Below are 55897 nucleotides of genomic sequence, written 5' to 3'. Positions count from 1 at the left end.
CAGGTGCAAGGCCTGCCCGGCGCTCAGAGAGAAGGGCCCGTCCGCATCAGTGCGGACGGGCCCTTCGTCTTGGCTGACGATGTCGCGTCCGGCCCTCAAGGCGAACCACCGCCCTGTAACCACGAGGCGTCAACAGAGCGCGGCGATACCTTCGACCACGAGCGCCACCACGCTGACTGCGACCGGGATGACCAGGAGAATCTTCACGGCTCCCGAGACTCCGGAGACCTCGGTCGCGCGAACGTCCGAGGAGGGGGACCCGCGTCCAGAGCGTGGCGGTGGGCGAAGCCCAGGCTGTTCCTCCCGATCCCAACACGCGGCCGTCTCTTGCCCATCCGGGCTCGTGAGACGTGAAAGGACGCGGTGGCGGCTGAGTTGGCCCGGGGGCGATTGTCAGAGGGCCGTGCCAGAGTGCGTGGTCATGAACAGCGACACGTTCTGGAACGTCATCGAAGCAGCGCGAGCCGGAGCGGCCGAAGCGGGCGAGTCGTTCGACGAGGTGCTCGTCAGGCACCTCGCGGACAAGCAGCGGCAGGAGATCCTGGAGTACGCGGAACGCTTCGACGAACTGCATGACGCCCTGTACCGCTGGGACGTGTGGGCCGCGGCCTGTCTCATCGGGGGTGGCTGCTCCGACGACAGTTTCATCGACTTCCGCGCCGGTGTGATCGCTTTGGGCCGTGAGTGGTACCAGCGTGTGCTGGCAGACCCCGACTGCCTTGCTACGCACTCTGATGTGATCCAGTCCGTCGATGACCGAGACCGCTCCGCGGTGTTGTTCTACGAGGACGTGAACTACGCGGCCAGCGGTGCGTTCAAACGGATCACCGGTGAAGCGGATGCCTTCTACGAGGCCAGGGACGGCTTCCGTGGTGCTGACGAGAATGACGACGTGGTCGACATGGGCGAGGACTTCGACTTCGACGACGACAGTGAGATGCGCCGTCGGCTTCCCCGTCTGGCCACCCTCGTCCTCGGCACACCTGCCGATGATCGATGACGTGCTCGGCGAGATGACTCTGAAACGGATCAGGCCCCACCGACCCGGGGTCGGTGGGGCCCGAACTTCGTAGCGGGGGCGGGATTTGAACCACGCGACCTCTGGGTTATGAGCCCAGCGAGCTACCGAGCTGCTCCACCCCGCGTCGGTGGGTTCAGAGTACGGGACACGGGCGGAGCGAGCAGGGGATTTACGGATTGCCCACGCGGCGTCGTCGTCCCGCTTCCGTGGGGTGCCTGCTCGCGGCGGTCTCCGGGGCCGTGTCGGTCGTGACCCACGTCCATCGCCTTCGGCGTTCTCGTCCCAGGTGGGTGGCAGTCGCCGGGGTCGCAGCAGCGTCCGACGACGAGGGTCCAGCCGTCGAGTTCCGGGCTGCCGTGGACCCGGCTGAACCCTTCCGGGCCTCTTCCGTTGTGGGCGGCGGCGTTGATGAGTTCAGCCGCGTCGGCAAAGGCGATCGAGGTGGGCCCGGTCCCCGCAGGAGGCGGTGGCCCGCCGCCTCGACCTCGCGTTCAGCACCCACCGTCGCCATCAAGCGCGGAGTGCGCGAGCGCATCTGGCAGTGGAAGACCCGGTCGGTGGGTGACTGCTCCATCGCCCACCGACCGCGAGGTCCTGGAGCTCGTGTCCAAGGGCTGACGGACCGCCCCGGCCGTCACTCCCGCGCGTCGGAGCTGTCGGAGCTGTCGGAGCTGTCGGAGTTGGCGGAGTTGAGGACGCGTGTCACCGCGGTGACCACGGACTCCCGGTGGGCCGCGATCCGCCGCGGATCGTCCGGGTCCTGGCCGTCGGCTTGCAGCAGCCCCACCGGGGACAGGTACCAGGCCTGCGCCACGGCGTAGATGAAGACCAGCAGGTCGACCGCGGTCAGCGGGGCGCTCCCGGTCGCCGAGACCGCGGTGGTCTTGGCGAGGTAGGCATCCATCGGCTCCGAGGCCGACGCGGGGCGCTCCAGCTGGGCCCACATGGCGATCCGCAGGGTGGTCGGCTCGCGGTGGTGGTAGTCGAAGAGGTCGCCCGCCCAGGCGGCGAGGTCGTCGGGGCGGGGCGGCACCGTCGTCGCCATCGAGGTGATCGCCTTGGTGAGCGCGGCGTCGAAGAGCAGGTCCTTGCTTCCGTAGTACGCGTAGATCATGCGCACGTTGGTCCCGGCCGCCTTCGCGATGCGCTCGATGCGGCCGCCGGCGTGCCCGTGTTCCGCGAACTCCGCCAGGGCCGCCCGCAGGATCTCGTTCTTCGTCGCTTCGGCATCGCGAGGGGGCATGTGTTCTCCAGATCCGCGCACGTGCGTTTGACAGGGACAAGGGCGGTTCCTAGGCTAACAGTAAATAAGCATTTACTTACTTCGCTGCGGGCATCGTGTCCGCCACGCGAGACATCCGTGAGGAGAGCTCCTTCCATGACCGAACACAGCACCGCCCTGGTGACGGGCGCCAACCGGGGCCTGGGCCGGAGTACCGCCCTCGCGCTGGCCGCCCGGGGATTCGAGGTCGTCGTGACCTACCGGGGCGGGGCGGACGGAGCGGCCGAGACGGTCCGGCTGATCGAGGAGGCCGGGGGAGAGGCCGTCGCCCTGCGACTGGACATCGCCGACATCGGCTCGCTCAAGGCGTTCGCCGACGAACTGGCCGCCGTCCTGCACGCCCGCTGGGCCAGGGACCGGCTGGACGTGCTGGTCAACAACGCCGGTGTCGGCCTCTTCGACCCGCTCCAGGACGTGACCCCCGAGCGCTTCGACGAGCAGATCGGTGTCAACTTCCGCGGCACCTTCTTCCTCGTCCAGGCGCTCGTCCCGTACCTCGCCGACGGGGGCCGGATCGTGAACGTCTCGACGTCCCTGACCCGGCACGTCAGCCCCGGCACCTCCGTGTACGCGGCTTCCAAGGCGGCGGTCGAGGCGCTGTCCCGCAGCCTCGCCGGAGAGCTGGGCCCCCGGGGCATCCGCGTGAACGCCGTGGCCCCCGGCCCGAGCGCGACCGACTTCAACGGCGGCGCCATGCGCGACGACCCGGAACTGCGCGGCTTCCTCGCCGGGCAGACGGCGCTGGGCCGGGTCGGCGACCCGCAGGAGATCGGCGACGCGATAGCCGCCCTGGTCTCCTCGGACATGCGCTGGGTCACCGCCGAGCGACTGGAGGTGTCGGGCGGCGCGCTGCTGTGAGCGAACCGCTCCGCACAGCGGGAAAGGCCCCTGGAATCCGGCGGATTCCAGGGGCCTTTCCCGTCTCTGCCGCACCCTCCCCGGGGCGCGTCCGTGTCACAGCTCCCGCAGCACGCGGATCTTCCCCTCCTGGTGCCGGGGCTCCCCGAGCAGCAGGACGTCGTAGGCGTGCGGCATACCGGGGACGACGTGCAGTTCCGTCGAGACCCCCGCCTGCCACAGACGCAGGGCGTACCGGACGTCCTCGTCCCGGAAGATGTCCAGCTCGCCCACCTCGATGTAGGCGGGCGCCAGAGCGCCGAAGTCGTCGTTGCGGGCGGGCACGACACCGGGCCCGGCGCCTTCCCCGCCCCGGCCGGACGTTCCCAGCACGGCTGACCAGGCGGTGCGGTTGAAGACGTGAGGGAAGAGGAGCGGCGAGGCGTCCAGGTGGGGATCAGGACCGGTGGTGCGGTCGTCGAGCATCGGGTACACGAGCACCTGGCGGGCGAGCGGTACGCCCCGGTCCCGGGCCAGGATCGCCACCGCCGCGGCCACCCCGCCCCCGGCGCTGTCGCCCATGACCGCGATCCGCGAGGGCTCGACGCCGAGCGCCTCGGCGTGCGAGGCCAGCCACCGCAGCGCGGAGAACCCGTCCTCGGCGGCCGTGCCCGCGGGGGCTTCGGGGGCCAGCCGGTAGTCGACGGCGAGCATGGGCACGCCGGTCCAGGCCACGTAGGTGCGCACCAGCGGGCCGTACAGGTCGACGCTCCCGGCGACCATCGCGCCTCCGTGGAAGTGCAGGACGGCGGACCCGGGCGTGGAGCCGTCCTTGCGGTACCAGCGCACCGGCAGACGGTGGCCGTCCGGTGTGTCGATCACGAAGGAGGTCTCCGACACGTCCGGCACGTCGGGCAGGGCGGCGAGCTGCGCCAGCCCGTCGTCGAGGAGGCCGCGCAGCCGCCGTACGTCGCCCTCGGCGAAGTCCTCGGGTACGGCGGGCCCCGCGCCCAGGGCGACGAGCCGGGCGATCTCGGGGTTCAGGGGGAAGGGCATGGGTGGGGTGTCCTTGGTCGATGAGGCCGCGCCGGGGTCCCGCGCTCCGTGGCGGGACCCCGGCGAGCGGTGGTCAGCTCTGGTTCTGGACCTGGCCGGAGGCGAGAGCCGGGCCGAGCAGCATGCCGCCGTCGGCGATGTGCTCCGAGCCGGTGATGAACGACGCCTCGTCGGAGGCGAGGAAGAGCAGCAGCCGGGAGATGTCCCACGGCTCGGCGAGCCGCTTGATGGCGAAGGCGTCGGGGGAGTAGTAGTCGCTGACCGGCGCCGCGCCGGGGTGCAACGGCTCGGTGATCAGCGGGGTGTTGACCACTCCCGGGTCGATCGAGTTGACGCGCACACCGTCCCGGGCCAGTTCCATGGCGGCGGTCCGGGTCAGCCCGCGCACGCCCCACTTGCTGGCGACGTACGGAGCGATGAGCGCGGTGCCCACGTGTCCGGAGGTCGAGGCGATGTTGACGACCGACCCGCCGCCCGCCGCCCGCAGCGAGGGCGCGGCGGCCTGGATGCCCAGGTAGGTGCCGGTCAGGTTGACGTCGATGACGTGCTGCCAGGCGGCGAGGTCGCCGTCCTCGATCAGCGCGGTCGGGGCGAGGATCCCGGCGTTGTTCACCAGGACGTCCAGCGGGCCGAACGTGACCTCGGCGGTGCGGACGGCGGCCGCCCACTGCGCCTGGTCGGTCACGTCCAGGCGGACGAACACGGCGCGCTCGCCGAGTTCCGCGGCCAGCGCGCGGCCCTCCTCCTCGCGGATGTCCGTGATCACGACGTTGGCGCCCTCCGCGTGGAAGGAGCGGGCGTGGGAGGAGCCCATGCCGCCGGCGGCACCGGTGATCAGGACGGTCTTGTTCTCGAAGCGGTTCACAGAAGTTCCCTTTCGGCGGGCCGCGGGCTCCGGCGCGTTCTCGGCACGGAGCGGACCGCACGGCCAATGGCGAGGTGAGTCACTCGGCTCACCATGAGGGGAACGCTACGCCCCGATCCAGTGGTGAGTCAAGTGACTCATCTCTTCATGGGGGTCGGGGGAAGGCGCAGGTCCGGCCGGGGGCGCCGATGTGAGTCAAGTGACTTGGCTCGCTATGCGCCATACTGAGGCCCATGACTACCGAGCCCACCACCTACCACCAGCGGGTCGCCCTCCAGAAGCGCGCGGCCATCATGGAGGCCGCCACCGGCCTCTTCCTGGAGTCCGGCTACGACGGGACCTCGCTGGCGCGCATCGCCGAGGCGGCGGGCGTCTCCAAGGCCACCCTCTTCAAGCAGTTCCCCACGAAGGCCGCCCTGTTCGGCGCCATCGTCACCGAGAGCTGGGAGACCGGCGCCGACGGCGAGGCGTCCCCGAAGCCCGGCGACCCCGCCGCCGGACTCACCGCGATCGGCGGCCGGTACGTCGATCTGCTCACCCGCCCGGGCATGGACGCCCTCTTCCGTATCGTGATCGCCGAGGCGCCGCGCTTCCCCGAACTCGCCAGGATCCAGTTCGAGCACGGCAAGATGCCGTTCTTCGACACCGTCGCCGAATACCTGAAGGCGGAGGCCGAGGCCGGGCAGGTTCGCATCGAGGACGTCACGACGGCGGCCACCCAGTTCCTCGGCATGATCTCCAACCATGTGTTCTGGCCCCGGCTGCTCCTCCCCGACTGGGACCCGAAGGGCGTCGACACCAGCCAGGTGGTCGCCGAGGCGGTGGCCACGATGCTCGCCAGATACGGTGCCGCCGCCTGACCCACTCGCCCGGATCAGCGGGACACGAGGTCCCGCACTGATCCGATGCTGATCGGCGGCACCCAAGCTGAGGTCATCGGCCAGGGCGCACACCGCCCGGCCGGGGGGCGTGCCGGACACGCCCCCGCGGGGCGGCTCCGCCCCGTCCGACACCTCAGGGGACCCGCCTGCCCGGCAGGCCGGCCCCGATCAGGAAAGGCGCACGGCATGACCTACGTGATCCCGGGATTCGAGTACCAGCGGGTGGAGGTGGCGGACGGCGTCGAGCTGAACGTCGCCGTGGGCGGCTCCGGCAGCCCCGTCGTCCTCCTGCACGGCTTCCCCGAGACCCACCTGATGTGGCGGCACGTGGCCGAGGACCTCGCCGCCGACCACACCGTCATCTGTCCCGACCTGCGCGGCTACGGCGACAGCGACAAGCCCGCCGAGACCGGCCCCGACGTCTACTCCAAGCGCACCATGGCCGCCGACATCGTCGCCCTGGCCAAGGCGCTGGGCCACGAGCGGTTCGCGCTGGCCGGGCACGACCGCGGCGCGCTGGTCGCGTTCCGCGCGGGCCTCGACCACCCGGACACCATCACCCACCTGGCCTGCCTGGACGTCCTGCCGACGCTGGACATGTGGGACGCGCTGCACGGGGTGCAGGCCGCGGTGGGCTTCCACCTCTACCTGATGGCGCAGCCGCCCGGCCTGGCCGAGGAGATGATCCAGAACAGCTCCGACACGTTCTTCTCCTACTTCCTGGACATCTGGGCCAACGACCCGGAGGCCGTCCCGCCGGGCGTCCGCCAGGTCTACCTGGACGCCTGCCGCGCCGCGGTGCCGTCGATCGTCGCGGACTACCGGGCCTCGGCGGGCATCGACATCGAGCACGACAAGGCCGACCGGGCCGACGGCCGCATGCTGGCCATGCCCGTCTCGGTGCTCCAGCAGGACTGGGGTGCGGCCCTCGGCTACGAGGCCGCCGCCCTGTGGGGCGCCTGGGCCCCCGACCTGAACCACTCCACGGTCTCCTGCGGCCACTTCATGGCCGAGGAGGACCCCGACACGATCGCCAAGGCGCTGCGCGACCTTCTCGCCCGCTGACCCGTACGCCGTACCCCCGTACCTCGCACACCACGGGCCGCCACGCTCTCCGGCGTGGCGGCCCGTGCCGTACGGCGACTGTGACGGTACGGCGTACGAACGTGGTGCTGTGTCCGTGTTCTGTCACGGCGACGTCGTGGAAGCAGGACTTTCCGCGGCGCCGGACGATCTTGCGGCCACAGTGGTCACACAGCCCGGGCGCGACGCCCCGCGGAACGACACCGCGCGGCACGGAACGAACCCGGCTGCTCTCTCACCCCACCCGACCGTCCTACGGAAGGACCGTGTTCGTCATGACCGCGTACCCCACCCGCACCCGCGTCCGCTCTCTCGTCCTCACCGCCGTCGTCCTCGCGGCCGGCGCGTCCCTCACCGCGTGCGAGGAGGAGGAAGCCGCGTCCGCTGCCGCCGCGTCCGCTGCCGCCGCGTCCGCGTCGCCCGCCGGGAAGAGCGGGGTGAGCGGAGTCTTCGCCGGCGGAGTGGTCGAGTACCTGGCGCCCGGCAAGTACATCGTCAGCGTGCAGGGCAAGGACCAGCAGTTCTTCGTCACCGAGGACACCCGGATCCTGGGCGCGGGAGCCATCTGCGGGCAGAGCGCCACCGTCGCCGCGACCACCTGCACGGAGGCCGACCTGGAGAAGATCACGACGTCGGGATCGGTCGCCGCGGACGTCGTCCTCAAGAGCGGTGCGGCCGTCACGATCACCGAGCGTCCCGCCCCGGACGAGGGCGACGCCGTGGACGACTCCGTCGGCAGCGGCAGCGGCAGCGGCAGCGACAGCGGCAGCGGCACGGGCTCCGGGGCGGGTTCCGGCACGTCCGCCGGATCGGGCGAGGCCGACACCGAGGCCGAGGGGATCGAACAGGGCAAGGGTGTCAACGCCACGATCACGGGCGGCATCGAGTACCTCGCACCGGGCGCGTACATAGTCTCCGGCACCGGCGGTGACCAGAAGTTCCTCGTCTCCGACGACACCGAGATCCTGGGCGCGGGCGACGGCGGTGCCTGGACCGAGGCCGAACTGGAGAGCGCCGCCAAGAAGGGCGACCTGTTCGGCACCGTCGAGATCGTCAACGGCATCGCCGTCTCCGTCCATCAGGGCTGAGCCCCGTGCCCTGCCCGCGGCCGGACGCGCGACGCACGGCGACGGCGGCCCCCGTACGCGACGAGAGCCGCCGTCACGGCGTCGGGGCGCGGTCAGTCCGTCAGGAGAACGACCTTGCCGGTGGTCGCGCGGCTCTCCAGCGCGTGATGTGCCGCGGCGGCCTCGGCCAGCGGGAACGACCGGATCGCCGGCCGCAGCCGCCCGCTCGCGGCCTCGGCGAGCGCACGCTCCTCCAACGCCCGCACCCCACCGGGCAGTTCGAACAGCGACGGGCCGACGACGAACGTGGACGTGATGCCGCGCCGGTCGAGTTCCTCGGCGGGCAGCGCGCCGAAGCGGCCGGGTTCGGAGGCCCACCCGTAGAACAGGTGCCGCCCACCGGGAGCCAGCCGGCGCATGGCCGTGGTGCCCAGGTCACCGCCCACCCCGTCGAACAGGACAGTGGCTCCCCGGGGCCCCAGCGCCGCGTCGAGCTCCGCCGTCCAGCCGTCCGCCGTGTAGTCCACGGCCGCGTCGGCACCCTCGGTCAGCACCTGTTCCGTCTTGCCGGAACCGCCGGCCAGCCCCACCACGAGGGCACCCGCCCGACGGGCGGCCTGCACGAGCAGCACGCCCATGCCTCCGGCGGCGGCGGTGACCACCACGACGTCCTGAGCCGTGAGCCGCGCCTGGTCGAGAACACCCAGCACCGTGCGGCCCGTACCGATCATCGCGACCGCCTCGGGGTACCCCACCTGGGTGGGCAGGGAGTGCGGTGCCTCGGCGTCGGCGATCGCGAACTCGGCGTATCCGCCGGACCGTTCGTGGCCCAGATAGGCGACGACGCGCTCGCCCAGCCGGCCGGCGTCGACGTCGGGACCGACGGCCTCGACGGTCCCGGCGACCTCACGGCCCGGTGTCATCGGCAGCGACGGCAGCGGCAGTCCGTAGCTGGAACCGGCGCGCAGGGCGGTGTCCATCAGATGGACTCCCGCCGCCGCCACCCGGATCAGCACCTCGCCCGGTCCGGGGACCGGGCGCCCGGTCTCCTCGTACCGCAGGCTCTCGGGCGGACCGAACGCGGACTGGCGAATCGCGTGCATGATCATTTTCTTTTCCGCCTTCTTTTCTGTCTTCTCTTCCGTACCTGCCGGGATCCGCTTCGAGATCAGTGCGCGGGCGTGGGCGCGGGCGCGCTCGCGGTCGCAGTCGTCGTGGTCGTGGAGGCGCGCTCCAGGAGCAGCGTCAGGACGTCCTCCGGGGTGCGCGCGCCCGCGATCAGCTCCGACGTCGTCGTGGCGGCGGCGAAGAACGAGGACTCGGCCAGCACCCGCGCGACGGCCGCGCCCACTTCCCCGGGCCCGGTCACCGTCAGCGCGGCCCCCGTGGCGGTGGCGCGCTCGGCGTTGAGAGGCTTGTCGAGGCCCTTGGGCAGGACGACCATCGGGATGCCCGAGCTCAGCGACGCCAGGACGGTTCCGGCGCCGCCCGAGGAGACGACGACGTCCACACCGTCCAGGAGCAGGCTCATCGGGACGAATCCCACGACATGGGCACGGGAGGCGTCCACCACCAGGGAGTCCGTGCCCGAGGCGGGGTTGACCGCGACGATCGCGTTCACCTCCTGCCCGGCGAGGGAGGCGACGATCGCCGCGAGCGTGTCGGGCTCGTCCACGATGGTCCCCAGCGTGACCAGCACCCGCGGCAGATGGTCCCGCCCGGGGAACTCGGGGCGGGTCCACGCGGCTGGCTCGGACTCCTCCTCGTGGGCGGAGGACCGCAGGGCGATCCGGTCCGCGGAGGGCTCCCAGTTGTCGCGCTGGAGGCAGGCGGGCCACGGGTCGACGGAGGCCACCGGCTCCGTCGGCTCGATGCCCCGGTCGCGCATGCGGCGCACGGCGGCTGCCTTCATCGCCTCCGCCAGAGGAGCCTCGATGGCGATGCCCACGGCGTGCGACACCCACGGCACGCCCAGCCGCGCCGCCACCAGCGGGCCCAGGAAGTCCGCCGACTCCGCGACCACCAGGTCGGGCGCGAAGGCCTCGGCGGCGGCCAGCGCCTCCTCCGCGCCCAGGTCCACCCGGGCGCCCCCGAAGAACTCCCCGGCCGTACCCGGACTCATGTCCGTGGCCGCGTCGGCTCCCGTCCGCCGGTGCACCTCCGTCATGACGGCCTCCAGGGTCGGTCCCGCCGGCACGACCGCCGTCGGCGCGAGAGCGTCCGCCATGGACGGGTGCGTGAGCACCGCGGTGCGGTGCCCGGCGGCGCGCGCGGCCCGCTCCAGGGGAAGCAGGGGGAGTAGATGCCCGAAAGCGGGCGTGCCGGAGAACAGGATGCGCATGACGTTCGACTTCCTGGGAGGGGAGTGCGGGTGGGACGAGGCGACCGGTGACCTGCCGGGCCAAGACGGCCTGCGACGCGGCACCTCATCGTCATTGTGCGAGGTCAGCGGCGTGCGAGAGCGCTCACAGGGTGCTCAACCGGAGTCCGGCGCACGCCACAATTGCTCATGTCCGCGACCTTCGCCGCCGGGGCGCGGACCACGTGGGCCCTCATGATCGACCGGCTTTTATGCTGGGGCGCGGGCACCCCCACATCGCCCCTGTCCGCGTACGTGCGGCGTCCTCACAGAACAGAACGAAGGCAAGACCCCCATGAGCGCGAACGGCATGACACGGCTCGGCGACCGGCAGAAGGAGACACGCCGCCTGTCCTTCGTCGGACGGGACAGCGAACTGCACCGGTTCACCGAGGCCCTCGACGGGAGCGCCGGCGCCCCCAGAGTGCTGTTCGTGCACGGCCCGGGAGGCGTCGGCAAGTCGATGCTGCTGCGCCGCTTCGCCCACGAGGCGGAGCTGGCCGGCCGGTCCGTCATCCATGTCGACGGCCGGATCACCCCCGCCGACCCGCGCAGCTTCGACGACGCCGTACGCCCCGCCACGCAGAACGGCGGCACGCTGCTCCTCATCGACACCTTCGAGAACTGCCGGCACCTCGAATCCTGGCTCTTCGAGGAGTGCCTGCCGCGGCTGCCGGAGGACACGGTCACCGTCATCGCCGGACGGCAGGCCCCGGACCCCGTCCGGCTCGCCGACCCCGCGTGGCTGGGCCTGCTCGCCGTACTGCCCCTGCACGGGTTCGGGCCCGAGCAGAGCCGGGCGCTCCTCACGGCCCGCGGCGTCGCCGAGCACCGGCACGCCGACATCCTGGCCTTCACCGGCGGCCACCCGCTGGCACTGGCCCTCGCCGCCGCCGTCGCCGACCAGCCCCCGCACCCGGCGGCGGACACGGCGGCGATGGACTGGTCGCCGAGCCCGGACGTGGTGTCCGCGCTGCTGCGCAACCTGGTGGGCCAGCCCCCGAGCCAGGCCCACGGGCTCGCCCTGGAGGTGTGCGCCCACGCGTACCTCACCACCGAGGGCCTGCTGCGCGCCGTCTTCGGGGACGAGGGCCGCGACCTGTTCGCCTGGCTGCGCGACCAGCCGTACATCGAGACGACCCCGGCGGGGATCTTCCCGCACGACGTGGTGCGGGAGGTGCTGGAAGCGGACCTGCGCTGGCGCGACCCCGACACGTTCGCCGATCTGCACACCCGGCTCCGACACCATCTCCTGGAGCGGGTCCGTACGGCTCCCCAGGACCGGTTCCTGCGGGCCGTGGGGGAGTTGCAGTTCCTGTACCGGTCGGACGGGTTCATGGCCGACACCCATGGCTGGCACCCGTACGGGCTGGTCGAGGACGTGCCCTACACCTCGGCCCACGAACCGACCGTCCTCGACCTGATCAGGAAGCGGGAAGGGGCCGAGTCCGCGCGGACGGCCGCGTACTGGCTGGCCCGCCGGCCCGAGGCGTTCCGTCTGCAGAAGGTGCCGCCGAGCGAGGAGATCGCCTCCTGTTCGGCCTGGCTGAAGGCGGGCGCCTTCGACGGCGAGTCCGAGGACCCGGTCGCCGCGGCGGCCTGGGAGCACGTGCGCCGCAACGGTCCGCTGCGGGCGGGGGAGCACATCGCCCTGGCCCGCTTCCACGTCAGCCGGGGTGCCTACCAGCGGCCGTCACCGGTGATGGATCTGGTGCTGTGGCGCATGCTCGGCGAGATCGTCCGGGACGAACGGCTCGCCTGGTCCTTCATCGTCATGCGCGACGACGGCTTCTGGGACCGGCACCTCCTGCACTGCGACATGCGCCCGGTGGAGGAGCCCGTCGAGATCGGCGGTCACCGCTACCGCCTCTTCGCCCACGACTGGCGTCCGCTGCCGGCCTCCTCGTGGCTGGCGGAGAAGACCGAGGTGATGCTCGGCGGCGGCCCCGTGGAGGGCGCGCCGCCCGGGACGCCCGGCGGCGGGACGACGGTGATGACGCGCTCGGAGTTCGACACGTCGGTCCGCTCCGCCCTGCGGGCCCTGCGCTGGCCCGAGGAACTCGCTCTGAACCCGCTCCAGAACAGCAGGCTCGTCCAGGCCGACGGTCGCGGACTCAAGGACGTCGTCGTCCGCGCGATCCGTCAACTCCCGCTGGAACGCGGGGGATCCAAGAGCTATCGGGCGGCCATGGCGGCCTTCGTCGAGGGCGCTTCCACCCAGGAGGCCGCGGCCCGGCGTCTCGGGGTGCCGTTCAGTACCTACCGGCGCCATCTCGCCACCGCCGTGGAGAGGGTCACCGAGATCCTGTGGCGCCACGAGCTGGACGGAACACCGCTGCCGGACGACGGAGGCTGAGGGGGCGGGAGGCTGAGGGCCCCGAAGACGACGGCAGGGGCCGCGAGTTCGCTCGCGGCCCCTGCCGTCGTTCCCGGCTGCGGGAGGCTCAGTCGAAGGTGAACCGGTACTTGCCGGCGACCGCCGCCATCGCGGCCACGTCGGCCTCGTTCAACGGCGGCCCGACCTCGCCGCGGACACCGGGGGTGCCTATCTCCTGGAACATGCCGTCCATGCCGCCCGGCGTGTACAGGAAGTAGATCCGCGCGGGCCGGGTGCGGCTGAGGTTCCTGAAGGAGTGCCGCATGCCCTTGGGGACGTAGACGACACTGCCGGCCTGTGCCTCGTACTCCTCGTCGCCCGCGGTGATGATCAGCTGGCCTTCCATGACGATGAACGTCTCGGACTCGGCGTTGTGCGCGTGGGGCGGCGGACCGGCGTCCGCGGGGACGACCGCCTCGGCGAGGGACAGTTCCCCGTTGGTCTGCGTCGACTTCAGCAGGGTGGTGTACGTGTCCCCGACGAGGAACACGGGCTCCCCGCCGTCCGGCGGAACATGTACGGGGGGAATGAGGAGAGACACGCTGGATCCTTTACTCGGCGCTTCACGGACGTGAGTTGACGCACCCTCAGGTGCAACGGCCGTTCGTTCCGAGTCTCTTGGGGTTCCGTGCGGGGCCCCACGCCGTCCGGTGGTCATTCCCTGCTCACCGGTGATCGTTTCTGGCCGGGTGGGGGCGTCGTCACAGCACGGTGCCGACCAGCAGGGCCGTCGCACCGCTCAGCAGGCCCAGGACCATCGCCGGTGCCGTCCGGGGGAGCGGATCGGCGGCCCGCTGGTGGTAGACGACGGCGCCGGCCATCAGCGCGGTCAGTCCGAGGGCTCCGAACAGGGCCGGGAGCGGGCTCCAGTAGGCGGTCACCAGAGCGAACCCGGCGCACAGTTCCAGTGCTCCGATGCCTTGCTGGCCGCGCGCGGACAGTCCCAGCCGGACCGCGTCCGCGCGGATGTCACCGGCGCCGACGACCTTGATGGAGCCTGCCGCGACGAACAGCACCCCCAGGAGCAGCGTCAGGACGGTGGTCGTGGCGTACATCGTGCGCACCTCTCGTGTGGTCTCCAGGCGCCAGGTTCCGACCTGCCGCCGTCGAGCATGATCACCCGCCGCCGGACCGTCACCCCGCCCGAATCGGTGAGGTATGTCGAAATCATGACCTTGAGCTACGGCGGTACGGGCCCGGCCGCTGATGGCCGCGGGCCGGCGTCCGCCCGTCAGCCAGGGAAGCTGACCTCCGCCAGCCGGCAGTCCAGCCAGTCCTCCAGACGGATCGGCTGGGGAAGGGTGCCCGGATTGTGGGGCTGGTTGAGGTCGGCGACGATCTCCGTCAGTACGGCCAGCCGCTCCTGCGGGTCGGTCACCGGGCGGGCCGTGGCCGGGAGGTCCGCGCGGACGCCGTGCTTGAGGTGGAAGGTGAACCGGGGCTGCGCCACGAGGTTCACGTACCAGCTCGGCGGCGGCATGGTGCCGCTGCACAGGAACGTCCTGCCGAGGGCACGGTAGAAGAAGATCTCGATCCGGCGGGGCAGTCCGGTGCGCCGCCCGGTGGTGGTGATGTCGATGATGCGCTGCCGGGTGGTCGCCGCCGGGGTGATCTCGATGGCCTTGCGGATGTCCTCGTCCATGACGTGACGCCTTTCCTGCTGCTGGTCGGCGGGGCGATCCGGGCGTGCGGAGTTCCCGGAACCGTGCGGTCGCCACTGGGTGAGACGAGCCACTCGGCTCGTCTCGCTCCGGTCATCCTAGAGAGCCCTTTATGGTGAGTCAAGTGACTCACCTCGTGGTTCGAGGGTGGCTCGCGCTCGGTGTGACGCACCGGCAGGCAACGGTTTCTACCCGTCTCGCCGTCCCGAGCGGAAACCCGCGGTGGCGTCTCCGACACTCGGCCCATGGCACGAGTCTTCTTGATCGCGGAGAGCGAGAGCGAACGCCGGGGTGCGACGGCCGAGGTCGGTGACGAGCTGGCCCGTCTGGGGATGGAGGTGACGGTCGCGCCCGCGGACGGCAGCCATCTCACCGCGCTGTCCGCGCACCGGCCGGACGCCGTCGTCCTCGACCGGGCCGTTCCGGGTCCCGACACCGTCGAGGACTGCCGCAGGATCAGGCAGGCCTTCCGGGTGCCGCTGCTCTTCCTCTCCGAGCGCGGCGGCGACCGGGACATCGTGACCACCCTGCACGCCGGCGCCGACGACTATGTCGTCAGGCCCGTCACCGCGAGAGTGCTCCAGGCGCGGATCGACGCCGTCGTACGCCGGTCCGGCGAGTCGTGGCCGACGGACGGCCGTACGGAACGGCACGGCAGGATCTCCATCGACCGGCTCACGTCCAAGGTCGCTCTCGACGATGTGCCGGTGCTCCTCACCCGAGCCGAGCGCAAGCTCCTGTTCGCAATGTCGGCGGAGCCGGGCAGGGTGTTCAGCCGGGGTGAACTACTGCGTGATGTCTGGGCGTTGGCCGAGACGGAGCAGACCCAGCGAGTGGAGGCGTGCGTGAAACGACTCCGTCTGAAACTGGAAGGCCCGCAAAGGGAAGGCCCGCAACTCGAAGGCCCGCAACTCGAAGGCTCACAACTGGAACGACCGCAACTGGCGGGCTCGCACGAATCCGGAGGCGTCATCCAGACCGTCCGCGGCCTCGGCTACCGGTTCAACGCCCTGCGGTAGACGGGGTGGATGCCCCCGTAGGACGTGCGGCCCCACATGCCCGTACTGCGGACGGACAGGCCGTGCGCCGCCAGGCTTTCGTCCAGGCGACCGATCCGGGCGTGCAGGGCGCGCCGGTTCAGCGGGTCTTCCGCGTCCCCCAGCAGCAGGCACAACTCATGGCAGCACCACGGGCGTTCCAGCGCTGTCAGGACCTCGGCCAGCACCTGCTGCGACTGCTGCCGGAACCTGGGCGGACGGGCTACGGGGGTGGGAGACCGGGAGGCGGGTAGCCCGCGCGAGGCGCCGGAGGCGGCCGAGTCCAGCCAGCGCCGCTCGGCGGTGAGCCGGCTGGCCAGTTCCCTGGGCGGTGTGTCGCGGAAGAGCACGTTGGCCGCCCCGGCGCGCAGCAGGGAGACGGGTTCCACGTTCTTCTCGGTCAGCACGACGACCTGGCTCAGCGTGCTCAGCACCCGTACCCGCTGTTCGAGTTCCCGTGCCGTTCTCGTGCCGGGAGCGTCCAGGAGCGTGAGGGAATCCCTGTCGCGCAGCAGGTCCAGATATGCCTGGCCCGATCCCCACGGATGGGAGTAGGCGGGCATCACATGGTGATGACGAATGCCGCGCAGCAATCGTGCGGTGGCGTTCCGTTCCAGGGTCACCACGGTGCTCACCGGATAGTCCCGGCAGGGGTGGGGGGTGGACAGGACGGTGGACCGGGGCCCGGTTTCCACGAGGTGCATGAAATCCGCCGAAGAGGAAGGAAAAAGATCTCTGACGGTGCAACATGCTGGACAAGGTCAAAAGCCACCGACAGATACATCGGTGGCTACAACCTGCTCACCCCTGCTCAGTTCCTCTCCCGCCGCGGACCCGGTCGGGCCGTCGGACGCGCGGCCGTTCCGGTGTGTGCGAGCACGTCGAGGGCGAAGGAGCGTACGGCGTCACGGATCTCCTGGGGAGCGAGCCCTCGCTCCACCGTCAGATGGTGCAGCAGGTCCGCCCGCACGGAACCGAGCAGGACATGCGCCGTGAAGGGCGCGGTGCTCCCGCCCCGGCCGGCCCGGAGAGTCTCCTCCAGGGCACGGTGGAGCCATGCGTAGGGCGCGGCGCGGTAGGGGTCGGTGCATCCCGCCGACGGGTGCGCGCCGGTGCTGCTCTCCACGGCCAGGGCCAGCCGGTGATGGCGGAGCTTCACCTGGAGCAGGGTGTCCAGGACCGCCGGTATCCGCAGGTGCGGGGGTGAGGCCGGGCCGAGCGGGGAGTCCGTGTCCTCCAGCTGGGCCCGCAGCGGTTCGAGCACCCGGCTGAGCACCGCGCCCATCAGCCCCGCCCGGTCGCCGAAATGGCGGAAGACGGTGCCCTTGCCGACCCCGGCCGCGGCGGCCACGTCCGCGAGGGACACGCCCTCGACACCCCGGGGGCCACTGAACAGGGCGTGCGCGGTGTCGAGTACGGCGTCGTGGTTGCGCTGTGAGTCCGCGCGTCGCTCGCGGTGCATCCGTGCCGTTCCTCTGTGCCCCGGCGGAACCTGGCCGTTCCACCGGGGGTGTGTCGTCGGGGGAGCCGGGCGGGAGCTCAGACGAGCTCGGCCCGCAGGGTGATCTCGGTGCCGGCGAGGGCCTGGCTGACCGGGCAGCCCGCCTTGGCCTGCTCCGCCACGGCGACGAAGGCGCTCTCGTCGAGGCCGGGGACGGTTCCCTCCACGGTCAGCTCGATGCCGGTGATGCCCACGCCCGGCTGGAAGGTGACGGCGGCGGAGGTGACGAGCCGGGTGGGCGGGGTGCCGGCGCCGGTCAGCTCGTGGGAGAGGGCCATCGCGAAGCAGCTGGAGTGGGCGGCTGCGATCAGCTCCTCGGGGCTGGTCGTACCGTTCGCCTCCTCGGCGCGCGAGGGCCAGGACACCGGCTGCTCGCCGATGCCGGAGGAGTCGAAGGTGACGACGCCCTTTCCGTCGGTCAGGTTTCCGTCCCAGACGGTGTGGGCGTTGCGGGTGGTGGCCATGCGTACTTCCTTACACGAGTGGGCTGTTGGGGTTGCCGGGCCGGGCCGCGGGGATGGTGCCGAGGGTTCCCGATGCCGCGTGGTGAACCCGGCCGAGCCTGTGGTCCGGGCCGGTGGTCCGCGCCGGTGGTCCGAGCCTGGCACGGTGCGCCTGCCGTCCTTTCCCCAGCCGATGCGTGTGCGTCTTTCGTTATGGACGGGGCCGCCTGGCCCGCGGGGGCGGGTGGTTGGGGGTCGGGTTCACGGGCCGGTGTCGGCGGACGCTTCCTGATGCTCCGGGAATTGCCGGGCCGGGAGAACGCGGCCACGCGCGGAGGGATCCCGCTCTTCCCGGGCCGCCGGGCCTGGCCGCCGGGCCGGGCTTTCGCACCGGGACGTCATGCCACGAATCTCCGCCGACGTGATCCGGCCGAGGGCCGGGGATCTCCGCCGACGTGATCGGGCTGCCGGCCCGGGGATCTCCGCCGACGTGAATCGACCGCCGGGCATCGAACGGCCAGGGAACGGAACGAGCAGAGCCGAAGTGTGTGCTCTTGGGCCGCACCGGCGGCACCGGCCGCACAGACCTCATCAGGCGGTACGTCCGTGTCGCCGGCCGGGGGCCGCGCGGCCGTCACCGGCCCGCGCGGCCGTGGCCTCCCTCCGTGTCGTGCTCCGGGGCCTTCAGGCAGCCGTTCGCGGTGTCGTGCCCAGCCACCACGTCGGGTTGGCCGTGCCGTCGGTGGTGTCGCCGTCGCGGTGCACATAGTGCCGGGCGTCGCGGCCGGGCTCGCACAGGTCGCCGTCCAGCGCGCGCTCCAGCCACTCGGCGCCGAAGCGGAAGATCTCGGCGGCGACACCGCCCAGCGGGTGGAACTCGTTCTCGTAGACCCGCATCTCCTTGGGGGCGCGGATGCGCTCGTAGGTGGCGAGGGCCTGTTCCAGCCGGGTCAGTTCGTCGAACTCGCCGATACCGACGAGGGTCGGGACGGTGATGCGGTTCACGAGGTCACCGAGCGGCATCCGCCGGGCGAGGTCGCGGTCGAAGCGGTCCTCGTCGGTGTAGCCGGACATGTACATGTAGTTGCTCTTGAAGCTGGGCTGCGCGCGCTCGAAGATCGTGTCGAAGTCGCCGGTGACCGCCTCGAACGTCGCGAGCGCCGCCAGCCGGGGGTCCTGCGCGGCGGCGCGCAGACCCCAGTAGCCGCTCATGCTGATCCCGAACATGCCGATCCGGTCGCCGTCCACCTCGGGCAGATCGCTCAGGTGGTCGAGGTACGTTCCCAGCGCCCGCTCGTAGTTGGTGAGGTCGACGGTCAGACCGTTGGCGCGGGACTCGCCCTGTCCCGGCCCCTCGATCGACAGGGCGACCATGCCGCGCGAGGTGTAGTAGCGCTCCGCGGCGTAGATGTAGTCCTCCTTGATCATGTCCATCCCGGGGCCCAGGATCACGGCGGGCCGGTTCCGGACCTCGCCGGCGGGCAGGTGCAGCAGGCCGTAGAGGTGCTTGCCCTCGAAGTCCAGGACGACGCGGCGCACCCGGCCGTCCCGCAGCTCGCCGAGGCGGGCGACGCAGTGGTCGGCGTGCCGGCGGAAGGCGGCCTTGCGCGGGTCCTGGGAGTCGAAGAACGAGTACTGGGCACGGCCCCACATGACGGCGGCCCGCAGGTAGAGGTCGGCCGCGGTCTGGCGGAAGCCTTCCTTCTCGTGGTGGGCGGCGCGCCGCTCGGCCTGCCCGGCGACGGTGGCCCACGCCTTGGGGAGCATGGCCCCGCTCTTGACGAGGGCGAAGACCTTGTCGAAGTCGGTGTGGTCGTGGCCGAGCTGCTCCATGGTGCCCTTGGCCTCGGGGTGCAGCGCGTCGAAGCCGCCCTGGGCGAGGGCGATGTCCAGGCTCCAGCTCTGGCCGGTGGATCGTACGGTCATGGGACTCAGTCCTTCCTGGGAGTCGACGAGCCCTGGGTTAAGTACTTATCCAATGGGTCGCCCGGTGGGCGGCCCCAAGGGCCCGGCGATCGGTAAGTACTTACCTAGTAAGTACTTAATGTAGGCTGCTGTCAAGTCGGCACCCGTTCCCCGCCACCCCAGTCCCGCCCGCCCAGGAGGACCACGATGACCAGCAGCGCGCAACCGCCGGACCGCCAGGCGGCCCTGGAAGCACTGGCCCGCGCCGCATACAGCCTGAGCGCCGCCGACGCCCGCCTGAGGGGCAGAGCCACCCGCACACCCGGCGCTCTCTCGCTGACACACGCCCGCGCCCTGCGCGTCCTCGCCGAACGCGGCCCGCTGTCGATCGCCGAACTCGCCGCAGGCGTGGAGACGACCAGCCCCGCCGCCACCCAACTCGTCAACGGTCTCGCCAGAGCCGGCTACGTCGACCGGCGGCCCGATCCCGCCAACCGCCGGGCGGTCCGGGTGAGCCTCACCCCCGAGGGACGCGAACGCCACCGGTCGCGCGAGCGGGCCCTGTCCGGCGCGCTCGACACCGCGCTCGCCGAACTCGGCGGTCAGGACATCACCGTGGCCACCGAGGTCCTGATCCGGCTCGGCGCGATCTACGACGAACTGTGAGCCGCCCGCTCCCGGGTTCCTGACATGGCGTGGAGGCACCGGGCCCCAGGGCAGGACCTGCATCCGCTCTCCCCCAGGGTGCCGAAGAAGCCGAGGAACCGGTCCTTGGGACGGGGCGGACGGAACGGCTCAGGGGCGCCGGTCGCGCACGAGCACGGAGACGACTCCACCGTCCGGACTGCGACGCTCTGGGGCGACACGGCGACACGGCGACACGGCGACGCACGCGAGGCGCGGTTGCTGTGGGTGTGAGTGTGGGTGTGGCCGTGGCGGGGTGCTGACGTTTGCTTCCCCGGGTCTGATGTGACGGCTGTCGGAGCGTGTGCCGAAGGCCCGTACCGCCTGCCCGGGTCCGGACGTCAGCGCAGCGCGGCCTCGATCACCGCCAGGTGATCCGCCACGGGACCCAGCGTGATCAGGCCGCTGCCGGCGCCCGCCACTTCTCCCGCGGCCGGTGTCAACTGGGTGCGGGCCCGGGTCAGTACGTCACGGTCGCCGACCGCGACCGCCGCGCGTGCCACCAGGCACCACAACGCCTCGAACATGAGGTCCCGGGCCGGGGAGACGATGTCGCGCAGCGCCGCCGAGGCCTCGTCGGTCCGTCCGGCCTCCACGAGCAGCACGGGCCTGACCCACGGCTCGTACGGGCCCCAGTCGGTGCCCGGCTCCTCCTGCGGTGCCACGCCGTGCGTCAGGCGCAGACACAACCGGGCGAGGGGCAGGAGCCCGTTCTCCAGCCCGGGCATGCCCGAACCCTTCAGGGACCGGGCGGCCTGCTCGTACGCCTCCTCGGCGGCGGCGAGGGAACCGGTCGTCGCGGTGCGCAGGGCCCGGAACCAGTCGGTGAAGACGGAGACCAGCGGCAACTCGTGGCGGGCGGCGAGTTCGTCGACCGCGGCGGCGTGCCGTTCGGCGGCGGCCAGGTCCGCCAGGGCGCAGCGCGACTGGATGCGGATGAGATGGCCGAGCACTTCGTAGCGGACCAGGCCGTGCGCGGCGGCGAGAGCGGTGATCTCGGTGCCGATCGCGTCCCGCCGGGCGGCGAGACCCGCGCGGCGGAAGGACTGCATGAACACCCCGTTCAGCGCGAACGCCAGCAGCGCGGGGTCCTCCAGGCGCCGCGCCAGCTCCTCGGCCTGCCCGGCGGCTTGCAGAGGACGTGCCAGGGCTCCCGAGGCGGCCGTGTCCACGGGCAGGGTGCCGCGCGACTCGACCGCGACGGTCGACAGCAGCCGGCAGCGCGCGGCGTCCTGCGTGTTCTCGGTCAGGGCGCGCAGGGTCCGCTCCGCTGCGGCCACCAGCCAGCGGGACTGCTCGGGATCGTCGGCGCGCGGCCAGATCGCGGGGACGTCGTAGATGCCGATGACCCGGGCCGTCAGCTCGGGATCGTCGAGCTGCTCCGCCGCGGCCACCGCGCTGACCCGGTGACGGCGTGCCGCCTCCAGCCCTCCGCCACCGGTGACCGCGAGATCCCGCATGAGGCCGACGGTGGACTCCAGCCTGGTGCGGGCGCTGCTGCCCAACGTGCCTTCGTAGGAGGCGGTCGCCTGTTCCCACACCTGGTTGACGGTGGCATCCGCCGCGTCAGGGTCCAGGTGGTCGGCCTGCTGGAGGATGTCCTCCTCCAGGCGCCGCAGCCGTGGTCCGGGGTCCACACCGAGATGCTCGCGCAGCATGCCGCGGGCCCTGCGCAGCACCGACAGGGCATCGGCCTGCCGTCCCGAGCGGTACAGCGCCAGCGCGAGCATCCGCCAGGCGTCCTCACGCCACGGATGGTCCGTCACATGTGCGTCGAGATCGGGCACGGCGTCGGCCGGGTTGCCCAGGGCGATCAGCGCCTCGGCACGACGCTCCACCGCGTGCAGCCGCAGCTCGGTCAGCCGGGACCGGGCGGAGCGCAGCCAGCGTTCGTCCCCGAAGTCGGCGAAGGCAGGACCACGCCACCAGGTCAGGGCTTCGTCCAGCACCTCCAGGACTTTGGCGGGTCGGGCGTCACCGAGGTCGTTCATGCACTTCTCGAACCGCCAGGCGTCCACGTCGTCCCGCGGGGCGCGCAGCGCGTACCCGGAGCCCTCGGTCACCAGCAGCCGGGAAGGCGTACGCGGGGGACGGTCGGGTTCCAGGGCGCGCCGCAGATCGCCCACGAAGGTGCGCAGGGTGCCCACCGCGTTGGCCGGCGGGTCGTCCCACAGGTCCTCCACCAGGCGGGTCACCGGAACGACCTGACGTTGCGCCACGAGCAGGCGGACGAGGACGGCACGGTGGCGTGGCCCCTTCAGGGCCAGCGGACGTCCTGTCTCGTCCCAGGCCGTCACTGCCCCCAGCACTCCGAATGTCACACGCACCGCTGTCGTCCGTCCTCTTCTCGACTACTCCGCCAATCTATAAGCGCGGACGCGATGCCGAAGCACGCGCGCTCCGTGCCCTGTGATCCGCGGTCCGTGATCCGCGGTCCGTGATCCGGTGGACGGTGAACGGTGGATGGTGGCGTCAAAGGTCCGGTCGGCCGTGTCAGGACGGGGAGTCGTACGGCTGATCCGCCCAGCAGGGGAGAGGCCGAGTCGGAGCGTCCAGCACGGGCACGCTGCCGGTGGGGTGGCGTGGTTCTGCCGGGGCGGGGCAGTCGGAATGTGTGTCGCGGGTCCGACGGTGGGCCGTGGTGGTCGTGGGTGGATGCAGCTGGTTCCTTGCGGGTGCGGTGGTCGCGCTGCGGGAGGGCTGTGAGAGAGGGGTATCGTCGTGATCGTTCCTGCGGAGAAGGAACTGCGGGCTGTTCTGGCTCGGTTCGCTCAAGCGAGGATCGAGCATGACGTGCGCCCCACGGGCCGGACGAGCAGGGATCTCGAGGACTCGACGTACACGCTGTGTGTGATGACCGGGGCCGGCACGGTCAAGCAGGCGCTGCTGGACGCCGATGCGCTGCTGGACCAGTACCGCGCGAGCCGGCCGAGCGCCTGCCAGGGTGACGAGACGTTGGCTGCTTAGCGGGCAAGGGCAAGAGGCGCCGCCCGAGCGCTCGACGGGGTCGTGCTGGCAGGTGAGGGCGTGGTGGGCGGACGGCCCGATGCGCCTTATGGCGTCGAGGCGGCGCGTCCGCCGCGTTGCAGGGCTGCGGGTCACGGGGCCGCTTGTCGCGGGGCTGCTCGGCGCACGCGCCAGGCGAGGCGTCTCACGGCTAGCCCCGGCTCACACGCCCCGCCCCGCCCCGGCGTCCGGTTCCCGCGTTGTCTCTGAGCCCGGTGTGTTCCAAGCTGCTGGGAGGGCGGGCGAGTCGACCATTCGATTTGGGGGATGGTTCGCGTGCTGCGTATTCATTTCACCTCGCGGGATCTGGCCCGCGTCCGGGTGTCCAGGGCTCCGGATCCGCTCTGGGAGATCGCCTCCAGCCTGCACCGATTACAGACCACGCGGGGACGCTGGGCCTACGCAGGCTGGTACCGCGAGACGCGTTCGACCCTCGCCGGGACCGAACTCGGCGCGGCTGTCAGCCGGTTCCTGCTTCCCGTGCTGCCCAGGGCCCGCTACCTGCCGGACTTCCTCACCCCGCAGGACGCGGCCGACGGCCTGGACCGCGGGCTGGCGGCGATCGTCGACACGGCACCCGAGCGGATCGCCCACGAGATACGGATGCTGAACCGCTACAGCGGCGCCCCCGACTGGGCGCCCCGGCTGCTGGAACGGGAGACCCGCAAGGAGCTGGCCGGGCTCCTGCGGGCGTACCACCACGCGGTCATCGCGCCCTACGAGGACCGCATTCTCGCCACGATCGCCGCGGAGGGCGCCCTGCGCGGCCGGGAGACCCTCGCGTCCGGGCTCGACGGGCTGCTGGCCAGTCTGTCCCCCGCCATCCGCTGGCGCCCGCCGGTGCTGCACGTCGACTACGTCGTGGACCGGGACCTGCATCTGGCGGGACGCGGACTGCGCCTGATCCCCTCCTACTTCTGCTGGCAGCAGCCGATCTCGCTGGCCGACGACACCCTCCAGCCGCTCCTGGTGTATCCCGTGCACGGCCGTCGCGCGCCTGACTCCGCACCCGCCCCCGACGCCTCGCTGGCCGCCCTGCTGGGGCGGACCCGGGCTGCGGCGCTGCGATGCGTCGCGCTCGGCGCGACCACCTCCGAGGTGGCCCGCTTCCTGGGGGTGTCGGTCCCCACGGCCTCGCATCACACCACCGTCCTGCGCGACGCGGGCCTGATCTTCAGCCAACGGCACCGCAACACCGTTCTGCACACCCTCACGCCTCTCGGCGCCGCGCTCTTGCGGCCGTCGTCGCGTCCGGCGCCGGAGTGAGGCGGCGACCGGAGCAGCGGAGTACGGCAGTACCGGAGCAGCCAACTCCACCGCACTGCTGGGGACTTTAGAGCACGGTCGAAGGACGTGGTCCATGCGGTGCGTGCCCTGCGAGTGTTCCGAGTGCACGATCCACCGCACCCGACCCAGGGGGAACCATGAGAAAGGCCATCGCCGCCGGCGCGCTCGCGCTCGTCTCCGCCGCGAGCTGTCTGGCACTCGCACCGACCGCCTCCGCGGCGCCGAACGCCTGCGTCACCAGCTCGCTGACGACCGGGGCCTACGAAGGCGTCGGCAGCACACCGAGCAAGTCCGCCACCAGCAGCTGCAACGACCTCAATTTGACCCAGGCGCTCAACGCCACGGCCCGGCTCTACGACTACTACGCCGGCCGTCTCTACTACTCGTCCTCCGGCTCGTGGAGGACCTGCAACGCCGGTTACGTCTACGTCGCGGACGGCAGCTACGCCGTGGACGCCATCGTCCTGTGCTCCGACGTCAAGGACAACACCAGGTTCACGGTGGCGAGTTGGTACGAAGGGGGCGACTTCGTGGACATCACGCACTGAGGTCGCGGAGGCAGTCCCTGCTTCACGGTGCCGTGAGCCCGAGCGGCCCACGGCACCGCCCCTCCCTCACTCCAGGCAGGACCCACGATCCCCATGCACCGGACGCCCCGCCCCGGCCTCACCGCCGCCGCTCTCGCGCTCGCCCTCGTCACCGCCTGTGCCCCCGACTCCGCACCCACCGCGCACACCGGCTCCAGCCCTCGTGCGCCCGCGGATACCCGGGCCCGGCTCACCACCGCCCTCCCGGCCGACCCCGTGCGCATGGTTCTGCCCGCGACGGGCGCGGAGTCCCGCTGGACGCAGGGCCTGGACGTGTTCGTGCGCCAGGTGGGACAGGCCGAGGCGGTCTCGTGCGCCCGCGAGCGCGGTGCCTCCCTCCCCGTCTCGGCCCCTGCCGCCTTCATCCGCTTCGGTGAGGTGCCCGACCTGGACTTCATCGCCCGCCACGGCACCAGCGAGAGCGCCACCGTGCCCACACCTACCGCGAACCCCACCGGGACGCGCCCCGCGACCGCGGCCGAGATCAGGACCTGCCTCGCCCAGGGTGCGGCGACCACCGACGCCCTCCGTGACCGCTACGCCGAGGTCCAGGGGGCATGGTTCGGCACGATCGCCTCCCTGCGCCGTGACCCCGCCACCCTCCGGGCCGGGCGCAGCCTGCCGGACTGCTTCGCCCGGCACGGCGTCCAGGCCCATGACGAGCCGTCCTACTTCGCCCTCGCCGACCGGCTCATGCGGAACCCCGACGCGAGCGAACTATCCTCTCGAGAGCACACGTTGGGCCAGGTGTACGCGGCGTGCATGCGCCCGGTGGAGGCCGTCCGCGACCCCGCCCGCGCCCAACTGCGCACCCGCTTCCTCATCGACCCCGAACACGCCGACGCCGTCGAGACGGTGCGCACCACCCTGGTCCGGGCGCTGCGCGCGGCCGAGAAACGGTACGGAATACCTCTGGTGTTTCCCGCGCCCTAGCCCTTCCAGCACCGCACCGCGCCCTCGAATCATGTCGATGACCGATTCGGAGCGTCGGCTCCACCACTGTCGGAACGTCCCGGCAGTGAGTGTGCCGAGTCTGCCGGTGGAGGGAGGCCATCGAGCCGAGGGCCTCCCCTTGAACCCGGCCACGACTGAGCAGGAAGCCGCCGCAACCCGCTGCGGGGAATACAGGCGCAAGGCCTGCCCTGTACCCAAAGGGCAGAGGCCTGTCCGTGCGGACTGGCTTCTCGCGTTGGCCGACGGTGGTCATCGATGTGACTGCTGGCTGAACGGGCGGACAGTGGTTCGGCTCCGAGCTCGGGTGGGAGCGGGCGCACGCCCCCAGCTGAGAGGGTGGCTGCTATTGGAGCGGCATGTCAGTATGTGAAACGACCCGCCGAGGGCGCCGGTTGCGATCGGCCGGCCCCACGGGTCACCCACCTCAGGACGGCTTCCGCCGGACCCCGGCGCCCCTTGGCGGTGAGCGGCCGGCTCACCGCCAACTGACCGGCGAACAGCAGCACACAGCCCACGACGACTTGCGTAGCGCCAACCCTGTCGTACCAACCGAGCCCGACACCCGTGAAGACGAAGCAGAGGACGAAAGACTGCGTCAGGTAATGGGTGAGCGACAGTCGGCCTGCGGCCGCAAGGATGTCGGCGGCGCGCTCGCCGCCCGATCCGGAGAACAGCAGCAGGGCGCAGCCCACATAGCCGGCCGTCAGCACTGGACCGATCAGCACACCGACGGCCTGGCCGACGAAGAACCAGCTCCGCTCCAATGGCCCATGGGTGCACATCGCCGTCGCGATGCCGCCGACCATGCCTAGGGGCAGGCAGTGACGCACCATGCCCCGAAGCCGCTCTCGGTCTCCTGCGGATCGCTTCAGAGTCTCGGATCCTGCCACCGCAAGACCGAAGAGGAACGCCGCGAACATCTGCGGGGCGTACAGCAGGTTGGTCGCCACGGTGCCGGGGAGTGCGTGAAGGTGCGCTGTGACGACAGACGAGAAGCCACCACGGTACGCCGACACGGTGGCCCCGGTGACGGCCTCACCGCCCGCACCTGATTCGGACGTGGTGGTCGCCACAGCCACCAGACCTAGCGTCAGGAGCATCAGGGACAGTATCCCGACGATGACGAGCCCCACTCGCACAGCCGTTCGCGCCGAAGTATGCCGGAACGCGAAGAGTGGCAGGGCCAGTACGGCGTAAGCCGTGAGGATGTCGCCGGGGAAGAGCAGCACGGCGTGCAGGGCCCCCACGATGAACAGCGCCGTCGTCCGGCGCAGATGACGTGGAGCGAAGGCGGCGTCGTCTCGTTGCGCGGCTCGTTGTTGCTGGACGAAGGAGTAGCCGAACAGGAAGGCGAACAGGGGATAGAACTTCCCCGCGACGAATGCACCGACCAGCCAGGCCGTTGCCCGGTCGGCGGGACCGGAGGACGGCCCGGCGCCGAACACGGTGCCAGGTCCCGCCATCAGCAGCGCGTTGACGATCAGCACACCCGAGAGGGCGAGCCCGCGCAGTGCGTCGATCTCCTTGACCCGGTCCGCCGCCTCGCGGGGCGCGGCCGCGTCCACCGTCAAGGGAGCCGTCGCGTGCCTGTTCACCGCAGGGAGGACTTCCAGTACCCCACCAGGAACGCCTTTTCCCGGGCGGCCTTCACCGTGACGTCGAATGATTCACGGAGCATTTCGAAAGCGAACTCGTCGCGTTCAGGCAAGTCAGACGGCTTCTCAGAGTTCGCGAACCCCTGCAGGATGTCCCGGACAGGTTCCATGGTGCCGAGGTCTTCTACGTTTCCTGACTTTTCGACGCTGAATCCAACATCCTTGAGAATGCTCTCGAGTTCCTGGAGCGACGTCATGTACGGCAGCATGTAGGTCCTGCACACCGGGTCGATAAGACGGGCGTATTCGCTGGGATCCATCGAGTCCGCACAGAACCAGTCAGTTCCGATGAACGTGCCACCGGGCTTGAGCACTCGGGCGATCTCGGAATAGGCGTCATGCTTGTTCGGCGTGTGGCAGATCGCTTCCAGTGAGAAAACGGCATCAAAATAGTTGTCTTCGAAGGGAAGGTCCATGATGTCTCCTTCCACGAAGGAGCACCGATCGCCTATTTCCTGCTGCTCAGCCGCTTCCCGTGCGATCTCCAGCTGAGTGGTGACCAGATTTACGCCCGTCACAGAGGAGCCGCTGAACTTGGCTATCTCGATGGCGGGGCCGCCCACACCGCATCCTGCGTCCAGGATCCTCATTCCGGGGCGGAAATTTCCCTCACGGGCTATGAAGTGCTGTTGTGTGGTGATTGCCTCGGGCAGGGTCTGTCCGGCGCGAAACGGCGGGAAGTGGAATGATGTCCCCCAGCCGCTGAGGTAGCCGGGTGTGGCGAGAGAGTAGTACTCCTTCACGCCTTCCTTGTAGTTGCCTTCCCGGTTCCCCCTGTCCGACACGATACGCTGGTATTGAGTTTTTTCCATGATGCGTCCACCTTCTTTTGCCTGGCATTGATAGATCGAACACCGGATTCGCATGTCCAGTATCCGGGCAGGGGGACAGGGATTTTCCCTCAGGAGTGAATCGTGACCTGAAGATGAGGTGCGGAACCCCATTCGTCCGGCTCATAAGAGATCTGAGCGAGCGGCATGTGCTGGGCCGCAGCGGTCATGATGGCGGTGAGTTCGGCACGTTGTTCCGAATTCAGATATCCTTGGAAGAAGCTGTGCCAGACGACCGTGTATGTGCCGTGTTCGGTCTTGCGGGGTAGTTCTTTTCGGAGCCATTCTGATGCGGTTGCCTTGTCGACGCGCACCGGTGATTGTGCTGCCAGGATGAGAGCTTCATCGAGTTCCAGCTGATCTATCTCACGCTCGGGAGGTATGAAAGAGCGCAGGATCTGCTTGTCCCGTTCGATGCAGGGGTCGCGGGGGGAAACATCGCAGCCCGCTCTTTCGACTATATCGAAATGGCCGGGCCGCGGTCCATCCGCGGAGATCCGCACCGAGGACTTCTCGTCTCCCCATTGCCAGTCCCATCCGAACCAGAGGTAACGGTCAGGGATAAGGGTGAGTCCTGCGCATGCGCCGAGTTCCAGCAGGCGTATCTTCTTTGCGCCCAGCATTCCCAGTCCGCGCAACAGGAATCCGGCGCGGTTCGGAAGATGCTGCTGGACTGGGCGGTCAAGGGCTTCCCGAATCTCCTTCGGGTGCGCCAAGACCGTCTCTCGAAAAATGTGCTGCATACGTTCTACGTAGTGCGTGTCCGTCTGGCCAGACATGAAGTTCTCTAGATTTGAGCCCAGTTCCGGTGCCTGACCGGTCAGGACCAACAGCTTCACGCCGGCGAGCACGCGGAGGCCGAACAGCGGGGTCGTGGCGTCCGGATGGTCACCGATCAGCTCGGAGACCGGGCCGCCACGTGAGATGTCGTCCAGTAGAACGTCCAGCAGGCCACGGGACACAGGCATGTGGTCGGCCATCGCCGCAGCCATGCCCTTGAGGCCGTGCGCATTATCAGGAGAAATCATCCTAGCTCCTCGGCTGTGGACACGGTCAGGAATGCGTTCGCGGTCGACTCATCGATCATCCATTGAATAATGTCGCGGTGTTCCGAAGGCTCGGTGAGCAACTCGTTCAAGCGGGAAAGTTTCGACCGCAGTGCCCCTAGCCTCCGGTTGTACGGTCCGGCCACTTCGGCAGACCGAAGGCACTCCATTACATACAGCCGGGCGGAGGGGGAGTCGAGTGCGCGCAGTCGTAGAGCTCGAAGTTCTTCTCTCTGCCGCGGACCGAGTTTCTCCATGGCAAGTGCTTGCAGAAGTGTCCACGTTCCATTGATGAGATCTTCGTCTTCTCTGGCGTCGGCGTATGCCCGATCATTGGCCAGCTGTCGCAGTACGCCGAAAAGTCTGCCGAATACACGCCAGCTGTGGGTGGTGCTTTCGTCCGCTCCTGCGGACTGCGCTGCCAGTGCGGTATCTCGCCCGTAAGGCGCGCCTGACTTTCCTGCGTAGATTTTCATCACGTCGGACCAGGAGCGGATTTCTCTCCTGGACACGTCGTCGAACTGGCTCTCTGCGGCTGCCAGTGTCGATTCCGCGTACTCCTGTTCCCATGCCCTCTTGAGGTCTTCCGGCACATCGAGCTTCTTGATGATAAGGCTCGGAAGGGCAGTGAGGCATGCGGTGCTGACAACAGTTGCCTGTGAACGGGAGAGTGCCGGCCCTTCGGGCGGCTGCTTACCGTCGTTCAGATCATCGAAAACCTCGGCACCCAGCCACCACATACGAGACAGGACCGCCACAGGAACCGCCGAGTTTTCATCCCTGGACAAAGCTCCCGCAACCGCGAAAGGAAGAAGTCGATAAGGGCTTGTGACGCTGGAGTCTGCATCGGCCAGACGGGAAACTGTCTCAATGATCGAAGGATGCCGTGAGGTCAAGAAGTCAAGTTCCAGCTTCAGCCTTGAAGTCACCAGAGAACCCCAGTGGCTCAAATCTGGTTCGCCTTCGGGGCCTCCGATTCCCAATTCTGTCATTTTTCCCCTACGCTACTCTTTCGCATCCCGAAATCGGCATGCACCGAAGCTGTAATTCCTGGCCCGCCGTCTGTGGGTCTCTGCACGAACGGCGGGCCAGGCGTCGAGGTGATCAAAATGCCTGGAGGCAAAGGGGATCCTGCCCGTTATCGCGCAGATTCATCGCCGCCATGGCATGCTTCGCCAGAATGTTTCAGCAGTACGGAGTCGTTCCGTAGCCAGGCCGGGGCGTGGTTCCCTCGAAAGTCACCTGGACGTCGACTTCGTCTTCGGTGAGCGGGGCGAGCGTGTCCCATTCACCCTTCAGCAGCTGCTCCAGATCGTCCACGGTAGGTGCGAGGTGCATGAAATCCTCAATTCTTGAGTGAGAAGGCTGTGCGCCGGTCATTTATCTCAGGAAGGAGCATGACCGTGTCAGCTGCTGATCGCAGATTTTGACGTGCGCGTACATGGCTGCTTAGCCATCTATAACCTGCACTTGAGACAGTAGGCGAATCGTCGATGGCCCGGATAGAACATGAGTGCCAAGACAAAGCGGGAGTCGCTCAGTAATCCGAGGCCTGACCCGGACGTCTTCCCAGGGCGTGCCCGCCGGCGCTCAGCGTGCCGATATGAGGAGCTGGGTCGCCGCCAGCTCCGCGTACAGCGGATCGCCCTCCACGAGTTCCCCGTGCGTGCCCACTGAGCGCACCCAGCCCGAGTCCATGACGACGATCCGGTCTGCCATGGTCACCGTCGACAGCCGGTGCGCGACCACCAGGACCGTGGTCGACCGTGCGACGTCGGCGACTGTGTCCCGCAGCGCCGCCTCGTTGACCGCGTCCAGTTGAGACGTCGCCTCGTCCAACAGGAGCAGCCTGGGGCGGCGCAGCAACGCCCGGGCGATCGCCAGGCGTTGTCGTTCCCCGCCGGACAGCTTCGTCCCCCGGTGTCCGACCGGCGTCTCCAGGCCCTGCGGCAACCGTGCGACAAGACGGTCCAGCCGCGTCCTGACCAGCACCCGCCGCACCGCGCTCTCATCCGCGCCCGGGTTACCCAGCAGCAGATTGTCCCGCAGGGAACCGGACAGCACTGGTGCGTCCTGCTCCACGTAGGCGATCGCGGCCCTGAGCCGCGGCAACTCCCAGTCAGGGAGCGGTCGTCCGTCCAGGAACACTGTCCCGGACTCAGGATCGTAGAACCGCTCGATCAGGGAGAACACCGTGCTCTTACCCGACCCGGACGGGCCGACGAAGGCCGTCATGCCACGGGCCGGCACCGCGAAGCCCACCCCGTCATGGACGTACGGCTGGTCAACGGCGTACCGGAAGTGGACGTTGTCGAACACGACCGAGAGCGGACCCGCGTCGGAGGCCGGCAACTCCACCGGCTCAGCCGCGGGTTCCGACGGAAGCCGCAGCGCCTCGTCGATCCGTTCCAGCGCCGCGGCACCGGTCTGGTACTGGGTGACCGCCCCGACGACCTGCTGGATCGGCGACAACAGGTAGAAGACGTACAGCAGGAACGCCACGAGTGTGCTCACTTCGATGGCACCCGTCGCCACCCGTGCCCCACCCACCGCCAGCACCGTGATGAAGGCCAACTGCATCGCCAGGCCCGCGGTGTTGCCCGCCGCGGTCACCCACTTGGCGGCCCGTACGCTCTGCCGCCAGGATTCCTCGGCGGCCTCGTGCAGGACCCGTTCCTCGCGATGTTCGGCGCCCGACGCCTTCACCGTCCGCAGTACCCCGAGAACCCGTTCCAGCGAGGCGCCCATCACGCCCACCGCGTCCTGAGCCCGGCGGCTGGCCCGGTTGATACGCGGCACGAGCGTGCCCAGCACCGCGCCTGTCCCCGTCATCACCACCAGAGTGACCGCCAGAAGCACCGGGTCGACCACGCCCATCATCACCAAGGTCGCGACGAGGGTGATTCCGCCGGTGCCCAGCGCGACCAGGGAATCCGTGGTGACCTCGCGCAGCAGTGTCGTGTCCGAGGTGATCCGAGCCATCAGATCGCCGGGTTCGACGCGGTCCATGGCGGCGATCCGCAGCCGTAGCAGGTACGACGACAGTGCGCGCCGTGCCCCGAGGACCACCGACTCCGCGGCACGCCGCAGCACGTAGCCGCCCAGCCCGGCCATGACAGCGTCGGCGACCACCAGCGCCGCCATCGCCAGCAACTTGCCGGTGATGGACCGGTCGTGAGCGAGATCGTCGATGAGTCCTCGCGCCACCAGCGGCAGCAGTAGCGCGGCCGCTCCTGACACCAGCGACAGCAGGGTGCCCGTCAGCAACGTCCAGCGGTGCGGCCGTACGTAGGAGAGCAGCAGCCGGAACACCGACCGGCCGCCCGCTTTGCCCGGCGGGTTCATCGCCTGGACTCCGCCGGATGCGGGGGCTGTCCCCAGGGGTGCCGCTGCGTGGGTCACTGGGCCATGCCTTTCATGGGGTCGGTGCTTGTTGAGTGGATCGCTGGACTCGATGGCCCGGGGTGCCAGCGGCACAGTGGAGATCGCGTCAGGAGGTGTGAGGCTGAGGGTTGCTCTGCTCCCGGAGAACCGACGCCCTGGCCTGCCGAGGCCGGCTGAGACCCGCGTCGCATGCCGTCGAGCCGTCCCTGGAACGCAGATCCGTACGAACTCAGTGGTCTGTCACGTCGGACATCAGCCCGCGATGCGATGCGAGGCGCTCCCTGAGGACGACTGCGGCCATGTGGACCGGCAACTGCAGCATGAACTGTTCCTCAGCCTGCCGCATCACGTCCGATACGAGGACCACACGTTTGTGTCGACGCACTGCGTGCCAGACCGCTGCATGCGCAGCGGCTCGGGCCCGCTGCCAGTCGTGCGCTGAGGCGACGAGGGAGAGATGGCTGTCTCGAGAGGCGGCCACGCGGCGGCGGAGCAGCAGCTCCATGACTTCTGTCCAGTGCATGCGGTACATGACAGAGGTAACGGCTCCCGCGCCGATTCGGGTCATGCGGGGGTGCGAGTGCGGTGGCCGAAGCGCTCATCGTGGGTCAGACATACATGACTCCGTCGTGAACTGGGCGGTCAGTACCGCTCGATGGAGCATGACCACGGTGAACGGACCGGGGCACCCTCAAGTGGCTGCTCCACGAGCACAGAGCAACTCGTCCGGCGATGACGTCGTGTCCGGCTCTGCTGGGCACATGCACATGCGGGAAGGGCTACGAGCGGCTGTGGAGGCGAGGTCTGCGCGGGAGGAAGTTTTTTGAACTGACTCACGTGGAGAGACGTAGACAGCAGCGAAAGCACCCGTCGATATCTTCCGGGTGTTTCTGGATTCCAGCGACCCAGGCAGTGAAGCACACTCATCGACGGAGGACGGTATGGCAGAGTCAACTGGGACAGGCGAACTCATCGGGATCCGGCCATACGCTGTTCCCGGTGCAGCCGACCCCGCGACGCGAGACTTATCGAGCGAAGCGATATCCGTCATCGAGGCGAGACTGTTGGATCCGGATCTGACGCCTTCCCTCATAGCGCGAACGCTCGGAGTGTCCCTTCGAACGCTGCATCGCTCGTTCTCGGCGTCGGGTTACTCGGTCATGTCGTTTGTGCGTAGGCGGCGGTTACAGAAGGCGCACGATGATTTGTTGAATTCCGGCGACGTGGGCCTGGTGTCTGAAATAGCCGCAAGATGGTTTTTTTCAGACGCGAGTCATTTTATCAGGAAATTCAAATCACTTTATGGTGTCACTCCTGCCGTCTATCTCAGGAATTCGGAGGCTTTGAGCCCCGAAAAACTGAGGCTGGAAGCGGCTCGGTGATGTGGTCCGGTATGTGGCTCGTACGAAAAATTGAGACCTTGACGAGGAAAGATATGAATTCGATGCATAAGATGCTTCCGGCCGCGTTCACCCTGAGTATCGCGTTGGCCGTCACCGCATGTGGCGCGGGGGGTGACGAGACCGGAGCGACTGAGAGCAGTGTGAGCGCAGGAGTGGACAAGAGAGGGGCGGACGCGGACTCGAGTGACGTGATCGGAGAGGGCAAGCGGATCTCCGTGTGCGATGCCGGGACGATTGAACCGGTGGTGCCCGAAGGCGAGGAGGGGCCCGTTCAGGACGTCTCGACCGTCAACCCCGCACCTTCGGACGACGAGATCGTGCCCAAGCTGCCGGAATGCCGGAGAGACGACATCATCACGCCCAGGTACGAAGATGAACACGGCTGCTTGAGCGGTGCCATCTGCTTCTACAAGGAGGCTGACTTCAAGGGGCCTGTCGCCACGTTGGACACTCAGGGATTCGCATCCATAGCCCATCAGTTCCGCAAGGAAGGTGATCAGGCATCTCCGAGAGATGTGCTCTTCTCTGACGGCACTCAGGTGGGTGATCAGGCGTCGAGCATAGTCAACAATTCGGAAAAGGATGCGGAATTCTTCGTGGATGCCGGCTGGAAGGGGGGAGGCATCAAGGTTGCCGCCCATTCCTCCAACTCCAACCTGGCCGAATGGGGAGTCAATGACGTGATCACCTCGATGCTTGCCAGCTAAGAGACCGACCGTCCCGGTCCAGACACGGCGATCCAGGGTTCATTCACTCTTCGTCCACCGTGTACAGCTAGCTTCTTGATCACAGAGCGTCAAGGACGACTGCCTCTTCGGTATCTTCAGTGAACGAGGTCGAATCAATGACTACGCCCGTTGTCTTCATCCATGGTCTGTGGATCCACTCCGTCTCGTGGCTTCCCTGGCAGCAGCTCTTCGGTGAGCGTGGCTACGACACCCTCGCGCCGAACTGGCCGGGCGACGGCACCACCGTCTCCGAGACACGTGCCGACCCCGGCCGCGTCCTGGACATCGGCGTCGAGGATGTCACCGACGCCTACGCACGGGTCATCGAAGGCCTGCCCGACGCACCGATCGTGGTGGGCCACTCGTTCGGAGGGTTGGTCGCGCAGAAGTTGCTGGACCGTGGTCTGGCCGCGGCCGCCGTGGGTATCTCACCGGCTCCGATCAAGGGGGTCCGAGCCGTTCCCCTCAGCTTGCTGCGCTCAAGTTTCCCGGTGCTCAAGAGTCCCGCCAACAAGCGTAGGACCGTGGCGCTCACGGAGAACCAGTTCGCGTACTCGTTCGGCAACGCGATCTCCCGGGGCGAGTCCGATGAGCTCTTCCGTGATCTCACGATCCCCTCTCCGGGGCGTCCGCTGTTCGAGGCCTCCACCGCCAACCTCCGACGCACCTCGCCCACCGGAGTCGATACCCGACGTGGCGACCGTGGTCCCCTGCTGCTGATCGCCGCCGGACAGGACCACACCGTGCCGGCCGTTGTCGTGCAGGGCGCCCACAAGCTCTACGTACGCGGCGGTGCGCAGGTGGATCTTCGTACCTACGACGACCGGGGACACAGCGCTCCGTTCGACCGCGGCTGGCGCGACCTCGCCGAGGACACGCTCAGCTGGCTAGAAGTGCAGGGTCTCAAGCCGTGACGGTCACCACCGCTGAGGGCTCGCCGTCCTGAGCGACGGCGGGCCCCGCGGGGCTGTCGGATGCGATGTCGAACAGCCCAACGTCCCACCGGTGCACCGGATGTGAGGACGCGAAGCCAAGAGTCCTGTGGTACCCGCCTGTTGCCCCTGGACTACCGGTCGGTGTCGCTGGGCCCCTGGGCACGGCGCAGACGTTCGGTCTCCGCCTCGAGAGCCTCGATCCGGTCCCTCAGCGGCTGAACCAGTGTCCGGACCTCCTCCGTTGTGTAGCGAGGAGTGATGTGTTGAGGGCAGTTCCAGTCGAAGGCTTTGACCTCTACCCGGACCTCACGCTCGATGATCGCCCGGTATCCGCCGAGAGCGGACGCGCTCGCCGGCGGTTCCTGACGGCGCACGTCGTTGATGGTCGCGACTCCGAAGATCTTGAGGCGCACCTGATGGGCATAGTCCAGGAAGATGAGGGACACGCGCGGGTCGTGTGCCATGTTGCCGGTGCTGATGTACTGACGGTTCCCCCGGAAGTCGGACCAGGCGAGGGTGTGCGCGTCGGGTGTCGTCACAAAACCCGCCGGTCCGCCGCGGAACTGCACGTACGGCCATCCGCCGGCGGCGACCGTGGCCAGATAGAAGCCGTCCTGTTCAGCGATGAAGTCCTGTTCGGCGGGGCCCAGGGGGTCCCGGATCAGGGCGGAGGCGTCAACCTCGCCGATTCCGGGCTCAGGGTGTGGGCCCGCGACCGTGTCCGCCGCCGCGTCGAAGCCCGCATCCCTCGCGCTGGAGAGACGCGGACCCTTGCGGCCGACAGCGGTGCGGCTGCCGTACTGGACCTGCGCGTCGACGACCGGTTCGGTGAATGCGAGCGAACTGTAGTTCCGGCTCATCCGTCCTCCTGGGAGGAGCGATCATCGTGTTCGCTCCGAGTGTCTTGTGCTGCTGTGCGGGGGAGCGCTTCGAAGCGCCCTTCTGCGAGCTGATTCCTACGCTTCTCGGTGAGCGGATACGAGGCGGCCGTTCTCCTGCGTGCCGCACAGCCGATGGGTCAGGACGCCACTGTGCCTTCGCCTGGCCTCCAGCAGGGAAGTCGCCGCGAAGGCGCCCGCCATTGGGGCGACCAGGTACGCCCAGAGAAGTGACTGCCGACCGGAGAACAGAGCCGGGCCGAACTGCCGTACCGGGTTCATCGAGGCGCCTGTGACATCACCGAGCAGCACGATTGCCACTCCGATCAGGAGTCCTGCCAGCCACGGGACCAGAGGCGCGAGGCGAGGCGACTGCAGGAAATACCCGATGGCACAGATCAGGATGCCCGTGCTGAGCGCTTCGACGGTGAACAGTCCTACGGCCGACCAACCGGGTGCCGGTTGGAGCACGCCGAAGCTCACCGGAGGATCCGCGACGGCGGTTCCCCATGCGGAGCGGGCGGCAGCGACTCCCGCTACGGATCCGGCGAACTGTGCCAGGAAGTAGGGGAGGAGCAGACGGCCGGGAAACACGCCAAAGCGCCACATCGCCAGGGAGATTGCTGGATTCATGTGCCCGCCGCTGATCCGGCCCGGCCGGCTCAGGATGAGCAGGGAGACGATGAGTCCCACGCTCAGGCCGATGATCACCAGCCGCCACTGGACTTCTGCGACCCTGCTTGAGATCGGGGATGTTCCCATCACCCATCGGGTGACGCTGATGGCTCCGAACAGCAGGAGGAAGGACAGCAGCGCCTCCAGAGCACTGTGTCCCACGATGACCCTTGGCGTGAGGGGCACCTGTCGGGGACCTGTGTCCTCGGCGACGCTCGACGTTTCAGCCGCGTGCCTCTGCATCGAGTCCCTCCATCGCGGAGTGCGCACCAGAGGGTGTGGATGCATCGGAATGCCGGCGCTTCGCGAGAGGTAGTCGTCCCATGAAGTCGAGGATCAGAGCGGCGATCTCAGGCCCGTGGGATTCGAGGGCGAAGTGGCCGGCGTCCAGGAGATGGATCTCCGAATCGGGCAGGTCTTTCGCGTAGGCGTGTGCGCCGGCGACGCCGAAGACCTCGTCGTTCTGTCCCCAGGTGAGCAGCGTCGGGGGTTGGTGCTTCCGGAAATACTCCTGGAACTCCGGATAGAGACGGATGTTGAACTGGTAGTCCCAGAACAGCTGGAGCTGGATCTCCTTGTTTCCGGGACGGTCCAGCAACGCCTGGTCGAGGGTCCATGACTCCGGGGCGATGCGGTCCAGTCGATCTGCCGGGACGCCGTGCGTGTACTGCCAGCGCGTCTTTTCGAGCGTCAGGTATTCGCGTGCACCCACTTCGTTCGCCGCGCGGTCCTGGGTGTAGGCGATCAGGATGTCGGCGAAGGATGTGAAGCCTTCCAGGTAGGCGTTGCCTGACTGGACGAGCAGTGCTGTCACTCGTTCCGGGTTCCGGCTGGCGATACGGAGCCCGATGGGGGCTCCGTAGTCCTGGATGTACAGGGCGAACGTCCGGAGGTCGAGTTGGTCGATCAGATCGAGGGTGATGGACGCGAGATTCTCGAAGGAGTACTCGAAGTCATCGACGGCAGGCGCGTCCGAGAAACCGAACCCGAGGTGGTCCGGGGCGATGACATGATAGTGATCCGCGAGTTCGGGGATCAGGTTCCGGAACATGTGGGACGAGGCAGGAAAGCCATGCAGGAGCACAATGACCGGAGCGGTCGGATCCCCTGCCTCGCGATAGAAGACCTTGCGTCCACGGACGGTGGTGAAGCGATGCTTCACCGAGATGTCTGGCGTCACGGTTTCCTCTTTCAGGTGTGAGGCGAGCGGGGATTCGTTCGCATGACGTGCCGTGCTTCGGCTTCGAAGCTAGGCCGCCGCAGTGGACGGCCAGTGTCCGATCTGTGGATCAGGGCGGCAGTCACGTCCGCTTGTCCGGGCCGGTGGTGACAGCTCATCGAGGGACACGCCGTGAATTTCTGACAGCGCATGTCCTGACCGGATGTTCGTCTTCGTCCGTCACAGAACGAAGCACGGGTCGAAGACCGCGTGCGGAGTGTCGGAGGCCAGCCCTCTCCCGGCCCGCCACTGGCGGTGCTGTTCGGATTCGGTCACCGCCTGTCCCAGAAGTTCGGCCTGGCGCGCGCCGGCGATGCCGGGCGGCACAGTGGCCTGGTAGCCCCCGAAGTGCGCTACAGGGCTCCAAGCCGGCTGAATCGACGGGATCGCCTCGTCCATTCCCTCGTACTCGGCCGAGGCGTAGACGATGCGGCCTCCCGCGACGGTCAGCACGGATTCGATGTGCGGGATGTCCTGCTCGGGGACGGTGAAGTAGTCGTCGGACAGGAGGGCCAGGTCGCCGTAGTACCCGGGCTTGAGCACGCCCTTGACGTCCTGCTCCCCGGTGAGCTGGGCGCCGGCCTTCGTGTACATGGTCAGGGCCGTTTCGCGGCTGACGCGGTTCTCGGGCGGACGGATCGTCAGGTTCCCGACGGTCCGGCCGGTGACGAGCCAGTGCAGTGCGACCCAGGGGTTGTAGGAGGACACACGTGTGGCGTCCGTCCCGGCGCCGACGGTCAGACCTCGTTCCAGCATGGCTCGTACCGGTGGCGCTTCGGCGGCGGCCGCGGCGCCGTAGCGGCGCACGAACGCCTCTCCCTGGAAGGACATACGGTTCTGGACCGACAGGCCGCCTCCGAGCGCGGCGATGCGGTCCAGACTGTCCCGGGAGACGGTCTCGGCATGGTCGAACAGCCAAGGGACCCTTCCCTGGAACAGCCCCTCGCCGGCGAGATTCTCGAAGACGTTCAGGTCGCGGCGGATGGTCTCGTCGTAGGTGGCGTGCAGGCGGAAGCCCCAACCGTGCTCAAGGAGCAGCCGTACCGCTTCCTCGAAGTCCCTCTCGTAGTCCGTGGCCAGTTCCGGCCGGGGCTGGGCGAAGTTCTCGAAGTCGGCTGCCGACCAGGTCAGGTTCTCTCCGGCGCCGTTGAACCGAAGCCACTCGTCGCCGTCTCCGGGTTCGATCATGGTGATCCAGCGCCGCAGGTCGTCGATCTCCTGTCCCGGGGTTTGCGGGAACAGGTGGTAGGCGATGCGCAGCGACAACTGGCCGTCTCTGGCGAGATCGATGATGGTGCCGTAGTTCTCGGGGAAGTCCTGGGCGCCGCCGGCCGCGTCGATGGCCGAGGTGAGACCGAACCGGTTCAGTTCTCGCAGGAAGTGCCGGGTGGACGTCTTGAGGTCCTCACCGTTCAGCGTCGGTGCGGCGGCCAGGGTGGAGTACAGGATCAGGGCGCTGGGCGCGGCCAGCAGCATGCCGGTCGGCTTGCCGTCACGGCCCCGCACCATGTGGCCGCCTCGGGGGTCGGGGGTGGACTCGGTGTAGCCGGCGGCCTCCAGCGCGGCCCGGTTCATGAGAGCGGACTGGTAGAGATGCAGGACGAACACCGGTGTTTCCGGGGCGGCGGCGTTGAGCTCGCTGAGAGTCGGCAGCCGCCGCTCGGCGAACTGGTCGGCCGACCAGCCTCCGACCACCCGGACCCACTGTCCCTTCGGCGTGCGAGCAGCCTGCTCGCGCAGCATCGCCAAAGCCTGCCGCAGGGTCGGAACACCGTCCCAGCGCAGCTCCAGGACGTAGTTGAGGCCACCCCGGATCACGTGCAGATGGGAGTCGTTGAGGCCAGGGACGGCGCGCCGGCCCAAGGCGTCGACCACCCGTGTCCGGGCGCTGATGAGCGGAGCGACATCCGCGTCGTCGCCCAGCACGGTGACCCTGCCGTCCTTGATCGCGACGGCGTCGGCGTGCGGACGCGCCGGGTCACCGGTGTAGATCTTGGCGTTGCGGATCACGAGGTCGGCGACATGGTCGGCGCTGACAGGTGGAAGCCCTGCCACAGGCATGGTGGCCATCGGAGTTTCTCCGTTCGAGAGTGCGGGAGCACGAGAGCGCGAGAGCGCGAGAGGCGAAGAGCGGCAAGCGAGGAGCGAGGAGCAAGCCGCGAGAAGCGCGGGGACAGTGGGTGGAGGTGCCCGTCGGGGGACGGCTCAGCGGGTCGATGCGCGGCGCGGGAGCGTCAGCGCGGCAGCGGTCGTGCCCAGGGTGCTGAGCAGCAGGGGCCAGCCCAGTCCGGTGTGCCGCACCAGCACGGCGCCGACCGACGCGCCCGTCAGCATCGCCAGCACGGAGGCCAGGCGACGGCCCAGCCGCGGATTGGTGCCGCCCGCCCAGGTGGAGTCCGACGCCAGGCCGGTCAGGGTGAGTGTGAGGACCGTCGTGGTCACATCCGGTACGGCAAGTCTGCGTACCGTCGCGTTGCGCAGCCCCATCGCCAGTGCGGTCAGGGCGATCAGAGGGTGGACCGACTCGCTGGTGGTGCAGGCGATGGCGGTGCTCGCGGCCAGCAGCATCGCCTCCAGGCCCAGGATCCGGCGCAGCCGGGCGCTGGGTGTCCGGGCCCGCATGACGCCTTCCAGGCGCCCGGCGATCACTGCGCCGGTCAGGAAGGCGGCCAGCGACACCAGTGAGCCGAGAACGGAGAAACCGGGGGCGCCCGCTGCCGCGAACCCGATGACGACCACATTGCCGGTCATGTTCGCGGTGAAGACATGTCCCAGGCCCAGATAGCTGATCGCGTCGATCAGACCGCTCACGGCCGTCACGGTCATGAGCGGCGCCAGCAGCGGCTCACGACCGCCTGCCGAGGGGGAGGGGGAGGGTGAAGGGGCGGATCGGGGGGATTGCACAGTCGATTCCCTGGTTCCTGACAGTGCGTTCGGTTCAGGGCCGGGCCGGTCAGCCCGAACAGGCGTTGCCGGCCTGGAGCCGGGTGCCGGCCGCGGGGGCCGGCACCCGGTGGGCGGGTCAGCCCGCGGCGTGGTCACCGTTCATCGCCTGGGCATAGACCAGGCCCAGTCCGTAGGCGCCGCCGTGCTCCTTGACGATGTCCGTGACGGGACCGTAGGTCTTCTCGCGCCCCCAGTCGCGCTGGAGTTCGAGCAGCACCTGGAGCCAGGTCACCGGGACCGCGCCGGCGCCGATCATGCGCTGGATGGCGTGCTCGTGGGCCTGCGCGGTGACACCGGCGGAGGCGTCGGCCACCACGTAGACCTCATAGCCCTGTTCGAGAGCGGACAGCGCCGGGAGGACGATGCACACCTCGGTCCACAGACCCGCAATGATGATCTTCTTGCGGCCGCTGGCCTTGACCGCTTCGACGACCGCGTTCTCCTCCCACGGGTTCATCGTGGTGCGGTCCAGGATCCGCTGGTCCGGGAAGACCTCGACCAGCTGCGGCATCATCGGGCCGGAGAACGACTCCGCGGCCACGGTGGTGAGGACCACGGGGATGTCGAACACCGTCGCCGCCTTCGCCAGTCCCACGGTGGCGTTGATGACGGCGGTGCGGTCTCCGTTGCCGGCGCCGAAGAACATCTGCGGCTGATGATCGACGAACAGCATCAGGGAGTTGTCGGGAGTCAGCAGGTTCGCGCTGGGGGCGGCATGGACATTCGCGATATCGAACATGTGAGATTCCTTCTGGCGTGGCTCGGCCATGGACCGGCCGAGCCGGTGGATGCCCTGACGGCATGTGAGGGGTGTGTGGCAAAGGCCGGGCCGTGTGCGGTGCCGGTCGTGAGCCACCGACCAGGTGCCCACTCGCCCTGCCTGGGCCGAGAACTTAGGCGCGCGCAGTGGACGGAGTGTGAAGGAATCCTGGACCGCCCCGCGCATACGTGCCTGACCGCGTCCGCCGGGAGTGGGAACCGGTGGACGGCGCGGACGGTCGACCGGCGTTGACAGGAGGGGTGTCCTGGCCCGTGTCGAACGTCGGGCCTGCGGTGCTGCCCGTGCTGGACCGATCCGGCCGAGAGCGCGCGACCGTCGGTTTCCGCGGCGAAGTCGGCCTATGCGTCGGTGAGTTCCGTGTCCGTCCCTGGACCATCGGTGGGTCCGTCGAGTCGGTGCAACCGGTGCAGGACGGGCTCCGCGATGCGCTCGGCATCGGCGTCGCCGAGCTGGTTCATCGCGTGGAGGGCCTCGGTCCACTCGGCTCGTGCCGCGTCGGGCCGGCCGGCGCTCACGTAGGTGTCACCGAGGTGCATGAGCGTGATGGCCCGGAGCCGGGGGGCATCGAGCTGCCGGTAGAGAGCGAGCGCGTGGTGATAGGCGGCCACGGCTTCGTCGTACTGCCCGAGATGGTGGAGGGCATGACCGATGCTGTCCCAGGTGTCCGCCGTACCGGCGTCGTGCTCGAGTTCCTGTTGCAGGGCCAGTGCCTGCCGGCAGTGGTCGAGGGCCTCTTGGTGCTGCCCGAGCAGAGTGTGGCACCAGCCGACCGCGTTGAGCGCTGTCGCTACGGCCCGCTGGCCGCGTCTGTCGTCGCCGCCGAGCTCGCGGACGCAGTCCCGGAACAGTGCGAGCGACTGCTGTACGGCGCCGAGCGCGGCCTGCGGATCGCCTTGGCGCACCCTGACCCAGGCCAGGTTGTAGTAGCTGTCCGCGTACGCTCTCATGCCGCTCGACTCGGTGAACAGTTCGACGGCGCTCTCGGCGTGGACGCGCGCGTCGTCGAAGCGGCCCAGATTTCCCGTGGCGAGGGTGAGACCGTTGTGCACGTGTCCCTGGGCGGTCCGGTCGCCGAGTCTGCGCGCCGCGTCCATGGCCGCGAGGTGCACACCCTCCTGCTCTCGCCACAGGCCACGCAGGTGGAGATAGTGGCCGATGGCCCAGGAGAGTCGCCAGGTGTGGGCATCCTCGCGGCGGGCGGCGGCCTCCTTGACGACCGCCAGGAGAACCGCCTCCTCGGCGGCGAACCATGCCGTCGCCCTCCCGGCGTCGTCGCCGAGGTTCTCGGCACCCGCTCCCTCGACCGCGGGCGCGAGGGAAATCAGCGCACGCGACGTGGTCAGTGCGGCCGCCTCGTGGGCGGTGTGCAGGTAGTGGTCGAACATCCGAAGCCGGGCAGCCCGCGCCTGCTCCGGTGGTTCGACGGTTTCGATCAACTCGGTGGCGTAGGTGCGGAGCAGGTCGTGGGAGGCATAGCGGCCTGGGACGGCCTCACCCACGAGGTGGGCCTGCACGAGCTCGCCGAGCAGTCGCCGGGTGCGGGGGACCGTGAGGCCCACCAGGCTGGCGGCGGCGGGCAGGCTGATGTCGGGGCCCGGGTGCAGAGCGAGCAGCCGGAACAGACGGGCGGCGTCGGCAGTGAGGGCGTGGTACGACCAGGAGAAGACGGCACGTACGTCGGCGGTGTCGTCGCCGTGGAACGCGTCCAGGCCCTCGGCGCTGTCGCTGAGTTCGGCCGCGATCGACGCCAGCGAGATGACCGGTCGGGTCACCGCGCGAGCCGCGGTGATGGCCAGCGCGAGCGGCAGCCGGGCGCACCGCGCGATGATCTCCTGGACGGCGTCCGGTTCGGCCGTGATGCGCGCCTCTCCCAGGCGGTGGGCGAGCAGTTCACGGGCCTCCTCCAGGGACAGCAGGCCGAGGTTGAGGGAGTGGGCGCCGTTCACTGCGACCAGTCCGGTGAGCTGGTTGCGGCTGGTGACGATGACCAGAGAGCCGGGTGCTCCGGGCAGCAGAGGGCGCACCTGTGCGGCATCGCGGGCGTTGTCCAGCAGCAGGAGTACGCGCTTTCCGGTGAGCAGTGTGCGGTATCGGGTCGCGAGCGTGTCGACGTCCTGCGTCAGGCCGTTCGCGTCCGCGCCCAGGGACTCCAGCAGCGTTCGAAGGGCGTGCTCCGGCGGAACAGGAAGGCCGGCCGGGTCGAAGCCGCGCAGATTCAGATACAGCTGTCCGTCGGGAAAACGGTCGGCGACCTGTCGTGCCCAGTGCACTGCGAACGTGGTCTTGCCGACGCCAGCCATGCCCGCGATGGCGCTGATCACCACCGCTCCGCTGGAAGGCAGTGCGGACACCTCGGCCAGTTCCGCTCGGCGACCGACGAAGGACGCCAGTCCGGTGGGCAGTTGAGCGGGAACGGCCGGTGCAGGAACGGGGAGCGGGGCAGCAGGTTCCGCCGGGGCCGCCGGAGCCAGTAGTCCGGCATCGGCCCGAAGAACGCGCTGGTACATCGTCTGCAGCTCCGGGCCGGGATCGACCCCCAGCTCGTCCGCGAGCAGTGTCTGTGTCTCGCGATAGACGGCAAGGGCCGCGGCCTGCCGCCCTGACCGGTACAGGGCGAGCATCAGCAGCTCCCTGAGCCGCTCGTCCAGAGGATCCTCGGCGACCAGTGCGGCCAGCTCTCCGGCTGTCTGCGCATGGGCGCCCAGGTCGAGTTCGGCGACGAAGCGGGCCACCTGTGCGGACCGGCGCATCTCGCCCAGGCGCTGCTGCTGGCTTTGCGCGTATGCGCCCCGGACGCCCGCCAGGGGAACTCCCCGCCACAGACCGACCGCGTCACGCAGGTATGCCGCCACGCCTTCGGTGTCCCCCGCACCGCGGGCCTTCTCGGCCAGGGCCAGCAGCTCCTGGAACGTGCTCAGGTCGACGTCGCCCGGCGACACCTGGAGCTGGTAGCCGTCCCCCGTGGAACGGATCATGGTCGACGAGGTGTCCCCGCCGGGCCCCAGCGACTTCCGCAACCGGTGGATGTAGCCCCGCACAATGGTGAGAGCGGAGGCAGGTGCCGCGGGTCCCCACACCGCGTCGACCAGCCGGCCCGCCGGTACCTGCGAGCCCTCCGCGAGCAGCAGCACCACCAGGACCGCCCGCTGCTGAGGCGGCCCGAGTTCGACCTCGGCCTCACCGCGCCACGCCCTGACCGGTCCGAGAACCGAGAACCGCAACCGCTCCTGCACCGGTCTCCTCCCCAGGCGACGTGCGTCCCAGCCGACACTGAGGGCCGCTCACCGGGGCAGACGCACGGATGGCTTCCAGAGTCTAGTCGCGCGCCTGACTGCCTACGGCAGTTGCGGCAGCCCGCCGCACTCCGCGAACCACGAGCCGGACCAGTGCTGTTGCCTGCCCGGCGTCGCGCGAGGCGTGGACCGGTGCGCCGGGAGGAGGCGCGAGCCAACGTCTCCCCTCGGTGGAGTCGGCGCGCGCCTGCGGTGCCGCCCGGAACCCTGTGAGAGCATTCGGCCGCACTGATCCAGCGACATGAGCAGCCACCGGGACGAGGAGAGACGTTGCCAGGCCAAGCACCGAGCCGTCGTGACGAGTATGCCCAGATGACGCGGCAGGACGTTGTCAGGGCTGCGCGGAAGCTGTACCTGGAGCCCGGTTACGCGCAGACCACGGTCGACAGGATCGCGCGCGAGGCACGCGTCTCCCCGGCCACTGTCTATGCCCAGTGCGGAGGCAAGGAGGGCCTGCTGAAGACGCTGATGGACATGTGGACGACGAGCCCGACGGTGGGCCGGATCATCTCCGACGCGGCAGCCGCGCCCACGGGGCGTACCAAGCTGGAGGTCCTGGCCGAAGGGTATGCCGCCCACGCCGCGGAAGCCGGCGACATCATGCGCATCGTCGAGCGCGCCGCCCCCAGTTCGCCGGTCGCCCAGGAGTTCCTCGACATCGCCGACGAACGTCACATCGAGGCACTGGAGACGATCGTCGTGGGGATCGCCGACCTGGGTGACCTCGCCGAAGGGCTCTCGAACGAGGACGCGGCGCGCATCATCTTCTTCCACTTCCGCAACCCGCAGTTCGTCCTCGCCGTGGAGACGTTCGGCTGGGGTGTGGAGCGTGCGACGAAGTGGCTGGTGGAGCGGGTCGCGGCCGCCATTCTGAAGGGCTGACGCGGCCGTCACGACCGCTCAGGAGCCGCAGGCCACCGGGCAGCGCGCCCGGCCGTCGGCTCAGCCGGTCGGCGCAATGTACGCACGGAGCTCACCCATGCGGTGTGCCTGCCAGGAGCGGGCGTAACCCGGTGGCTTCTCTCCCGGCGCCACGATGACGGCCACGTGTGTCCACCTGGTGGCCCTCACGATGGCGCCGGGTGTGCTGTTCGCGTTGTGGCCGGAGGTGGCGGCGGAGGAGCATCCGGCGTAGAAAGCGGTGGGGAGGGCCTGGTACCCCGCCAGCATGCACGGAGCGCGCACGCCCGCACGGTGCAACTCGTCCGCGGTCCTGGCCCATTCGCGATGGGCGGCCGTGGTGCGCTGGACGGTTCTCTCCAGAACCAGGTACTGCACCGCCAGGTGTCCGGTGAGACCCACGCCCACCAGCGCCACGACGACGGGCCGCCACGCCCGGTTCACCGTGCGCGGCAGGTGTGCGAGCGCATCCGCGACAGGTAGCGCGAGCAGGGCGTAGAAGGGCAGGAGAAAGCGGGGCGCGGCGTACCCGATCATGAAGAGGTACGGAATGCCGGATGTCGCGGCACAGGCGAGGAGTATCGAGGTACTCGTCGCGCGTCCGAGCCTGATCGCCGTCACCAGCCCCAGCACGGCGAGCAGGGGAAGGAGGAGCCACCAGCCCGTCACCGCGAGAGTCGGTATCTCTCCGGTGCAGGGGCGGCAGAGCGTACGCCCACCGAGGCTGCGCAGTTGATCGCCCACGGCGATGTTCCATCCCAGGCCGCCCTGGATCCGGGCCGCCTCCGCGAGACGGTTCCCCAAGCCGCCGTAGTCGACGTATGCCTCCACGACCCATTCGACGGCGCCTGACAGCAGACCTCCCGCGAGTGCGGCGAACAGCCGTGGCTGCCGCCACCTCCGCGCGGTCATCATCAGCGCGAACAGCGGGAGGCTCCACCAGACCGCGTCCGTCGGCCGCATCCACGCGATCAGCGCCGCGCTCCCCGCCACTCCCCAGAGCGCTCTCCGGTCGACGACAGCCGATCGCGTACGCGCGAAGTAGCCCGCTCCGGCCAGAGCACCGATGGCGACCCAGTAGTTGGGCATCGCCTGGGGGCCGTAGAACAGGGTCACCCACAGCGTGCTGAAGAGTGCTGCGCCCACGGCCGGCACCCGCGTCGGGAACGCGGTGCGCCAGGCACGGAACGCCAGGAAGAGGCCAGCTCCCGACAGGACCGCGAGGTAGACACGTAGCACCGAGGTGGACGACGACCAGGACGTGATGGGCGCGACGAGAAGGGAGATACCGCGGGCACGCGGTGCGCTGAAGAAGGCCGGCGGGGCGTGGGAGCTGACCTGGCTGACGTACACGGCCTCGTCCCAGCCGAGCCCCATCTCCGGGTGCACCAGCAGGACTTGGGCGAGGGCGAACAGGGTTGCCGTGATGGCCAGGAGATGGGCGTCGGCACACCGTGTCAGGGCGCGGACGGAGGTCCTGGGGGTGTGACGCCCGGTCACGCTGGTGTCAGCTCTGCGCTCGGTCGTCTCCGTCAAGGTCGTGCCTCTCGTCAGTGATGCTCGGCTCTGTCGGTGTCATCGGCTGGGATCCAGGGCTGAGATCCGACGTGAGCGCAGAACACCGGACAGCCCTCTGCATCGCAGACGACGGGCGAGGGCGCTGTTGAGTTCAACTCGGTCCGGAGGCGCGCACTTTCGTGATGGTCCGCCGCTTCCAGGGCGTCCAAGGCGTTCCTGTCGACTCACACCTCCCGAGGCACGACGGCTTTGGTAACGGTTCCGCATCGGCGCTCTTCGTGCAGAACTCAAACGCGGATGAGGGCCGTGTCAGAGGCATACAAGCTCGGAATGCGCGGTCAATAGCCGTTTGTTGATTGAGGAGATGACGTGCCTAGCACTCGTAACATCGTGACTGGAATCGCGGCCATGGCTTTCTGTCTGACGCTCTCTGCGTGCGGCAGTCAGGGGAGCGACAGTGCCGGCGGCGGGAACGAACCGTCGAATATCTCTGTCAAGGACGGACCCGACGCAACTGCGCTGCCTGAGTCGTCGGTTGCTCCCGCCGTCCTGGTCGATGACTGTGCGCTGACGGAACCGGTCTGCCTGTACACGAATGTCGACCACAAGGGGAAGATCGACCTGCCGGAGGGGGACTGCTTCGCGGATCTCCGCCTGCTTTTCCTTGGTGCCGCGAATGACGCCGTGTCATCCGCGGTGAACAATTCTTCGGAACCGATTCGCCTCTACGAGAGCACGAACAACGGTGGGCGCTACATCGTCATCGAGCCGCATTCGGCGCAGGCTGACCTCCGTGCGAAGATCTTCACGGTCTTTCATGGCAATGGTGAAATCGCCAGCAATTCCGGTGAGTTCAACGACGTGACGAGCTCCTACTGCGCCGTCAAGCCCTCCTAGCGGGATCGATCGGCATTCTCCTTCTTGCCCTTCGGCAGGCGTCTTCTGTCGGTCCGGTCGGACTTGACTCCGACCGGACCGGCCGTCCGCCTCCTGACGGCTCTCGCTACGCCTGTACCGCTCGTGACATGGGGCATGGGGCATCGGACATGGGTGACGGAACATGGGAAAAATGACAGGAATTCGGGGTCTGGGGACGCACCGGCGCGGCCCTGAAGCAGCACAGGAGCCGCCGGCGCTCGAGCCGCAGGACGCGATCGCTGTCTCGTTCGCGGAGCTCAGGACGCTCATGGCCGTCGTGGATCACGCGTACGCGCAGCTGATGAGCCTGAGCGACGCCGACCAGGACGTGATCGCCAACGCGAGCGGTACCGTCCTGCTGCCTGAGCTGTACGCCCGGTCAGGTTGGGCAGCACTGCGGGACGCGGATGTGATCCCGTTGCTCGTCGACGAGATCGGCCAGCTGGAGGCGGCGGTGCTCAATCTGGAGTCGTACGGAGGCCATGAGGTCGCGCTCGTCGCCGGGTACGGACTCCTGGAGTCTTTCGGCGGGCGAGACAGGAACGTCCATCCACTGCACCGTGTGCACGGGGTCCTGGCCTTCACCGGTGGGACGGCCGACGAAGCGGCCACCGGATCGGCGACACCTGCGCCGGCATGATGAACGGACCCGACCACCGGCGGCACACGCCGCCACCATCGGCTGACGTGCCCGCCCGCCGTCCCTGGCAGGGGTACGGCGGCTGCGACGGCCTGGACACTCAGGGACCGGACGCACTGGCGACCTCCACGGAAAGGTCGTTGTCCACCGTGTAGTACGGGCGTGCCGTCACCCCGTCCCCTACGGCTGTCGGGTAGACGAAGACCGGCTTGCGGTCGGCGAGATCGTCGAGCAGCCGCGCCACCCTGACACGTGGAGCGTCGGCGTCCGGATGGACGTAGACGTCCCACACCGCGACCTCCGTCCCCGGGCCGGGACCCGCGCTGTCCGCCGTGAACTCCCGGCAGTTCATGGTGAAGACGAAGTCCCCCTTCGCGCCGGGCCGCAGTGGGATCCGTCGTGCGACGGCGCCGGGGCCCCGGCGTCTCAGGGACACCGCCGCGCCGTCCCCGAACTGGGCGCCGAGCAGACGTGCCGTCACGGAGATGACGTCGTCCTCGACGACGATCCGGCCCGCCTCGGCGTGAACGGCGCGGTACCAGGCGCGCACGGCGAGACGCCCGTCCTTGGTGACGTACGGGACACGGACCGCCAGCGGAGCGGAGTGCTCGGCCTCCCCGCCCGACACCAGCGCGCGCAGATCGCGCAGACCCGGCAGCAGGGCAGTGCGGTCCTCCTCCGCGGCACCCACGAGGCAGGTGTCCCAGCGGCCCTCCTCCAGAGGCGGGTCGCTTTCCAGCACCCCTCGCCACTGGTTTCCTCCCGCCGGTTCGAGTGCGACGAGCCGGCTGCCGTGCTGAGGCTTTCCCTTCACCGGGCGCCGCCTCAGAAGGAGCCGGGGGCGTGTCCCGTCGTCGGGCGGCGACGACCGCACGTCCAGGACGAACCGTCCGTCCGCGTCCATGGACACGTCCGCACGAGGGCCATCGGTCGGATCGGCCGGATCCGCAGGCCGGCTGGAGCCGTTCATGTCGCCGTGGCTGTGATCCGTCATCGTCGGGCCTTTCGTATGGTTCTCACGACATTGCTCGCCGCGACGAGGGCAGTGTCCCTGAGCGCGTGCCCGGCGCTGACCAGGGTGTGGTCCGCACGGTCCGTCCGCCTGCGGTCGTCGGCGCGGGCCTCCAGCAGGTCCTCGAACAGCCGCTCCGCCTGGGCCACCACCGGCGCGGGAGCGTAACGCCGCGCGTTCTGCCGCGCCGCGACGCCCATCCGGCGGCGCAGCCCGTCGTCACGTACGAGGTCCAGCAGGGCGGCGGACAGGGCGGCGCGGTCACCGACGGGGACGAGACGGCCGTCCTGGCCGGGCGTGATGATCTCACCGGGGCCGTAGGCGCAGTCGGTGCTCACGACGGGCAGGCCACAGCGCATGGCCTCCACGATGGTCATGCCGAACGGCTCGAAGTTGGAGGTGGCCACCGCGATCGAGCCCTTGACCCACTCGGCTTCCATCGGGGTCACCGCCCCCATCAGGAAGACGTTGTTGTACAGCCCCAGCCGGTCGACGAGCGCGCGCAGCCGCTGATGCTCCTCGCCCTTGCCGTAGATGCGCAACGTCCAGTCGGGGTGCTCGGCGGCCACTGCGGCGAACGCCTCGATCAGCAGGTCGAATCGTTTCACCGGGACCAGCCGGCCGGCCGCCACGACGAGACGCTCCCGACCGTCCGACGGTGGGAGAACGGGGTCGGGGACGCTGTTGGGCAGGGCCTCCACCCGTACGCCCGGCAGCCGCATCCTGCGACGGTAGGCGGACGCGTCGGCCTCGGTGACGGTGGTGACCGCGTCCAGGCGCGGATACACCCGCCGCAGCGTTGAACGCAGCCTCGGAGGGTGGTTGCCGAGCGTCAGGTGTTCCTGACCCACGCGTACGGTTCGCGCGGGAGCCTGAAGGGCCAGGTGCACGTTGAGACCGGGGCGGGTTCCCACGACGACGTCGGCGTCGAGCGATGCCAGCGCCTCGCCTATGCGCGCGTCGGTGAGGGCGCTGTACTGCTGATAGCGGTACTCCGACGAGGGGAAGACCGTTGCGGGTGTCAGGTGGCGCGGGTCGTCCTTCTCGTGTCGCAGATCCACGAGGGGACGCAGGGTGACACGTGGGTCGAGCGTCAGGTTCGGTCGTTCCCTGTGCCGGAGCGCGGAGATGATCTCCACGTCGTGGTGGTCGGCGAGTGCTCGGGCGAGATTGAACGTGGTGGTGATGGTTCCTCCGATTCCATAGGCGTTGTGGATGAGGAATGAGATCTTCATGGCGCGCATTGCGCTCGGCTCCCCCGGAGACGGTCTGTTCGAAGGTGTGGTGGTGAGGTGTGCTGTGCGGTGAGGAGGCGGACGTGCCTGACGTCCCGGCTGTGACTCATGCCGACCGACGGGCCGTTCCCGCCCTGTCTGACATGCCTTCAGGGAGGCGCTGGGGCAGAGGATTCATCGGATCCAGCTCCATGCCGGAAAGCTGCAGGGAGCCCTTGAACACTGTCTGATCCAAGTCAGGAAGCGGCACCCGATGGGCCGCGGCGCGAATCCCTGCGTGCTGGTCGACGCTCAGGTGTGGTTGGGAAGGAGGAAGCCGGCGGCGCGGCTCGGCGTCCTGTGCGGTCGTTGACCGTATGTGCTGCCTGAGATCCCAGGCCTGGGTCCACGAGGGAGAGGCTGCCGGGTTCTGCGGCGAGGCGGCAGCTCGGGAGAGTGCATGTGCGAGGCCGGCGTGGAATGGAGCCTCATATTGCCAGACCGATTTGGACCATGCATCCTCCTCTGAGTGAGGCTGTGGTGGGTGCTGCCTGTAGTAGTCGGCCCATCCAATCCACTTGCGGTGGTTGGCGATGACCGGGGGTGGGGATGCGGCCTGGGCGAGGGCTACGGCTTCCGGCAGATGCCGCCAGGTCTCCTCTAAGCCGACACCGGAAGCTGCCGAGACGAGCGGGATCATCGCCTCTGGAGTGTCTTCGATCTCGACCTGGTGACTGATCGCGTAGTCGTAGAACTGGGCCAGGATTCCCAAGAGGCGATCGTTTGGCGGGGGCGTCATTGCCGATCTCTTTCCGAAGGTGTGCCGAGCTGTGTGGTCGGCCGGTTCCACGTCGTGACAGCCGCACTGTGTTCACGACGCAGTGTCACCGGATGAGCCGGGCGGCTCGCTCGCGTACCTCCGGCAGGTCCAGGTAGGTGTTGGAGCCGGGGCATTCGGTGGATGTCCAGTCCCGGTGCCCCCCGAGGGCAGGGCCCTCGGTCGACTTGCCGCTGGTGGGGCTGAGGTAGGTGACCTTGGCCAGTGGGTCGAGCCCGTGGCGTGCGGCGAGGGACGCGGTCAGCCGTACCAGGGAGTCGCGCATCGGCTGCGAGGGCTCTTCCTTGGCGAAGTCCCCGAGCAGGGCGATGCCGATGTTTCCGGGGTTGAAGCCGAAGGTGTGGAACGCGGTCACGACCTCGTTGTCCGCGTTGTGCGCGGGAATGCCGTCCTTTCCGCTGAACCGGCCTTCATAGACAGCACCTTGCCGGTCAATCAGAAAGTGGTAGCCGATGTCGCCCCAGTCGTTGGAGACGGCGTGCTGTTCGTAGATGGCGCGCACGGTGGCAGCCGGGTCCGGATCGTCCGAGGGTGTGGCGGTGTGGTGGACGGTGATGGCCTGCACCCGCGAGAACCGGGTGGGTGACGACTCCTGGCCGGTCGCGGTCAGGCGCTTCGCTTCGTCGGCACCCCAGTCCGCCCTGCGCACCAGCCCCGGCGGCGGAAAGGCGGTGCCCGACGCTGTGGCTGAAGGGGAGGGACTCGTTCCTTCGAGCTTGCCGGAGTCGATCGCGATCGCCTCGATGATCTTCACCCCGGCGTCGAAGTCCAGCTGGTAGCCGTAACTGCCACGGCCCGGTACCAGCGCCCGGTGCGGCGGTCCGGCCGATGCGGTGCGCAGAGTGGCGGCGTCCTTGGCGCACGGACATCCCGCGGTGACGTCCCGCCAGCCACCCGGCGTGCCACCGCGGTCGATCAGCCTCAGCCGCACTCCGCGCGGGGAACCCGACCAGGTGAGGGACACGGCGGTGATCGGGAAGGAGGTCCGGTTCGCCTTGCGCCCCGGTGACGTCACCTGTGAGATCCGGACCCGGGGTGACGGGCTGTCCGCCGGACCCCGCCGGGCCGGGGGCGCCGTTCCGCCGAGGGCGGTGCCGCACGCCCCGAGTAGGGGCAGCCCGGAAGCCGCCGCCAGGACGGTGAGGAAGTGCCGACGGGAGGAGAGAGAGCCGCGCGCCATCGTGGGCCGGCGTCGGGGAGATGTGTGGTTCACGATGCGCTCCGTCAGGATCGGCTGCCATGTACCGACACCTACGGCGCGGTGCGGAAGGTGAGTTCACTCCGGTTCGGTGGGCTGCCGGACGCGAGGCCGCGCCATCGGGATTCGGCCATATGGATTCGTTCAGGCCAGCTCGGACCGCAATCGAACTGCTCGCGCCCGGTGGCCGTAGTAGCGCATGGATGCCGGGCCTGACGAGGTGAGTCCCTGGCTGAACCCCCGCAGCGGCTGTGGCAAGCCTCCTCGGCATCCGCCTTCGGACCGGGCACCCCCGCCCGGTCCGAACGCCCGTGGCCCGTCTCCGTCCCGCACCGACGGAGGCGGGCCACGGTGCTGTCCGTACCAGCCGACGGAGGACCCGCCACGGGCTCACCGTCGATCTCTCCGGATACCGCCGTCGTGCGTAACCGGCAGTGCCAACACGGAAGTTGACGAGTGATCCATGTCACCGACAGCAGTTGAACCCCAGAGCCGGATTACTCGATGTGTCTGTCAAACCAGCGGGGAAACATGGGAGACAGTGAATGGCGATCCTGCGGCCACGTGCCACAAAGGCCACAAGTCATGAAGCGGTCATCAGGGCTCTGTACGTCGAGCACGGCAAAGCGTTGCTGGCATACGCGACGCGCCTGACGGGGGACAGGCTGATCGCGGAGGACATCGTGCAGGAGACGTTGATACGTGCCTGGCGCCATCCGGAGGTCGTCAACGACCCCCAGGGATCCCTGCGCGGCTGGTTGATCACCGTCACGCGCAATCTCGTGGCGGATCGCTACCGGGCGAAGGCCGCACGCCCGACCGAGGTCGGTGAGAGCGAGGCGACGGTCTCGGTACAGCCGGACCACGCGGAGAACGTGGTGGAGTCGGTGGTTCTCATGGAGGCACTGGCCCAGTTGAAACCCGATCAGAGAAACGTGTTGATGGAGGTCTACTATCACGGGCGCAGCGCGGCGGAGGCCGCCGTTCGACTCGGCATTCCGGAGGGTACGGTCAAGTCCCGTGCCCACCATGCCCTCAAGGCCCTCCGTAAGGTGTACGTGGGCAAGCCCGGCAGTGACGTTCAGCTTCGAAAGGTGGCAGTGTGACGACGCAGGAGCACTCCCATGACGTACTCCTCGGTGCTCATGCGCTGGGTCTTCTCGATGCCGACGAGCGATCCCGGCTCGAAGAGCAGATCGAGGCGTGCGAGGTATGCCAAGTGGAGCTGGCTGATCTGAAGGCCCTGGAGGCCGAACTCGGCGAGGTGCCGCCCGAGTTCTTCCTCGACGGCCCGCCCGAGGACGGCGAGCTCATGCTGCAGCGGACGCTGCGGCAGGTGCGCGCCGAGGACGCGGTGGACCGCCGTCGCAGGGGGGTCGTGGTCAGCCTGGCCGCCGCGGCCATGGTGACCGCTCTCCTCGGGGGCGGATACGTCGTGGGCCAGGCGAACACCCCGTCCGACACACTCGCCTCCCGGTCCGCGGAAGACCCCGGCGAGGCGGCGTGGACGGGTTCCGCAACGGACCCGAAGACGCAGGCGAAGATGAAGGTCAGCCTGGTACCCGCTGCGGGCTGGGTCCGGGTCGACGCCACCGTGGGCGGCCTTCGGCCGGGTGAGAAGTGCCTGCTGGTCGTCCGCTCGAAGTCGGGTGAGCGCGAGATCGCCGGCAGCTGGGTGGTGGGAGAGAAGAAAGGCGCCGCGGGGACCGCGGGCCTGGATCTCTCCGGCTTCGCGGCTGTTCCCCTGGACCAGGTGGAGTCCGTGATCGTCGAGAACGACAACGGCAAGCAGTACGTGGAGGTCATGACCTGAAACCCGGAGCCCGGGCACCGGCAGCCTCGCCTCCGTCATCAGGGCGGTGCCGGAATACATACGGACCAGTGGCGGGGGGGGCCCGCGGGCGGCGGGCCGGGGGGGGCTTAGGGGGGGGTCACGGGCACTCCGCGGGGGGGGGCGAGGGTGGGGGGGGGGGCGACGGAGCGGCGCCCGTCA

At 69.2% G+C, this 55897-nt stretch carries 52 protein-coding genes and 1 tRNA gene; 20 read left to right on the top strand and 33 right to left on the bottom strand.

The window, feature by feature from the left end; translation table 11 throughout:
- Positions 1-421 precede the first annotated feature (421 nt).
- Complete coding sequence (locus tag ACIPSE_RS32070) at positions 422-1000, top strand: DUF4240 domain-containing protein (protein ID WP_401669450.1); 579 nt, start codon at positions 422-424, stop codon at positions 998-1000.
- Positions 1001-1070: 70 nt separating this feature from the next.
- Here ACIPSE_RS32070 and ACIPSE_RS32065 read toward each other — a convergent pair.
- Together ACIPSE_RS32065 and ACIPSE_RS32060 are read right to left on the bottom strand one after the other, a co-directional pair.
- A tRNA-Met gene (locus ACIPSE_RS32065) sits at positions 1071-1145 on the bottom strand.
- A gap of 510 nt (positions 1146-1655) precedes the next feature.
- Positions 1656-2264, bottom strand: coding sequence for a TetR family transcriptional regulator (locus ACIPSE_RS32060; RefSeq protein WP_401669448.1), 609 nt, complete (start codon positions 2262-2264; stop codon positions 1656-1658).
- Between the two features lie 135 nt (positions 2265-2399).
- Between ACIPSE_RS32060 and ACIPSE_RS32055 the strand changes: the two genes are divergently transcribed.
- Positions 2400-3161 carry an SDR family NAD(P)-dependent oxidoreductase gene (locus tag ACIPSE_RS32055; protein ID WP_401669446.1) on the top strand — a complete coding sequence of 254 codons (762 nt, stop codon included), beginning with the start codon at positions 2400-2402 and terminating at the stop codon, positions 3159-3161.
- Positions 3162-3257: 96 nt separating this feature from the next.
- Here ACIPSE_RS32055 and ACIPSE_RS32050 read toward each other — a convergent pair whose 3' ends face one another.
- Entirely contained in the window at positions 3258-4196 is a 939-nt protein-coding gene (locus ACIPSE_RS32050; protein WP_401669443.1) for an alpha/beta hydrolase, read from the bottom strand.
- A 73-nt stretch (positions 4197-4269) separates the two neighbouring features.
- On the bottom strand, positions 4270-5061 hold the full coding sequence (locus tag ACIPSE_RS32045; RefSeq protein ID WP_401669441.1) for an SDR family NAD(P)-dependent oxidoreductase: 792 nt from the start codon (positions 5059-5061) through the stop codon (positions 4270-4272).
- Between the two features lie 233 nt (positions 5062-5294).
- On the opposite strand from ACIPSE_RS32045, the gene ACIPSE_RS32040 reads away from it, so the two are divergent.
- The 3 genes from ACIPSE_RS32040 (at position 5295) to ACIPSE_RS32030 (ending at position 8113) form a co-directional block, all read left to right on the top strand.
- On the top strand, positions 5295-5921 hold the full coding sequence (locus tag ACIPSE_RS32040) for a TetR/AcrR family transcriptional regulator (RefSeq protein WP_401669439.1): 627 nt from the start codon (positions 5295-5297) through the stop codon (positions 5919-5921).
- A gap of 207 nt (positions 5922-6128) precedes the next feature.
- On the top strand, positions 6129-7007 hold the full coding sequence (locus tag ACIPSE_RS32035) for an alpha/beta fold hydrolase (protein WP_401669436.1): 879 nt from the start codon (positions 6129-6131) through the stop codon (positions 7005-7007).
- Between the two features lie 293 nt (positions 7008-7300).
- Positions 7301-8113 carry a hypothetical protein gene (locus ACIPSE_RS32030; protein WP_401669434.1) on the top strand — a complete coding sequence of 271 codons (813 nt, stop codon included), beginning with the start codon at positions 7301-7303 and terminating at the stop codon, positions 8111-8113.
- A 92-nt stretch (positions 8114-8205) separates the two neighbouring features.
- Here ACIPSE_RS32030 and ACIPSE_RS32025 read toward each other — a convergent pair whose 3' ends face one another.
- Both ACIPSE_RS32025 and ACIPSE_RS32020 read right to left on the bottom strand, forming a co-directional pair.
- Positions 8206-9195, bottom strand: a complete 990-nt coding sequence (locus ACIPSE_RS32025; RefSeq protein ID WP_401669432.1) for a zinc-binding dehydrogenase — start codon at positions 9193-9195, stop codon at positions 8206-8208.
- 65 nt (positions 9196-9260) lie between these two features.
- Positions 9261-10433, bottom strand: a complete 1173-nt coding sequence (locus tag ACIPSE_RS32020; protein WP_401669430.1) for a glycosyltransferase — start codon at positions 10431-10433, stop codon at positions 9261-9263.
- A gap of 313 nt (positions 10434-10746) precedes the next feature.
- Between ACIPSE_RS32020 and ACIPSE_RS32015 the strand changes: the two genes are divergently transcribed.
- On the top strand, positions 10747-12807 hold the full coding sequence (locus ACIPSE_RS32015) for an AAA family ATPase (protein ID WP_401669428.1): 2061 nt from the start codon (positions 10747-10749) through the stop codon (positions 12805-12807).
- Positions 12808-12895: 88 nt separating this feature from the next.
- Here the strand turns inward: ACIPSE_RS32015 and ACIPSE_RS32010 are convergent, their stop codons facing one another.
- The 3 genes from ACIPSE_RS32010 to ACIPSE_RS32000 form a co-directional block, all read right to left on the bottom strand.
- Positions 12896-13369 carry a cupin domain-containing protein gene (locus tag ACIPSE_RS32010; RefSeq protein ID WP_401669426.1) on the bottom strand — a complete coding sequence of 158 codons (474 nt, stop codon included), beginning with the start codon at positions 13367-13369 and terminating at the stop codon, positions 12896-12898.
- Positions 13370-13529: 160 nt separating this feature from the next.
- Positions 13530-13883 carry a DoxX family protein gene (locus ACIPSE_RS32005; RefSeq protein ID WP_401669424.1) on the bottom strand — a complete coding sequence of 118 codons (354 nt, stop codon included), beginning with the start codon at positions 13881-13883 and terminating at the stop codon, positions 13530-13532.
- Positions 13884-14059: 176 nt separating this feature from the next.
- Entirely contained in the window at positions 14060-14470 is a 411-nt protein-coding gene (locus tag ACIPSE_RS32000; RefSeq protein ID WP_401669422.1) for a nitroreductase/quinone reductase family protein, read from the bottom strand.
- 264 nt (positions 14471-14734) lie between these two features.
- On the opposite strand from ACIPSE_RS32000, the gene ACIPSE_RS31995 reads away from it, so the two are divergent.
- A complete protein-coding gene (locus ACIPSE_RS31995; protein WP_401669420.1) occupies positions 14735-15508 on the top strand; it encodes a response regulator transcription factor in 774 nt (257 codons plus the stop codon).
- Here ACIPSE_RS31995 and ACIPSE_RS31990 read toward each other — a convergent pair.
- The 4 genes from ACIPSE_RS31990 to ACIPSE_RS31975 form a co-directional block, all read right to left on the bottom strand.
- Positions 15484-16221 (bottom strand): hypothetical protein, encoded by a 738-nt coding sequence (locus tag ACIPSE_RS31990; protein WP_401669418.1) that lies wholly within the window; start codon positions 16219-16221, stop codon positions 15484-15486. The two genes, ACIPSE_RS31995 and ACIPSE_RS31990, sit on opposite strands and share 25 nt — an antisense overlap.
- A 116-nt stretch (positions 16222-16337) precedes the next feature.
- Positions 16338-16988: a TetR/AcrR family transcriptional regulator gene (locus ACIPSE_RS31985; RefSeq protein ID WP_401669416.1), complete on the bottom strand. Its 651-nt coding sequence runs from the start codon at positions 16986-16988 to the stop codon at positions 16338-16340.
- A 77-nt stretch (positions 16989-17065) separates the two neighbouring features.
- Entirely contained in the window at positions 17066-17491 is a 426-nt protein-coding gene (locus tag ACIPSE_RS31980) for an OsmC family protein (RefSeq protein ID WP_401669413.1), read from the bottom strand.
- A gap of 663 nt (positions 17492-18154) precedes the next feature.
- On the bottom strand, positions 18155-19396 hold the full coding sequence (locus tag ACIPSE_RS31975; RefSeq protein ID WP_401669411.1) for an alpha/beta hydrolase: 1242 nt from the start codon (positions 19394-19396) through the stop codon (positions 18155-18157).
- Between the two features lie 186 nt (positions 19397-19582).
- Between ACIPSE_RS31975 and ACIPSE_RS31970 the strand changes: the two genes are divergently transcribed.
- Positions 19583-20041: a MarR family winged helix-turn-helix transcriptional regulator gene (locus tag ACIPSE_RS31970; protein ID WP_401669408.1), complete on the top strand. Its 459-nt coding sequence runs from the start codon at positions 19583-19585 to the stop codon at positions 20039-20041.
- A 359-nt stretch (positions 20042-20400) separates the two neighbouring features.
- Here the strand turns inward: ACIPSE_RS31970 and ACIPSE_RS31965 are convergent, their stop codons facing one another.
- Positions 20401-22386 (bottom strand): BTAD domain-containing putative transcriptional regulator, encoded by a 1986-nt coding sequence (locus tag ACIPSE_RS31965; protein WP_401669405.1) that lies wholly within the window; start codon positions 22384-22386, stop codon positions 20401-20403.
- Positions 22387-22780: 394 nt separating this feature from the next.
- Between ACIPSE_RS31965 and ACIPSE_RS31960 the strand changes: the two genes are divergently transcribed.
- The 4 genes from ACIPSE_RS31960 to ACIPSE_RS31945 all read left to right on the top strand — a co-directional run bounded on the left by ACIPSE_RS31960 (position 22781) and on the right by ACIPSE_RS31945 (position 25872).
- Positions 22781-23026 carry a DUF5133 domain-containing protein gene (locus ACIPSE_RS31960; RefSeq protein ID WP_401669403.1) on the top strand — a complete coding sequence of 82 codons (246 nt, stop codon included), beginning with the start codon at positions 22781-22783 and terminating at the stop codon, positions 23024-23026.
- Positions 23027-23332: 306 nt separating this feature from the next.
- Positions 23333-24331, top strand: a complete 999-nt coding sequence (locus ACIPSE_RS31955) for an ArsR family transcriptional regulator (protein ID WP_401669400.1) — start codon at positions 23333-23335, stop codon at positions 24329-24331.
- A gap of 158 nt (positions 24332-24489) precedes the next feature.
- Entirely contained in the window at positions 24490-24900 is a 411-nt protein-coding gene (locus ACIPSE_RS31950; protein WP_401669398.1) for a hypothetical protein, read from the top strand.
- 93 nt (positions 24901-24993) lie between these two features.
- Entirely contained in the window at positions 24994-25872 is an 879-nt protein-coding gene (locus tag ACIPSE_RS31945; protein WP_401669395.1) for a hypothetical protein, read from the top strand.
- 380 nt (positions 25873-26252) lie between these two features.
- Here ACIPSE_RS31945 and ACIPSE_RS31940 read toward each other — a convergent pair whose 3' ends face one another.
- From ACIPSE_RS31940 to ACIPSE_RS31910, 7 genes are all read right to left on the bottom strand, one after another.
- Positions 26253-27488 carry a DUF418 domain-containing protein gene (locus ACIPSE_RS31940; protein ID WP_401669393.1) on the bottom strand — a complete coding sequence of 412 codons (1236 nt, stop codon included), beginning with the start codon at positions 27486-27488 and terminating at the stop codon, positions 26253-26255.
- Positions 27485-28360 (bottom strand): SAM-dependent methyltransferase, encoded by an 876-nt coding sequence (locus ACIPSE_RS31935; protein WP_401669390.1) that lies wholly within the window; start codon positions 28358-28360, stop codon positions 27485-27487. The genes ACIPSE_RS31940 and ACIPSE_RS31935 overlap by 4 nt, the downstream gene beginning before the upstream one ends.
- 89 nt (positions 28361-28449) lie before the next feature.
- Positions 28450-29406 (bottom strand): DUF2332 domain-containing protein, encoded by a 957-nt coding sequence (locus ACIPSE_RS31930; protein WP_401669387.1) that lies wholly within the window; start codon positions 29404-29406, stop codon positions 28450-28452.
- Positions 29403-30416, bottom strand: a complete 1014-nt coding sequence (locus tag ACIPSE_RS31925) for a polyprenyl synthase (protein WP_401669385.1) — start codon at positions 30414-30416, stop codon at positions 29403-29405. The genes ACIPSE_RS31930 and ACIPSE_RS31925 overlap by 4 nt, the downstream gene beginning before the upstream one ends.
- 193 nt (positions 30417-30609) lie before the next feature.
- Entirely contained in the window at positions 30610-30762 is a 153-nt protein-coding gene (locus tag ACIPSE_RS31920) for a hypothetical protein (protein WP_401669383.1), read from the bottom strand.
- Between the two features lie 252 nt (positions 30763-31014).
- A complete protein-coding gene (locus ACIPSE_RS31915) occupies positions 31015-32769 on the bottom strand; it encodes an ABC transporter ATP-binding protein (protein WP_401669381.1) in 1755 nt (584 codons plus the stop codon).
- Positions 32770-33037: 268 nt separating this feature from the next.
- Positions 33038-33313, bottom strand: coding sequence for a hypothetical protein (locus tag ACIPSE_RS31910; protein WP_401669378.1), 276 nt, complete (start codon positions 33311-33313; stop codon positions 33038-33040).
- 436 nt (positions 33314-33749) lie between these two features.
- On the opposite strand from ACIPSE_RS31910, the gene ACIPSE_RS31905 reads away from it, so the two are divergent.
- The 3 genes from ACIPSE_RS31905 (at position 33750) to ACIPSE_RS31895 (ending at position 35853) form a co-directional block, all read left to right on the top strand.
- Positions 33750-34190, top strand: a complete 441-nt coding sequence (locus tag ACIPSE_RS31905; RefSeq protein ID WP_401669376.1) for a helix-turn-helix transcriptional regulator — start codon at positions 33750-33752, stop codon at positions 34188-34190.
- Between the two features lie 53 nt (positions 34191-34243).
- Complete coding sequence (locus ACIPSE_RS31900; protein WP_401669374.1) at positions 34244-34918, top strand: peptidase inhibitor family I36 protein; 675 nt, start codon at positions 34244-34246, stop codon at positions 34916-34918.
- A gap of 119 nt (positions 34919-35037) precedes the next feature.
- A complete protein-coding gene (locus tag ACIPSE_RS31895; RefSeq protein ID WP_401669372.1) occupies positions 35038-35853 on the top strand; it encodes an alpha/beta hydrolase in 816 nt (271 codons plus the stop codon).
- A gap of 152 nt (positions 35854-36005) precedes the next feature.
- Here ACIPSE_RS31895 and ACIPSE_RS31890 read toward each other — a convergent pair whose 3' ends face one another.
- From ACIPSE_RS31890 to ACIPSE_RS31860, 7 genes are all read right to left on the bottom strand, one after another.
- Positions 36006-36734, bottom strand: a complete 729-nt coding sequence (locus ACIPSE_RS31890; protein WP_401669369.1) for a pyridoxamine 5'-phosphate oxidase family protein — start codon at positions 36732-36734, stop codon at positions 36006-36008.
- Positions 36735-36830: 96 nt separating this feature from the next.
- Positions 36831-37670 carry an MIP/aquaporin family protein gene (locus ACIPSE_RS31885; RefSeq protein ID WP_401669366.1) on the bottom strand — a complete coding sequence of 280 codons (840 nt, stop codon included), beginning with the start codon at positions 37668-37670 and terminating at the stop codon, positions 36831-36833.
- Entirely contained in the window at positions 37651-38607 is a 957-nt protein-coding gene (locus tag ACIPSE_RS31880; protein ID WP_401669364.1) for an alpha/beta fold hydrolase, read from the bottom strand. Before ACIPSE_RS31880 ends, ACIPSE_RS31885 begins: the two co-directional genes overlap by 20 nt.
- A gap of 219 nt (positions 38608-38826) precedes the next feature.
- Positions 38827-40716, bottom strand: coding sequence for an amidohydrolase (locus ACIPSE_RS31875; RefSeq protein ID WP_401669361.1), 1890 nt, complete (start codon positions 40714-40716; stop codon positions 38827-38829).
- 135 nt (positions 40717-40851) lie between these two features.
- Complete coding sequence (locus ACIPSE_RS31870) at positions 40852-41472, bottom strand: YoaK family protein (protein WP_401669359.1); 621 nt, start codon at positions 41470-41472, stop codon at positions 40852-40854.
- Between the two features lie 196 nt (positions 41473-41668).
- Positions 41669-42331, bottom strand: a complete 663-nt coding sequence (locus ACIPSE_RS31865) for a hydrolase (RefSeq protein ID WP_401669356.1) — start codon at positions 42329-42331, stop codon at positions 41669-41671.
- 380 nt (positions 42332-42711) lie between these two features.
- The gene (locus ACIPSE_RS31860; protein WP_401669353.1) at positions 42712-45606 is read right to left on the bottom strand and encodes a BTAD domain-containing putative transcriptional regulator; all 2895 of its coding nucleotides are present in this window, start codon (positions 45604-45606) and stop codon (positions 42712-42714) included.
- Between the two features lie 372 nt (positions 45607-45978).
- Here ACIPSE_RS31860 and ACIPSE_RS31855 point away from each other — a divergent pair, with 372 nt between their 5' ends.
- On the top strand, positions 45979-46548 hold the full coding sequence (locus ACIPSE_RS31855; protein ID WP_401669350.1) for a TetR/AcrR family transcriptional regulator: 570 nt from the start codon (positions 45979-45981) through the stop codon (positions 46546-46548).
- Between the two features lie 60 nt (positions 46549-46608).
- Here ACIPSE_RS31855 and ACIPSE_RS31850 read toward each other — a convergent pair whose 3' ends face one another.
- The gene (locus tag ACIPSE_RS31850; protein WP_401669973.1) at positions 46609-47943 is read right to left on the bottom strand and encodes a hypothetical protein; all 1335 of its coding nucleotides are present in this window, start codon (positions 47941-47943) and stop codon (positions 46609-46611) included.
- 510 nt (positions 47944-48453) lie between these two features.
- On the opposite strand from ACIPSE_RS31850, the gene ACIPSE_RS31845 reads away from it, so the two are divergent.
- Both ACIPSE_RS31845 and ACIPSE_RS31840 read left to right on the top strand, forming a co-directional pair.
- On the top strand, positions 48454-48981 hold the full coding sequence (locus ACIPSE_RS31845) for a peptidase inhibitor family I36 protein (protein WP_401669347.1): 528 nt from the start codon (positions 48454-48456) through the stop codon (positions 48979-48981).
- Between the two features lie 289 nt (positions 48982-49270).
- Complete coding sequence (locus ACIPSE_RS31840; protein WP_401669346.1) at positions 49271-49642, top strand: hypothetical protein; 372 nt, start codon at positions 49271-49273, stop codon at positions 49640-49642.
- Between the two features lie 100 nt (positions 49643-49742).
- On the opposite strand, the gene ACIPSE_RS31835 is transcribed toward ACIPSE_RS31840, so the two are convergent.
- The 4 genes from ACIPSE_RS31835 to ACIPSE_RS31820 form a co-directional block, all read right to left on the bottom strand.
- Positions 49743-50456, bottom strand: coding sequence for a hypothetical protein (locus ACIPSE_RS31835; RefSeq protein ID WP_401669343.1), 714 nt, complete (start codon positions 50454-50456; stop codon positions 49743-49745).
- Between the two features lie 176 nt (positions 50457-50632).
- Entirely contained in the window at positions 50633-51889 is a 1257-nt protein-coding gene (locus tag ACIPSE_RS31830; RefSeq protein WP_401669341.1) for a glycosyltransferase family 4 protein, read from the bottom strand.
- Between the two features lie 106 nt (positions 51890-51995).
- The gene (locus ACIPSE_RS31825; protein ID WP_401669339.1) at positions 51996-52640 is read right to left on the bottom strand and encodes a hypothetical protein; all 645 of its coding nucleotides are present in this window, start codon (positions 52638-52640) and stop codon (positions 51996-51998) included.
- A 112-nt stretch (positions 52641-52752) separates the two neighbouring features.
- Entirely contained in the window at positions 52753-53919 is a 1167-nt protein-coding gene (locus ACIPSE_RS31820; RefSeq protein WP_401669336.1) for a peptidoglycan recognition family protein, read from the bottom strand.
- Positions 53920-54449: 530 nt separating this feature from the next.
- Between ACIPSE_RS31820 and ACIPSE_RS31815 the strand changes: the two genes are divergently transcribed.
- Positions 54450-55010 carry a sigma-70 family RNA polymerase sigma factor gene (locus tag ACIPSE_RS31815; protein WP_401669333.1) on the top strand — a complete coding sequence of 187 codons (561 nt, stop codon included), beginning with the start codon at positions 54450-54452 and terminating at the stop codon, positions 55008-55010.
- Complete coding sequence (locus tag ACIPSE_RS31810; RefSeq protein WP_401669331.1) at positions 55007-55717, top strand: anti-sigma factor; 711 nt, start codon at positions 55007-55009, stop codon at positions 55715-55717. Before ACIPSE_RS31815 ends, ACIPSE_RS31810 begins: the two co-directional genes overlap by 4 nt.
- Positions 55718-55897: the final 180 nt, after the last annotated feature.

Source organism: Streptomyces sp. NPDC090106, assembly GCF_044747265.1.
Taxonomy (GTDB): Bacteria; Actinomycetota; Actinomycetes; order Streptomycetales; family Streptomycetaceae; genus Streptomyces.
The sequence above is the reverse complement of the archived record's forward strand: the minus strand, read 5'-3'. Positions and strand labels throughout refer to the sequence as shown.

Bases quoted from the DNA above. Each gene is read 5' to 3' on its own strand.
- ACIPSE_RS32070 (WP_401669450.1), top strand. From the start codon at position 422: ATGAACAGCGACACGTTCTGGAACGTCATCGAAGCAGCGCGAGCCGGA.
- ACIPSE_RS32060 (WP_401669448.1), bottom strand. From the start codon at position 2,264: ATGCCCCCTCGCGATGCCGAAGCGACGAAGAACGAGATCCTGCGGGCG.
- ACIPSE_RS32055 (WP_401669446.1), top strand. From the start codon at position 2,400: ATGACCGAACACAGCACCGCCCTGGTGACGGGCGCCAACCGGGGCCTG.
- ACIPSE_RS32050 (WP_401669443.1), bottom strand. From the start codon at position 4,196: ATGCCCTTCCCCCTGAACCCCGAGATCGCCCGGCTCGTCGCCCTGGGC.
- ACIPSE_RS32040 (WP_401669439.1), top strand. From the start codon at position 5,295: ATGACTACCGAGCCCACCACCTACCACCAGCGGGTCGCCCTCCAGAAG.
- ACIPSE_RS32035 (WP_401669436.1), top strand. From the start codon at position 6,129: ATGACCTACGTGATCCCGGGATTCGAGTACCAGCGGGTGGAGGTGGCG.
- ACIPSE_RS32030 (WP_401669434.1), top strand. From the start codon at position 7,301: ATGACCGCGTACCCCACCCGCACCCGCGTCCGCTCTCTCGTCCTCACC.
- ACIPSE_RS32025 (WP_401669432.1), bottom strand. From the start codon at position 9,195: ATGCACGCGATTCGCCAGTCCGCGTTCGGTCCGCCCGAGAGCCTGCGG.
- ACIPSE_RS32020 (WP_401669430.1), bottom strand. From the start codon at position 10,433: ATGCGCATCCTGTTCTCCGGCACGCCCGCTTTCGGGCATCTACTCCCC.
- ACIPSE_RS32015 (WP_401669428.1), top strand. From the start codon at position 10,747: ATGAGCGCGAACGGCATGACACGGCTCGGCGACCGGCAGAAGGAGACA.
- ACIPSE_RS32005 (WP_401669424.1), bottom strand. From the start codon at position 13,883: ATGTACGCCACGACCACCGTCCTGACGCTGCTCCTGGGGGTGCTGTTC.
- ACIPSE_RS32000 (WP_401669422.1), bottom strand. From the start codon at position 14,470: ATGGACGAGGACATCCGCAAGGCCATCGAGATCACCCCGGCGGCGACC.
- ACIPSE_RS31995 (WP_401669420.1), top strand. From the start codon at position 14,735: ATGGCACGAGTCTTCTTGATCGCGGAGAGCGAGAGCGAACGCCGGGGT.
- ACIPSE_RS31985 (WP_401669416.1), bottom strand. From the start codon at position 16,988: ATGCACCGCGAGCGACGCGCGGACTCACAGCGCAACCACGACGCCGTA.
- ACIPSE_RS31980 (WP_401669413.1), bottom strand. From the start codon at position 17,491: ATGGCCACCACCCGCAACGCCCACACCGTCTGGGACGGAAACCTGACC.
- ACIPSE_RS31975 (WP_401669411.1), bottom strand. From the start codon at position 19,396: ATGACCGTACGATCCACCGGCCAGAGCTGGAGCCTGGACATCGCCCTC.
- ACIPSE_RS31970 (WP_401669408.1), top strand. From the start codon at position 19,583: ATGACCAGCAGCGCGCAACCGCCGGACCGCCAGGCGGCCCTGGAAGCA.
- ACIPSE_RS31955 (WP_401669400.1), top strand. From the start codon at position 23,333: ATGGTTCGCGTGCTGCGTATTCATTTCACCTCGCGGGATCTGGCCCGC.
- ACIPSE_RS31950 (WP_401669398.1), top strand. From the start codon at position 24,490: ATGAGAAAGGCCATCGCCGCCGGCGCGCTCGCGCTCGTCTCCGCCGCG.
- ACIPSE_RS31945 (WP_401669395.1), top strand. From the start codon at position 24,994: ATGCACCGGACGCCCCGCCCCGGCCTCACCGCCGCCGCTCTCGCGCTC.
- ACIPSE_RS31935 (WP_401669390.1), bottom strand. From the start codon at position 28,360: ATGGAAAAAACTCAATACCAGCGTATCGTGTCGGACAGGGGGAACCGG.
- ACIPSE_RS31930 (WP_401669387.1), bottom strand. From the start codon at position 29,406: ATGATTTCTCCTGATAATGCGCACGGCCTCAAGGGCATGGCTGCGGCG.
- ACIPSE_RS31925 (WP_401669385.1), bottom strand. From the start codon at position 30,416: ATGACAGAATTGGGAATCGGAGGCCCCGAAGGCGAACCAGATTTGAGC.
- ACIPSE_RS31920 (WP_401669383.1), bottom strand. From the start codon at position 30,762: ATGCACCTCGCACCTACCGTGGACGATCTGGAGCAGCTGCTGAAGGGT.
- ACIPSE_RS31915 (WP_401669381.1), bottom strand. From the start codon at position 32,769: ATGAACCCGCCGGGCAAAGCGGGCGGCCGGTCGGTGTTCCGGCTGCTG.
- ACIPSE_RS31910 (WP_401669378.1), bottom strand. From the start codon at position 33,313: ATGGAGCTGCTGCTCCGCCGCCGCGTGGCCGCCTCTCGAGACAGCCAT.
- ACIPSE_RS31905 (WP_401669376.1), top strand. From the start codon at position 33,750: ATGGCAGAGTCAACTGGGACAGGCGAACTCATCGGGATCCGGCCATAC.
- ACIPSE_RS31900 (WP_401669374.1), top strand. From the start codon at position 34,244: ATGAATTCGATGCATAAGATGCTTCCGGCCGCGTTCACCCTGAGTATC.
- ACIPSE_RS31890 (WP_401669369.1), bottom strand. From the start codon at position 36,734: ATGAGCCGGAACTACAGTTCGCTCGCATTCACCGAACCGGTCGTCGAC.
- ACIPSE_RS31885 (WP_401669366.1), bottom strand. From the start codon at position 37,670: ATGCAGAGGCACGCGGCTGAAACGTCGAGCGTCGCCGAGGACACAGGT.
- ACIPSE_RS31875 (WP_401669361.1), bottom strand. From the start codon at position 40,716: ATGGCCACCATGCCTGTGGCAGGGCTTCCACCTGTCAGCGCCGACCAT.
- ACIPSE_RS31870 (WP_401669359.1), bottom strand. From the start codon at position 41,472: ATGACCGTGACGGCCGTGAGCGGTCTGATCGACGCGATCAGCTATCTG.
- ACIPSE_RS31865 (WP_401669356.1), bottom strand. From the start codon at position 42,331: ATGTTCGATATCGCGAATGTCCATGCCGCCCCCAGCGCGAACCTGCTG.
- ACIPSE_RS31855 (WP_401669350.1), top strand. From the start codon at position 45,979: ATGACGCGGCAGGACGTTGTCAGGGCTGCGCGGAAGCTGTACCTGGAG.
- ACIPSE_RS31850 (WP_401669973.1), bottom strand. From the start codon at position 47,943: ATGGGGCTCGGCTGGGACGAGGCCGTGTACGTCAGCCAGGTCAGCTCC.
- ACIPSE_RS31840 (WP_401669346.1), top strand. From the start codon at position 49,271: ATGGCCGTCGTGGATCACGCGTACGCGCAGCTGATGAGCCTGAGCGAC.
- ACIPSE_RS31830 (WP_401669341.1), bottom strand. From the start codon at position 51,889: ATGAAGATCTCATTCCTCATCCACAACGCCTATGGAATCGGAGGAACC.
- ACIPSE_RS31815 (WP_401669333.1), top strand. From the start codon at position 54,450: ATGGCGATCCTGCGGCCACGTGCCACAAAGGCCACAAGTCATGAAGCG.